The organism is Caballeronia sp. INML1 (assembly GCF_023631085.1).
GTDB classification, from domain to species: Bacteria; Pseudomonadota; Gammaproteobacteria; order Burkholderiales; family Burkholderiaceae; genus Caballeronia; species Caballeronia turbans.
The window spans coordinates 57363-112800 of the sequence record NZ_JALQDT010000061.1 but is presented as its reverse complement, the minus strand read 5'-3'; the positions used below and the strand labels follow the sequence as shown (position 1 = coordinate 112800).

Sequence of the window (55438 nt, the reverse complement as noted above, 5' to 3'; positions counted from 1 at the left end):
TGCGCGTGCTGCCGCAGGGCATCGATGCGAACGGGCACGCCGTGTTCGTCTGCGCGAGCCTGCTCGACGATGCGTCGCTCGCCGAATTGCGCGCGACGTCCGGCGGCCCGGTCGCGCTGCAGATCGTGCGCGAAAGCGAGATCGCGGCGGGCCTGCGCATGCTGCGCGCGGTCGGCATGCCGGTCTTGACAGGCGATGGCGAAGACGATGCCTCGCCGGCGCTTGCCGACGCCACGGCCGCGCGCGGCGTGCCCTTGCTCGGCGACATCATGATCGAGATGGGGCTCGTCACGCGCAGCGCGTTCGAGGCCGCGTTGCGGGACTATCGGCCGGAGCGGCACGGACGCATCGGCGATTACATGGTGGCGGAGGCGATCATCACGTCCGATGCGCTCACCGCCGCAGTCGCGGAGCAGCGCCGCCGCTATCTCGCGCGGGCCGGCATTCGATGACGCCGCACGTTCGCGTTGCGTTGTGCGCCGCGCTCGCCTTGTGCGGCGCCGCGGCATCCCGTGCGGACGAGACCCTGCAGCTGCCTCTGAGCGGCGCGGCGTATCGCGTGGCGCGCGAAGCGTTCGCGGCCTACGGCGAGCATCGTTATGCCGATGCCATCGCAGGCGCGCGCGAGGCGATTCGCCAGCGGCCCGACGTCGCGGATCTGCGTCTGCTGCTTGCGAATGCGCTCGCGGCGCGCGGGCGTCTGAAGGACGCGAGCCGTGTGCTTGCCGAAGCCATCGCGCAGCTCGGTCCGGCGCCTTCGCTGACCGCGCGGCGCAGGCAGATCGACATCCTGATCGCGTCGGGCGGCGAGGGCGGCGTGCCGGACGACTTGCCGGCGCCGGCGTCGAAGGCAGCGCGCGCGGCGTATCGCGATTACGCGAAGAAGGATTACGCGTCGGCGGTGGCGGGAAGCCGCGAAGCCGTGCGTCTTGCGCCGCGGGCGGAGCGTCTGCGCTATCTGCTGATCGATTCCCTCGCCGCATCCGGCGACGATGCCGCCGCATACGATGCGGCCGTCGACGCATCGCAGCACTTCGGCGACAGCGACGCCTTGCGGGAGCGGCGGCGCTTCATCGGCGACCGGCTTGCGCCCGGGGCGTCGAAGTCCGCATATGTGGCGCGCGAGCGCGGCGACCTGGATGCGGCGCAAGATTTCGCGCGGAAGGCTGTCATGTATGCGCCGGCGCGGATGGATTTCCGCATGCAGCTCATCGAGATATTGTTCACGCGCGGCGATCTCGCGGGCGTGGAAGCCGCGGCGGGCGATGCCATCGCGATCGATGAAGACAATGCGCTCGCGTGGGCTTTGCGCGGATACGCACGCGCCGCGCGCGCAGAGCATGCCGACTTCGCGCGCGCGCTGACCCTGGCCGCATCCACCGATGCGGGCGACGCACGCGCATATCGCGATGCGCGCGTCGCGCGCACGATCGTCGCGGACGTGCGGCTCGCGCAAGGCAATCCGCAAGCGGCGCTCGATACACTGCCGTCCGTCGCCACGCAGCCCCCCGACGACACCGATGCCGCGATCACGTTACGCCGCCATCGCGCGCAAGCGATGTTGCGCATGGCGGCCACGCAGACCGTGCAAATCGATCCGCGCGCGCGCCCGACTTTCGAATGCCGCGAAGACCGGTTCGGCGCATCGTGCGATGTCTACGCGCACGATCCCGCACTCGCCGCGACACGCGAAGCGCGTCTTGCCGAACGTCGCGGCGATCGCGCAGCGGCCATCGGCTTCTGGCGCACGGCGATCGCCGAAGTGCCCGACGATCCGCAGCCGCGCATCGCGCTGATCGACGCGCTCGCGGCGACGGGCCGCACGCGTGAGGCCTCGGGCGAAGCGCGCGCGTTGATCGACGCGAATCTGCTCGATTCGATGACCGCCACGCAGGCCGCGTTCATCGCGCAGCGCGCGGGCGACAGCGCGCTCGCGCTGCACTACTTCGCGCGCGCGGAACGCGAGGGCGCGCTGCCCGCATCGGCCGAAGCCGACGCCGGCTACGCGGCGCTCAACCTGCGCCGCACCGACGAAGGCGTGAAGTTCCTGGAACGCGCGATCGACCATAGCGCGGGCGCGCCCGCCGGCGAGGCGCTCGCGCCTGAAGCACTGAACGACGCACGCGCGGCGCACGCCGAAGCGACGCGCAACTGGGGCTTCAGCGCGTCGGTGAACTATCGCGGCAACGGTGCGCAGCAAGGGTTCGCGTTCGCGCCCACGCCCGGCGTATCGAACAACTGGCAGGCGGGCGCGGAGGCGTACTGGCGGCCGTTCGGCAGCCTCGGTGACCGCATGTTCGAGGTGTACGCGCGCGGTTACGAGAACTTCGGCGTGAAGGGCGGCGGGCCGTCGGGGGTATCGACGTTGCAGGCGGCGATCGGCGCGCGCGTGAAGCCGTTCGCATCGGCGAATGCGATTCTCGCCATCGAAAAAATTCTGCCGATCGGCTCGGACGTGCGCGCCGACTGGCTCGCGCGCGCCGCGTATTCGAACGGCTTCGGCGACACGCGCAGGCTCGACGTCCCGAACTGGTGGACGGGCACGGTGTACGGCGAGGCGGGCCATTACATCCAGAACGATTCGACTTACGCGACCGCGAACGCGCGACTGGGCCGCACCTATCGCGTCGATGCGATCAGTCCGCGTTTGACGGTGTTTCCGCATGCGGTCGTCGGCATGGACTACGATTCGGCGGTCGATCACAGCGTGCCGGTGGGCGCCGGCGCGGGCGTGGCGGCGCGCTACTGGTTCCGCGGCGGTCCGTATGACGCGCCGCGTTCGTTCGTGGATGTCGCGGTGCAGTACCGCTTGCGCGTCGCCGGCGACGATCGCGCGCGAGGCGTGTTCTTCGGCGCGGTATTCTCGTACTGATGTCCTCTCTATTTTCCGCCCTCGTCATTGCGTGCTGCCTTGTGCTCGCGCCGGCTTCGGCTCAAGCCGATGCCTCGCGCGTGCGTCTCGTCGACGGCATCGTCTGGCAGCCCGACAACGCGCACGCCGATCCGCGCGGCGACTGGGACAAGCTCGGCGCGCATGAACTCATTGTGCAATGGACGGCGGTGGACGGCATCGCCTTCGTGCCCGGCGCCGGGATGCGCACGGCGGCACGGATGCCGGACTGGGAGCGCATCGGGCAGGAGCCCTGGGCGCGCGACGTGATCGTTGGACTCGCGGGCCGTTTCGACGAAGCGGCGGCGCGCGCGAATGCGGCGCAGTTGTTCGTCGAATCGATGCGGCTCGTGGAAGTTCATCCGCCCGTGCATGTGACGGGCTACTACTTTCCCGTCGAGATCGATCCGACCTGGCAGAACGCGGGTGCGCTGCGCGCGCTGCTCGATGGGTTGCCGCGTCCGTTGTGGATCAGCGTGTATGACCGCGCGAATGTCGGTGGCGCGGCGCTCGCGCAATGGCTCGATGAGTGGTTGCCGCGCGATGTAGGCGTGCTGTTGCAGGACGGCTGCGGCGTGTATGCGCGAGAGCCGCGCGTCGCGCGGGAGTATGCGGATCAGATTGCGGCGAAGCTCGGGCGGCATCGCGTGCGAATCATTGCGGAAGCGTTCCGGCCGCAAGTGGGCGGCGGGTTTCGTTCCGCGACAGTGGACGAACTGAGGCCGCAGATCGATGCGTATCGCGGATATAAGACCTATCTTTTCGATGGGCCGCATTATGTGTCCGCGGACATCGTGCAAGGCCTGCTCGATGCGTATCGACGGCATTAGCGACGCGCCGCAACGCCAGTTCCGCAAAGCGCTCCGGCGCTCTGCCTCGTCGGCCGGCCGTGGCTGCCGGCCGCCTGCGTATGACGCTTACTTGACCGATGCCGTGTCGATGGCACGCGCCGAATCGGCAGGCAACACCGACGTCAGCACATTCGACGGCACATGCTGCGCTTCGTCCTTCGACACCGCGCCGACGAACTTCCATCCTGACGGCATCTTGACGAAGGTGAAGCCGGTCGGCTGATCGACGAACACCGAATACGGCGCGGGCGACGCCGGCGTTGCCGTGGCTTGCGCAAACGACATCAGCGGGCTCATCAGCAGCAACGCGGCGGCCAGTGCGGACAAAGTCGATTTCATGACGACACTCCTAAGAAGGTTCCGAGATTTATGTAACGGTCGACACATATATTTGAACATCGTCGCGTGACGGCGTCCAGTTATTTTGTTACGATCGACACATAATTCAGAATTTCAATGCGCGCAGCAATCGATGGGACGCGCAAAGGAGCGAGACATGCCGTCGGAAGTTCGGGAAACGCAGCACAAGGCGCGCGGACGGCCCCGCACGTTCGACCGCGAGGCGGCCTTGCGAAGGGCGATGGAAGTGTTCTGGGCCAAGGGCTTCGACACGTGCTCGATGGCCGATCTCGTCGACGCAATGGGCATCAATTCGCCGAGCCTCTACGCCGCGTTCGGCAGCAAGGAAGATTTGTATCGCGAGGCGGTCGAGCTCTACACGGACGCGGAAGGCGGCGCCGCGCTCAGGCAGTTGCAGGCGCACGAGTCCGTGCGCGACGGCCTGCGCGCGATGTTTCGCACGAGCGTCGAGCTTTTCACCGGCGCGCCGAATCCGCGTGGCTGCATGATCTTTCTGGGCGCGATGTCCGTCGGCGCCGAGCATGCGCAGTTGCGCAGCGAGATGCAGAAGCGCAGACGCAAGGTGGCGTCGATCGTCGCGGCGCGGCTCGCGCGAGGCGTCGAGAACGGCGAGCTCAATGCACGCACCGATGTTCCCGCGCTCGCCGCGTTGTGCATGACGCTGTTCGCGGGCTTGTCGATTCAGGCGCAGGACGGCGTGCGCAAGGCGGCGCTCCTTGCGGCGATCGATCAGTTCATCGCGACGCTGCCGCTGCGCGCAAAACGCTGAACGCGCGATCCGTATTCGTCCGTCGAGCGTCGGTAATGCAACGACGCTGCCCACGTCGTTGCGCGAAACGATCGCAGCCGATGCCCAAGCGGATGAAACAAACTGTCCTTGCGCTTGCTCACGCGCCGACCCCGGGACCAGAATCGCCCGGATAGGAACGCAAATCACGGAGCATCGCCATGACAACGCACGTCATCAGTTTTTTCGCGGACGGTAACGCTCACGCGTCGTTCGAGAATGCGCGCCGCTACTGCGCGCGTCAGGGATACAGACACGAATACGTCGATGCGAGCGCGATCGGCTGGCCGCATCTGCGGATGTTGCTGAAATATCAGGTGCTGCTGCGAGCGCTGCGCACGAGCGCCGAGGGCGACCTCGTGCTGCTGCTGACGCAGGACTGCCTGCTGTTGCGCGACATACCCTGCGAGACTTTCATGCAAGGCGGGAGCCGCGACTGGATCATCTCGTACCGCGACAGCCACGACGTCGATGTGATGGCGGCGTTCCAGCTCTGGCGCAATACGCCCGCCGCGCGCGAGTGCGTCGAGCGCCTTTGCGAGCGTGCGAAGTTCGGCGGCCACGCGCTTGTGAGCGAATCCGAGTTGCTGCGCGCGCTCGATCCGCTGTCGTTCAACGTGGCGATCAATGGCTATGTGCCCGTTGCGCTTGCCGCGCTGGACGTGTCTCCGGTCTGGTCCGAATGGCCCGCATTCGCGCTCGCGCTCGCGGATATACGCGAAGCGCCGAGAAATCAGCCGGTTTTCGCTGGCCTGCGCGATCTGCTCGCGGAGCACGTCAACGATTATCAGGCGCGCGGACTGCCGTATCTCGCCTTGCCGGCACCGGAAACCGGCGAAGCGCGCTACGAGGCAGTGAACGGCGACGCGCGTGTCGCGCTCGCGATGCTCTACACGCCGAATATCCGCGAGTACGGCGCGATCGCCGAGCGCAATCTGCGCCGCTATTGCGAGCGGCACGGCTATGCGCTCCATCTCTATCGCGACGTGCCGCCGGACGCCGGCCCGGACGCGAGCGGCAACTGGATCAAGCCGTGGGTGCTGCTGCGCCATCTGCCCGGACACGAATGGGTCTTCTGGATCGATGCCGACGTGCTCGTCGTCGATCAGGGCAGGCCGCTCGAATCGCTCATGAAGGACCGCGACCGCGTGATCGCGACGGACGTGAGCTGGCGGTTCAACTCGGGCATCATGGGCTTTCGGAACACGCGGCAAAACATCGAGGTGCTGAGCGAAATCGAGCAGACCATCGGCGGGATCGCGGATAAATCGTCCACATACGCGAGCGGCGGCGATCAGGACGTGTTCATCAAGGTGCTGCAACGGCACGGCCTCGCCGAATATCGCGATCTTCTCGATTGCACGACGATCAACACGCCGTACCAGCTTCAGGGCAGCGACAGCTTCATGGTGCATTACATGCATATGTGGCCGTCGATGCGCGCGCTCGCGATGCATCACGGCGACCTGACAAGCCAGATGCGCGGCGCGCGCCGTCCTTGACTTTCCAAAGCATTACGGGCGAGCATGAGCGAACGCGCGGGGCCGCCGCGCGGGCATCGACTTTGTACGTAGTCCCTACATACACATCACTCCGATGGTGCCGCGCCCGTCCATGCCACGGCAGCAGATCCGCCTTTGCCCGGCGAGCGACGGCGTGCGCATCGCATACGCGACTTGCGGCTCAGGGCCGCCGCTCATCAAGGCGGCGAACTGGCTGAGTCATCTGGAGCTGGACTTCACGAGTCCGGTCTGGAGCCATCTGGTGCTCGAACTGTGCGGCCGCCACACGCTGATTCGCTACGATCAGCGCGGCTGCGGTCTCTCCGACCGCGATGTCCCCGACATTTCCTTCGACGCCTGGCTGCGCGATCTCGAAACCGTCGTCGATGCGAGTGGCCTCGAACGCTTTCCGCTGCTCGGGATATCGCAGGGCGCGTCGATCGCCATCGCGTATGCGGTCGCGCATCCGGAGCGCGTCACGCATCTCGTGCTGCACGGCGGCTACGCGCGCGGCCGGCTCAAGCGCACCTGCGATCCGGCGCTGCGCGAGGAAGCCGAAATGCTCGTGAAACTCGCCGAACTCGGCTGGGGAAAACAGAATCCCGCGTTCCGGCAATTCTTCACGACGCAATTCATTCCCGGCGGCACGCCCGAGCAGCATCACTGGTTCAACGAGCTCGAACGGCTGACCACGACGCCGCACAATGCCGCGCGCATCATGCGCGTGTTCAACGAGATCGACGTGGTCGATCTGCTGCCGCGCGTGCAATGCCCGACGCTCGTGCTGCACGCCACCGGCGACGCGCGCGTGCCCTTCGACGAAAGCCGGCTGCTCGCCGGTCAGATTCCCGGCGCGCGCTTCGTGCCGCTCGAAAGCGAGAACCATCTCACGCTCGCATCCGACGCCGCCTGGCAGCGCTGGCGCGAGGAAGTGCGGGCGTTCCTGCCGTCTGCGCAAGTGGCCGATCCCGCGTTCTCCGCACTGACGCCACGCGAGCGGGATATCGTCGAATTGATCGCGGGCGGGCGCGACAACGCGCAGATCGCCGCGCGCCTCGCGCTCAGTGAGAAGACGGTGCGCAATCACATCACCAGCATCTTCGCGAAGCTCGAAGTCGAGAATCGCGCGCAGGCAATCGTGCTTGCCCGCCGCGCGGGCTTCGACGCGCCTGCCTGAGCCTTCGGGACACACGTCCCCCTTCCCTGGCGCCAAAACGTCGCGTCCCGGTTCGCGACCGGGACTTGCGCCTCATGTGCGAAAGCGCGGCACTCCCGAGAATGATCAGCAGAACGGTGACGCGACGCATGACTCATGCATGAACCCTACGCCGACCTGTTCGACGCGGCGCGCCGCCTGTCCGGCGCCCCTTTCAACGCAGTCATCGACGCAGAGTCATCCCGGAGTTTTTACATGAAAGCCGTTCAGCACGAGTCCAGCAAGACCAGTACGCAACAACGCTATGCGAAGTGCATCGAAGTGTCCCGCCGCATTCGCTGGGATATCGATCGCGACGTATTGCGCGGCCGTCATTTCGATCCCGCGCACAAGTTCATGCCCGACGGGCTCACCGAAGTCAACCGCCTGCCGTTTCTGGATACGCGCGAACGCCGGCTCATGTCGCAGATTCAGGGCCGCACGTACGCCAACATGTTCGGCATGATCGAGCGTTTCGTCGGCGCGAAGATGCTGGAAGTCGGCCGCGATCACGCGCTCGGCGATCAGACCGCGCTCGAAGCGATCGTTCGTTTCACCGATGAAGAGCTGAAGCATCAGGAACTGTTCCGCCGCGTCGAGGCGCTCGCGGCCGAAGCGCTTCCGCCCGGCTATCGCTTCGTTGCGCAGGCCGACGAAGTCGCCGCGTTCGTGCTCGGCAAGTCCACATGGTCGATTCTCGCGCTGACGTGCTGCGTCGAAATCGTCACGCAGGTGCATTACCGGCAGAGCATGGAGAGCGACGCGAGCCTCTCGCCGCTCTTCAAGGACATCTTCCTGTTTCACTGGAAGGAGGAGTCGCAGCACGCGATCATCGACGAACTGGAATGGGTGCGCGAGGACGCGCGCATCGACGACGACGCACGCGATGCCGCGATCGGCGATCTGATCGAACTCGTCGCGGCGATCGACGGCATGATGCAGGCGCAAGCCGCCGCCGACGCGCACTACTTCGTCACGCTACTCGACCGCGCGCTGTCCGACGACGAAGAGGCGCGCGTGCATGCGGGGCTGGTCGACGCGTATCGCTGGCAGTACATCATCTCCGGCGTCGACGAGCCGCGCTTCGGCGAGATTCTGACGAGTCTGGTCAGCGAGGCTCAGGGCGAGCGCCTCGGCGCCGCACTCACGCCGATGAGACGCCGCGCGCTCACAAGCGAGTCCGACGCGCTCGCGTGACGCATTCAGCGTGAAGCACGAGGCCGGGTGACAGCGCCCGGCCTTTTTGCACTTTCGAAGGCAAAACGTAAGGCAAGCGCGTTTGCTGCTCTGCAAAACGCTGAATTACCGTGAAAACCTAGTCGTTACTGACGGACTGGAGCACTTTCTTTTCGGGCAACATGGTCAGATCAGGTAGTCGTCGCTCACTGTCCCAAACTGATAACTAGATTGGACCATCATGCTCGCCGAACCGTTACCGCAGGCATCCGACATCGAAAAACTCGCAGAGGACCACGAGCGCTTCGCGCGACATACGCCATCCGAAATATCCATTGTTCTGCGCAATCTCGTGCAGCGTCGCGACATGCTGACGGTCACGAGCGGGAAAGGGCAGATCGTCACGCAATTGCTGGAAGTCGATGTGCGCGGTGCGCGTATCGTGTTCGACTGGGGCGGCGTGGAATCGGACAACCGCGCGCTGCTCGAAGCGCGGCAGTTGTATTTCAAGGGTGCGCCGGACGGCGTGCGCGTCGAATTCACGACGCACGCCGCCCATGCCGTGACCTGCGAGGGACGGCAGGCGTTCGAAGTCTCCTTTCCCGAGAAGCTCTATCAGTTCCAGCGCCGCGAATACTTCCGCGTGCCGACGCCGATTCTCGATCCGTTCTACGCGAAGGGCGCGTTCGGCGACGGCGAATCGTTCCGCTACGAAGTGCACGATCTGTCGCTCGGCGGCATCGCGCTGCGCATGGACACGCCGCGTCTCGCGCAAACGGAGACCGGCACGCTGTTCAACGATGTCGTGCTGCATCTCGGCCCCGGCGCGGCATTGCCCGTCGATCTCGAACTCGTGTCGCCGCGCACCGTGACCACGCCGCGCGGCGATGTGCGCTATGTCGTCGGATTCCGTTTCGTGCAGCTTTCGGGCGCGGCGGAGAACGTGCTGCAGCGTCTCATCACGCGCATGGAGGCGAAGCGCCGCAGCCTGTCGGCGTGAACGGCACGCGGATGCGAGGCGCCGTGGAGTAGAATGCGTGCCTCTTTCCACTGCATGACGACGCATGTTGCGCAAGGCCTGGCGCGGAGAAGAACGTTGCTGGAAAGTCTGGTGGCTGTTGGGCGTGCCGATTCACCTCGCATGGTGGTTCGTCTATCTCGACCTCTGGACGAGCGGCGTCGCTCCCGAAACATTCCTGCTGATCACCGTCTGGTTCTGGCCCGGCATGCTGGGCGTATTCGCCCTCTGCTCGGCGTTGTATCTGCTGTGGTGCACGCTCGCGTGGCGCTGCGCGGGCAATGTCGATCGCCGCATGTGGACGGTCATCGCGCGCGTGCTGATCGGCGTCGGGCTCGGGTCGTTTCTCACCGAATGCGCGTTGATTCTTTCGGCGCCGTTCGCCTGAACCGTCGATTGCCGCGCACGCGATTCGACTTACCGTGCACAATGTCCGGGCTTGCAGCAAGCCAACGACGAACGGACAACGACGCGCATGCTCAACGAATTCGCCAAGACGGTCCTCGTGATCGTCGCCGGTTTGTTCCCGATCATCAATCCGCCGGCGACGGCGCTCGTCGTGCTGAGCATGCTGCCGCATATCGGCGACGACGATCGCGCCGAGCTTGCGCGGCGCATCTGCATCAACAGTTTCGCGATTCTGCTCGCGTCGCTTTCGATCGGCGCCTACGTGCTGTCGTTCTTCGGCATTTCGATTCCTGTGTTGCGCGTGGCGGGCGGTCTGGTCGTCGCGATGGCGGGCTGGAGCCTGCTGCAGGCGCCCGATGACGACGACGCCTCCGAGGCCGCGCCGAGGCCCCGCAGCGGCGCATCGCTGCGCGCGAAGGCCTTTTATCCGCTGACGCTGCCGATCACCGTCGGGCCGGGCGCGATCGCGGTTGCCATCGCACTCGGCACCGGCTCGCCGCGCCACGGCCTGCAGCCGGTGCATCTCGCGGGTGTCGGCGTCGGGCTGGTGGTCCTGTGCGCGAGCATCTATGTGTGCGTGCGCTTCGCCGGGCATCTCGAACGCCTGCTCGGCACTGCCGGCACGCAGGTCGCGATGCGCCTCTTCGCGTTCGTCATCTTCTGCATCGGCGTCGAGATTCTTTGGCTCGGACTGTCCGAGCTGATCGCGTCGGTTCATCTCACTATCAAGTAGCGCAATTCCCGGACAAACCCCGAGCGACGCTCGCGGATGACAGCGTTACCATTTTTGGTCGTCGCATGGTAGCGCTACCATCAAGGAGACGCCGCTTGACTCTGAATCGCAAGAAGCCGGAAGACCTGCGCAGTCACCGCTGGTACGGCGCGAACGACCTGCGCTCGTTCGGCCACCGCTCGCGCACGGCGCAGATGGGCTATCACGCGTCCGATTACATGGGCAAGCCGGTTATCGCCGTGCTCAACACGTGGAGCGAAATCAATTCGTGCCACACGCACTTCAGGCAGCGCGTCGAGGAAGTGAAGCGCGGCATCTGGCAGGCGGGCGGCTTTCCCGTCGAAATGCCGGTGATGACGCTCGCCGAGCCGTTCCAGAAGCCGACGACCATGCTCTACCGCAATTTTCTCGCGATGGAAGCCGAGGAAGTGTTGCGCTCGTATCCGTTCGACGGCTGCGTGCTGATGGGCGGCTGCGACAAGACCACGCCCGGCCTTCTGATGGGCGCGATCAGCATGAACCTTCCCGCGATCTTTCTGCCCGCCGGCCCGATGCTGCGCGGCGACTGGCACGGCCGCACGCTCGGCAGCGGCTCCGATACGTGGAAGTACTGGGCGGAACTGCGCGCGGGCACGATCACCGAGGACGAGTGGAAGGGCGTGGAAAGCGGCATAGCGCGCTCGCCGGGCCATTGCATGACGATGGGCACGGCATCGACCATGACGAGCGCCGCCGAAGCGCTCGGGATGACGCTGCCCGGTTTCGCGTCGATTCCCGCGGTGGATTCGCGGCACGCGCAGCACGCGTCGCTGACGGGGCAGCGCATCGTCGACATGGTGTGGACGGACCTCAAGCCGTCCGACATTCTCACGCCGGCCTCCTTCGACAACGCCGTGACGACCGTGCTCGCGCTGTCCGGCTCGACCAACGCGATCGTGCATCTCGTGGCGGTCGCGCGGCGCGCGGGCGTGCCGCTCACGACCGCGCGCTTCGACGAACTCGCGCGCGTGACGCCGGTGCTCGGCAACATCCGCCCGGCGGGCAAATATCTGATGGAAGATTTTTTCTACGCCGGCGGCCTGCGCGCGCTGCTCGCCGAACTCGGCGATCTGATCGACGGCTCGCAACTGACCGTCAATGGCGCGACGCTCGGCGAGAACATCGCGGGGGCCGCGATTTTCAACGACGACGTGATTCGCCGCCGCACCCATCCATTGGTCCAGAACGACGGCCTCGCGGTGCTGACCGGCAATCTCGCGCCGGACGGCGCCGTGATCAAGCCGGCGGCGATGGAGGCGCGCCTGCTCAGGCATCGCGGGCCGGCGGTCGTGTTCAGGGATTACGCCGACATGGCCGCGCGCATCGACGACGAAGCGCTCGACATCACCGCCGATTCGGTGATCGTGCTTCAGCACGCCGGGCCGGTCGGCGCGCCGGGCATGCCGGAGTGGGGCCAGTTGCCGATCCCGCAGAAGCTTCTGAAAGCGGGCGTGCGCGACATGGTCCGCATATCCGATGCGCGCATGAGCGGCACGAGCTACGGCGCATGCGTGCTGCATGTGGCGCCGGAGTCGTTCGTCGGCGGGCCGCTCGCGTTCGTGAAGGACGGCGACATCGTCGAGCTGGACTTGCCCGCGCGCCGCCTGCATCTCGGTGTCACCGATGACGAGCTCGCCGCGCGCAAGGCCGCGTGGACACCGCCGAAGCGCCCGTTCGAGCGCGGCTTCGGCGTGATGCATCAATTGCATGTGACGCAGGCGGACAAGGGCTGCGACTTCGATTTCCTCGAAGAGAAAGCCGCGACCGGCGGCGACCCCGACATACATTGAGACGCGCAACCTCATGACGACACCCGATATCGCCATTTCCGACGAAACCATCGAGCTGCTGCGCCACGTCAGCACCGCGACGCTCACGACGCAACTCTTCAAGCGCGGCCTGCGCAACGTGTTCCTGCAAGGCGTCGCGCCGCTCGTGAAGCCTGCGAAAGGCACGCCGAACATGGTCGGGCCGGCGTTCACGCTGCGCAATATTCCGGCGCGCGAGGATATCGATCACGTCGGCGTGTTCCAGGACCCGGATCACCCGCAGCGCAAGGCCGTCGAAAGCGCGCCGCCGGGCAGCGTCCTCGTGCAGGATTGCCGCGGCGAGCGCAGCGTCGCGTCGACGGGCTCGATCCTCACGACGCGTCTCAAGGTTCGCGGCGTCGCGGGCATGGTGTCGGACGGCTGCGTGCGCGACTCGGGCACGATCGGCGATATCGGCCTGCCGCTCTTTTGCGCGGGCGCGAGCGCGCCGCTCAATCTCGCGAAGCATCACGCGGTCGACATGAACGTGCCGATTGCATGCGGCGGCGTGGCGGTGTATCCGGGCGATATCGTCGTCGGCGATGTGGATGGCGTCGTGGTCGTGCCGCGCTACATGGCCGAGGACGTCGCGAAGGACGCGACCGGGCAGGAAATCATGGAGGAATTCCTGTCCTCGCGCGTGGAAGGCGGCGCGATGCTGCGCGGCACGTATCCGCCGAATGAGGAAACGCTCGCCGCCTACGAGGAATGGCGCAAGCGGCGCACGGTCGGCTGACTGTACGGGCCTTGCGTTTCCATCGAAGCCCGCTCAAGCCGACACCAAGATGGCCTCGACCAAACCGGACCTCACACGCACGCGCCGCGCGCGCACAGGCGCGAAAGGCGTGCGCATCACCGACGTGGCGGCATCCGCGGGCGTCTCGCCGATCACCGTCTCGCGCGTGTTCAACGCGCCCGGCACCGTCGCGCCCGAGACGCTCGCCCGCGTGCGCCACGCCGTCGCGGAACTGGGCTACGTGCCGAACCGGCTGGCCGGCGGGTTGTCATCGGCGAAATCGCGGCTGATCGCGGCGATCGTGCCCACCGTCGCGCACTCGCTCTTCTCCGAAACGGTGCAGGTTTTCAGCGATACGATGGCGCGCGCCGGCTATCAGGTGCTGCTCGGCCTGTCCGGCTACAGCGACGAAGACGAAGACGCGTTGCTCGACGCCGTGCTGAGCCGTCGTCCGGAAGGCGTGTTCCTGACGGGCGTCGCGCACACGCCGACGCTGCGAGACCGCCTGCGCAAGCTCGGCATTCCGATCGTCGAGACGTGGGACATGAGCGACGATCCGATCGACATGCTCGTCGGCTTTTCGCATGAGCACATCGGCGTGATGGTGGCCGAGCGCTTTCTCGCGCGCGGCACGCGCCGCCCCGCGCTCGTGTCCGCGAACGACCGGCGCGCGCTCGCGCGGCGGCGCGGTTTCGTCGAGACCCTCGAGAAACACGGCGTGAACGATGTCGCCGAAATACTGATGCCGCCGCCCAGTTCTGTCGCCCTCGGCAAGGAAGGCTTGCGGCGCGTGCTCGAAAGGCGCGCGGGCGTCGATGCGATCTTCTGCAGCTCCGATCTGCTCGCGCTCGGCGTCGTGTCCGAGGCGCGCCGGCTCGCGATCGACATTCCCGGGCGCATCGCCGTGTGCGGCTTCGGCGATCTCGAATTCACCGCCGACGCGATGCCCGCGCTCACGACCGTGCGCGTGGACCGCAAGCGCATCGGCGCGACGGCGGCGCGCTGTCTCATCGACAGGCTGGGCGGCGCGACCGGGGAAACGCGCGTCGATGTTGGCTTCGAGCTGGTCGAGCGCGAGACGCTCTGACTACGGCAGAAGATTCCACTTGATGATCGCGCGCACGTCGCGCTCGAAGCCGAGCACGCTCATCGCGGCGGTGTCCATCGCGAGATGCGCGCCGAGCGAGGGCGAGCCGGTCGCCCATTGCGCGCCGAACACGCGCGAGAAATGCGCGTGCGAAAAGAGCGCGATGTTCGTCGCGTTCGTTGCGAGCAGCGTGTCGATGAGCGCCTGCGCGCGCCTGCCGACATCGGCGAGACTCTCGCCTTCGGGAATCGGCGACGTCCACACCGACCAGTCCGGCACTTCTTCGCGAATATCCGGCGTCGTGCGGCCTTCGTAAATGCCGTAATTCCACTCGTGCAGTTCGGGTTCGACCTGCGCGAGACCGGAGAGACCCGCGAGGCGGCATGTTTCGATCGCGCGGTTCATCGGGCTCGTCAGCACGAGATCGAAGGTCTGGGACGCGAGGACCGGCGCGAGCGCGGTTGCCTGCTTGCGTCCGTCATCGGTGAGCGGGATGTCGGTCGTGCCGGTGTGCTGGCCCGACTTGCTCCATTCGGTTTCGCCATGCCGGATCAGCCAGATATGGACGCCGCCTTTCATGTTCATGTCGTTCACCCGGTGTCTGAGAAATGCGGTGCGCGCCCGCGCGTCACAGCCTGGAATTCTGCGCCGATCTCCGAAGGAACGCCGCGACGCTGCCTTTCAATCCAGCTCGCCTGTCGCGAACGCCTTCAGCAAATGATGCGCGATCGCGAACGGCTTGGGCGCCGACATGCCCGCTTCGTGCGTGCCGTCGAGCATCGCGGCGACTTCCTTGCGCGTGAACCAGCGCGCGTCTTCCAGTTCGTTCCTGTCGACGATGATCTCGGCGGTGGCGGCGCGCGCGAAGCAGCCGATCATCAGCGACGACGGAAACGGCCACGGCTGCGACGCGAAATAGCGCACGTCCGTGCAGCGGATGCCCGCTTCCTCCAGCACCTCGCGATACACCGCGTGCTCGAAGGTTTCGCCCGGCTCGATGAAACCCGCCAGCGCCGAATACATGCCCGGCAGGAATTGCGGCTGACGCCCGAGCAGGCAACGTTCTCCATCGGTGACGAGCATGATCACGACCGGATCGACGCGCGGAAAATGCTGCGCCTTGCAATTCGGACAGATGCGCCGCCAGCCCGCACCGGCGGAATCGGTCGGCTGGCCGCAGTTCGCGCAGAATCGGTGACGGCGATGCCAGTCGAGCATCGACCGCGCTTCGCCGAGCGCGCTGACGAGCCAGGGCGCCACGAGCCCTTGCATCGCGATGGGGCGCAGCTCGATCGCTTCGACTTCAGGAAGGCTTTCCGTCGCGTTGTCGAAAGAGGCCGCGAAAAGCGCGCGCGCTTCGGCGTCGCGGCCGAGAAACACTGTTTGCGATGGCGCGCCGGCCGCCGCCGCTTCCTGCGCGCTGAAGAGCGGATCGTGCCCGTCGATGCGCTTGAAGAGCGGCACGTTGTTCACGAAAAGCAGAAAGCGCGTGGACGGATCGTCGCGCAGGCTGGCGACGAACGCTTCGTCGTCGCGCTTTTCCGACACGCGATCGAGCGGATCGAGCGTAAAACCGATGGCATGAGGCGGCGTGGGCATAGTATTTTGCGTGTGTGGCGGCGCGTGACGGGAGAATGCCGAAACGCGCGCCGCGTGACGGGAAGCTGCGGGGCCAGTCGGCAATCGTAGCGAAGTTGGCGCGTCCTTGCAGGGCGACGCCCGGAGACGCCGATGATCACGCTGTATTCATATCCTCAGTTGTTCGGCCTCGAAGACAACAACCCGTTCGGGTTGAAGGTGTTCGCGTTCCTGAAGCTCGCGTGCCTGCCGTTCGGGCATCGTCATGTGCTCGACACGAGCGCCGCGCCGCGCGGCCAGCTTCCGTATCTCGTGGATGACGATGAAACCATCGGCGACAGCGATGCGATCATCGCGCATCTGAAACGCAAGTACGCGCTGACGCTCGACGACGCGCTCACCGCCCCGCAGCGCGACCTCGATCTGCTGATTCGCCGCACGCTCGACGATCTCTATTGGGTGATGTCGTATTCGCGCTGGCGCGACGACCGCTATTGGCCGCAGTTCCGCGCGGCGCTTCTGGAGCAGCATCCGGATATCGGCGGGGAGGCGCTCGAGGGCGCGCGAAAATACAACTTCGAGCGCTATCGGTATCAGGGCATCGGACGGTACGAGCCCGAGGCCGCGTATGCGCGCGGCATAGCGAGCCTTCAGGCGATGGCGAGCCTGCTCGGCGACGGGCCGTTCATGTTCGGCGCTGCGCCCGCGAGCATCGATTGCGCGTTGTATGGGTTTGTCGCGAGCATCTGGTTCTACGACATCGATACGCCTCTCAAGCAATTCGTCGCGACGCAGCGCAATCTCGTCGCGCATTGCGGCGCGACGCGCGCGCGCATGGGGCAAAGCGCGACGCCGTGAGGCTCGCTCCGGCGATGAGCGCCCGCGCTCGTGAAGCCGCCGGCACCGGTCGCCGCCGCTGCACTCAGAGCCGCGAATTGAACGGCCTGATGCTCATGCGCACGCCGTCATAGTCGGGCGCGGCATCGAATGAGACCGCGGCGCCGGTTGCGTCGCCGCAGCTCGCGATGCGCGGCGAGAGGACTTTCACCGCGCCGGAGAGCACCCGCTCGCACACGCGTTCGAACGCACGCGCTTCTTCGCGCGGGCTCACGAGGCCCGACGCGCCCGCTCGCTGCATATCGAGGAGCGCGTCGGGGTCGGTTTCGTCGGTGAAGATGACGACGGGCGTATCGGGAAACGTCCGGCGCAATTCGCGCAGCAGCGCGAAATCGTCCGCATGGCAGCCTTCCAGACCGCAGCCCAGCACGATCAGGTCGTAACTCGCGGTCCGCAGCCTCGCGAGCAATTGATCGGCGCTCTTGACGCATGCCGTGACCCGAAACCGCTCGTGCGACTCGAACCAGCTTTGCAGCCCATACAAAACGACAGGGCGATCGTCTGCAACGACGATACTAATTTTGTGTTCGCGCTTCATTTTTTTCGGCGGGCTCGACGGACAATGTATCCGCCGGCCGCGCTTCGGTTGCCTGAACCGCGCACGTTAGCAAATCAAAAGTCTCACGCTGCGCCGCACTACAAAATATATCGATTCCTTGTCGATTGGCGCGGTGGCCGTTCGTCGTCCAGATATCGGCGCTGCAATCGTCGCAGGCGCATCGCCGCGTTCCGAACCCGCTCGATAATCCGGAGGCTCTCAGATGAGCTTGCAACTCTATGCACACCCATTTTCTTCGTATTGTCAGAAAGTTCTGGTGGCGCTGTACGAAAACGGCACGCGCTTCGAATGGCGCGCGCTCACGCCCGAAACGCCGCAATGCATGGCTGAACTCGCCGAAATCTGGCCGATGAAGCGCTTTCCCGTGCTGGTCGATGACGGTCGGCCGGTGATCGAATCGACGGTGATCATCGAACACCTGGGGCTGTTCCACCCTGGCCCGGTGCGCCTCGTTCCCGATGATCCGCGTGCCGCGCTCGAAACGCGCTGGATGGATCGTTTCTTCGACAACTATGTGTCCACACCGCAGCAGAAGATCGTGTTCAACGCGATGCGCGATCCGAACGAGCGCGATGCGCGCGGCGTCGCCGATGCCCGCGCGATGCTCGACACGTCCTACGCCTTTCTCGATCGCAAAATGGCCACGCGCGAATGGGCGGCGGGCGACACCTTCAGCCTCGCCGATTGCGGCGCCGCGCCGTTTCTGTTCTATGCCGACTGGTCGCATCGAATCGGGGACGCGTATCCGAACGTGATCGCGTATCGCAAGCGCCTGCTCGCGCGGCCCTCGTTCGCTCGTGCCGTCGAGGAGGCGCGGCCGTATCGCGCGTTGTTTCCGCTCGGTGCGCCGGACCGCGACTGAGCTACTTGAGCCACAGGAGATCGGATATGAGCACGACCACGAATCACGTTCCCGCCGATGAACTCGCGAAGCGCGCCGCGATGAGGTTTCCCAACGAAAGCGCCGAGTATCGCCGGGCGCGCACCGCGTTGCTGGCCGAGGAAATCGAATTGCGCCGGCACATCGAGCGCGTCGCGCAGATGCGTCGCGCGCTGCCGCCCGGCGGCGAAGTGACAGGCGATTATCGATTCGAAGGCGAACGCGGCGCGGTCGATTTCGCGGGCCTTTTCGGCGACAAGGACACGCTCGTCACCTACAGCTACATGTTCGGGCCGCAGCGCGAACGGCCGTGTCCGATGTGCACGTCGCTGCTGTCGGCATGGGAGGGCGAGGCGCGCGACATCGAACAACGCGTGGCGCTCGCGGTGATCGCGCGTTCGCCGATCGCGAAGCTGGTGGCGTTCAAGACCGAGCGCGGCTGGCGCGATCTCAGGCTGTTTTCCGATACGAACGGCGCGTTCAGCCGCGACTATCACGCGATATCGAAAGAAGGCGGCGATGAGCCCGCGCTCAACGTTTTCACGCGGCGCGACGGCGTGATCCGGCATTTCTGGAGCGGCGAGATGGATTTCGCTACCGCCGATCCCGGCGAGGATCCGCGCGGCGCGCCTGATCTGATGCCGCTCTGGACCGTGCTCGACATGACGCCCGAAGGACGCGGCACGGACTGGTACCCGAAGCTGGACTACGGGCCGCGGACGTAAGGGAATGCAGTGCGCCGCCGGCGCTTCGTCTGTAAAGATGGGTCATATCTTCGGCGCACGCGTCAACTTCCAGGCGAGGCGCGCGTTGTGAGCGAGTCGATGAAATGCGTCGGCATTTCATGGAGAAACTCGCTAATGCAGAACAACGGACCCATCATGCAGTGGCAGGCGGCGCGCGTGGCCGCTATCGCGGCTTCCGGCGCGTGCGCCACATTGAACGGATGCGCGAACCAGCCGGACATCCCGTCGAAGGAAGCGGACTCGGCGTCGATCCTCACCGAAAGCGCTCACATCGCGGAGTCGATGCCCGCTCAGGAAAGCCACGCCCTCGATGCCGAGCCGCTCGACTACCGCAACGCCCGGACGAAGACGGTTCCGAATATCGGCTGGGCGTCGTATTACAGCAAGAAGTTTCAGGGGCGCAGAACGGCCAGCGGCGAACGCTACGACATGCACGCGTTGACGGCGGCGCATCGCACATTGCCGCTCGGCTCGTATGTGCGCGTCAGCAATCTCGCGAAGACGAAGTCGATTGTCGTGCGCATCAACGATCGGGGCCCGTTCGTGAAAGGCCGCATGATCGATCTGTCTTTCGCGGCGGCTGTCGAACTCGGTCTGCAACGCGCGGGAAGCGCGCAGGTGATCCTCGAACCGGTCGATCGGCCCGTCGCGCTGGCGTCGGCGTCCCGCGCGCCGCAACGCATCATGCTGCGCATCGAGCCTCATCCGCGGCATCGAAAGAAGCACGCAACGCCTCATTGACACGCGGACGGATACAATGCGGCGGCGCGCGATCATCGCGCTTCCGGCCGCCGTCATTCGATCCAAGTCATGAACCATTCGCCTCGGGCCTTTCTGCTGGGCCCGCTTCTGAAGCGCGTATCGCGATCGTTCTACCTCACGCTGCGCATCTTGCCGAGGGGCATGCGCGATCCCATCGGGCTTGCGTATCTGCTGGCGCGCGCCGCCGACACGATTGCGGATACATCGCTGATCTCGCCGCAACGCCGTCTGGAATTGCTGCTTTCGCTGCGCGCACAAGTCAATGGCGCGCCCGATGACGGCGCGCTCGCGCGCATCGCCGGCGAAGTCGCGGGACAGCAGGCGCAGCCGGATGAGCGCGCGCTGCTCGAAAGCCTGAGCGCCGCGCTCGCGATCCTGCCGCAACTGGGCGCGCAGGATCAGGCCGCGGTTCGCGAGATCGTCACGACGCTCAGCACCGGCATGGAGTTCGATTTGCGCACGTTCCCCGACGAGACATCGGGCGAGATCGTCGCGTTGAGGCAATTCGAAGAACTCGATCGCTACACGTATCTCGTCGCGGGCTGCGTCGGCGAGTTCTGGACGACGATGACCTACGCGCACATGACAGGCGTGCTCGAGGCCGCGCCCGATACGATGCTCGCGCTCGGCGTGCGCTTCGGCAAGGCGCTGCAGATGACCAACGTGCTGCGCGATTGCGCGCGCGATCTGCGCATCGGCCGCTGCTATCTGCCCGAATCGATGCTCGCGCGTCACGGGCTGACGCCGCAGGATGTGTTGCGGCCGGAGTCGTCGGCGCGTGCGCGGCCCGTGCTGTTCGAATTGCTGCGCACGTCGCTCGCACTCTTTCAGGACGCGGTCGATTACACGCTCGCAATTCCATCGAGCGCCGTTCGTCTGCGACTCGCCTGTCTCTGGCCGATCATGATCGGCCTCGACACACTCGTGCTGCTCGCGCGTAACGATGCGTGGCTCGATCCCGGCCGGATCTCGAAAGTGCGGCGCAACGACGTGTATCGCATCATGGCGGCATCGTTGCCGATGGTGGCATCGAACGGCATGCTGCGCGCGTGGACCTCGCGCCGCATCCGTGCAATAGAGCGGGAGATCAGCGCCGCAGTTCGGCCATGATGCGCTCGGCGAGGAAGTCGCAAGGCGGGCGTCTGGACGCCGCGCTGCGCGCGAGCACCACTTCGAGCGTGCCGATCTCGGGCAGACCTTGCGCCGGCCCGAGCAGCGTGAAGTGCGCGGGCACCGCGCATTTCGCGAGCGGCGTCACGGCGAGGCCCGCTTCGGCCATCGTCAGCAGACCGAGCAGGCTCGGGCTTTCATACGACGTGCGATAGCCGATGCGCGCGCGCTCGAGACTCCGGATCGCATTCTCGCGGGCGACGCTGCCCGGCAGGAACACCGCGATCGGCAAGGGCCGCTCTTTCCAGATTTCGGTGGCGCCGGGCGCCGCGGCCCAGACCATCGGCTCGTGGCGCAGGAATTCGCCGGACAAGCCCTTCACGCGCGTCGCGCAGACGAGATCGACCGTGCCGTCCTTCACCATCGGCGCGAGCGCGAGGCTCGGCAGGCCGACCACCTGAATCTCGACCTTCGGATACGTCGCCGAGAATTTCTTGAGGATCGGCGGAAACAGCGACGACGCGTAATCGTCCGGCACGCCGATCACCACGCGCCCGGTCACGTCCGGCCGCACCACCGCCGCCCACGCCTCGTCGCGCAGCGCGATCATGCGGCGCGCGTAGGTGAGCAGCACCTCGCCGTCCTGCGTCGGCACCACGCTGCGCGGCTTGCGTACGAAAAGCGGCTTGCCGAGCGCGGTTTCCAGCGTCTTGATCTGCATGCTCACCGCCGATTGCGAGCGATGAACGAGCTCCGCCGCCCGGCTGATGTTGCCGGTATCGGCGACGGCGACGATCATCGAAAGGACATCCAGATCGAGCGCTTTCATGGGTGAACGACCGTTTGGTATCAGAAAACCTGAACGATTCTATCAAAATTATGCGTTTTTCTTTTGCTTCGGCGCGGCGCATAGTCGCATCAAAGGAGCGAATCATGAACGCGCGAACCGATCTTTCCGTCCTCACCGCTGTACAAGGCTTGCCCGAACCGTCGTTCGCCACGACGGCAACCGGCGTCTCGATGCCGTATGTCGAGTGCGGCGAGGGCGAACCGCTCGTGTTCGTGCATGGATCGCTATGCGACTACCGCTACTGGAGCGCGCAGATTCTTCCGCTGGCGAAGCAGTTTCGTTGCATCGCGCCGAGCCTGTCGCATTACTGGCCGGCCGTCGATGCGTTCGTGCAGGGCGAGTTCGGCTGGGAAACGCACGTCGCCGAGATGGCCGGGTTCATCGAATCGCTCGATCTCGCGCCGGTGCATCTCGTCGGGCATTCGCGCGGCGGCTGCATTGCGTTTCATCTGGCGCGCGAATACCCGCGGCTCGTGAAGACGCTCACGCTCGCCGATCCGGGCGGCCCGCTGCACATCGCGCCGCAGGCCGTGTCCGCCACGCTGCCGCCTGCGACCAACGCGCTGCGCGCACGCGTGGCCGAGCTGATCGAAGAGGGCGAATTCGATCGCGGCCTCGAAATGTTCGTGGATTCGGTCAGCATGCCGGGCTTCTGGAAGAAAAGCACGGAGAGCTTCCGGCGCATGGCGCTCGACAACGCGCTCACGCTGCCGAGGCAATTTCGCGATCCCTTGCCCGCCTACACGCGTGAGGCGGCGCGCGACATCAAGTGCCGCACCTTGCTCATCGACGGGCAGAAAAGCCCGCGTATGTTTCGCAACAACGTCGAGAAGCTCGAGGAGTGGATCGAGTTCGCGGAGCGTCAGACGATCGCGGGGGCATCGCACGGGATGAACGTCGCGAGCCCCGGCGCGTTCAATCGCGCGGTGCTGGCGTTCGCCGGCGCGTGGTGAATCGAACGCGGGTCATTGCAGCTTCCAGATGTTCGCCGCGATCGTGCCCTGGTCGTTGAACACGTTGAGGATGTCGGGCACATCGGCGATCGGCACGTTGTTCACCATCAGCGCAAACGCGAGCCGGCGTCCGCTCTTCGCGTCGATATAGCCCGCGAGCGCCTGTCCCTTGAGCGTCGTCTGGATCTGGCCGTTCGCCAGCTCGGTGCCGCTCGCGTAAGTGCCCGTTTTCGCGTAGACCTTGCCTTTCGCACCCGCGAGCGTCGGATCGCTTTCGAATGCCGTGGTGCTTGCGAGCGAGCCATCGACGCCGAGGAACGGCAGCGAATCCACATACGCCGGGAAGACCGGACGGCCGTTCATCGCGCGCAACATCGCGATGACCGCGAGCGGCGTCGCCGTCGTCTCGCCGCCGCCGCTGCCGTCGATGAAATGCGTCTGGCTCATCGGCACATTGAACGGCGCGGCCGACAGCTTCGCATTCTCGGCGGCGAGCGCCGCATTGAGCGTGGTCGAGCCGTTGTTCGCAACGCCGAAGAGCATCAGGCTCGTGTCCGCGCCGATGTTATAGCTCACCTTCAAGATCCACTTCGAATATTCGCCGTACGGCTGCGACGTGAGCTGCGCGACGCGCGTATCGGCGGCATACGCGTTCTTCGCGGGCAGCAGTTGCACCGGATTGCTCTCGACGGCGGGCGCGGTGACCGTGACGCCCGCGCGCGCGAGCGCGTCGATGAGCACCGAGCGCGCATAGTTCGACGGCTGCGTGATGCGAAACGTGCGGATCACCGGGAAGCTGGGCACGATCGGCGGCACGTAGTCCGCCGGAATCGAGCCGCTCAGCACGCCGCCGCAGGGCAGCGTGCCGAAGCAGGTGGGATCCGCGGGCGTGACCTTGATCGTCGCGGGCGTGCCTGCCGCGCCCGTCATGAGCGTGGACTGAACGGTGAATGCCGATGACTTCGGCCGGTAATCCACCGGCGACGCCGCCCCCGCGCTGCCCTGACCGATGATCGTATCTACCACGTCGTCGTTCACGAAGATCGGCCGCAAATCGAACTCGCCGCGAAAGTCGAAGGGATCGAAAAGGCGATCGTCAATCACGACTTCGCCGTTGATCTTTTTGATGCCCGATGCCGCCACCTGCGCCGCGAGCGAGTCGTAGCCCGCGAGCGGATCGGGCGCCGTGATCTGCGCGTTGCCGAGACTGTTCGCCTCGTTGTGGTCGAAGTTGGTCCAGGCGAGCGTGCCGTCGGGATTCGTGCGGCCGCCCATCGAGAGATCGCCGCTCGCGACGAGCACGAGGTTGCCATTGAGCGTGCCGCTCGCATCGACCGTACCGAGCCGATACACCGGCGTCTGAAACTGATGCGACGCGCCGTATTGATCGAGCGCGGCGCCGAGCGAAAAGAGCTTGCGCACCGAGGCGACATACACCTGCGCGTTCGAATTCATGTCGTAGACGAGATCGCCCGAGTTCAGGTCGACGACGCGCAGCGCCCACGTCGAGCCCTGATACATGGGCTTTTTCATGATCTGCGTGATGGCGTCGGGGACGGACGTATCAGTGGAATCGGAACCGCCGCATGCGGCGACGGATGCGACGAGCGCGCATGAGAGCGCGAGAGCGGCAGCGCGTGCCGGACTTCCTGAAAGCGGGTACATGACGCGGCTCCGATAAAGGCACATCGCGCTCCACCTGGAGCGAACATCCGATACGTCGGGACTGCTTCACTGCGCTGACAGGAGATGTCGGCGGCCGTCCGCCATTTTGCAGGCGCGGTGTGTGAATTAAATACCGTACACGAGCTGTGTCAAGCGAGGGCTATCGCGAATCGAGTGCGTTAGGCAAGCGCTTTTTGTACGATTTCACGAACGCTTTTCGTCTGCTTGTTGTGACGCGACAACGGAAAAACGTTTGGCGCGGGCTAACATCTTCGGCACCTCATCGCGAAGAAGAGGACATCTGTGAGCATGGCCCACGACGATCTCGATGCATGGAAACGCCGGCGCACGCTGGAACTGGCGTTCGAGCTGGCCGATAGCGGCCGCTATGAAGATTTCACCGACATCGCCTATGCGCTGCAATTCGAGCGCGGCATGGCCACCGCCCAGGCGCTGATCGACGACCCCGATATGCGCCGCGTGCTCAATCAACGCTGCGGCGACGCGCGTGAAAAGCGCGCTCCGCTTTCCGAGTACGAGGCGATCGAAGCGGAACCTGTGCAGGTCGACGAACCGGTCGATGAACCGGTCGCGGAATCATCGAACGATCATGCGCAAATGCCGCAAACCGCCGGCTTCGACCGCGCGCCTTCTTTGCTTCGCCGCGCGCTGGGCTTCGTCTGGCGTTCCGGCAACGCCGGCGATCTCAAATCCGCCGCTTCCTGATCTTTTCAATCGCAGGCCGTGCATGAACGCACGGCTAACGCGCGGTTGCGCCCCTTTTGCGCACGAATGGCGGATTTGCACGACTTTGGCGCCCGCCAAAACCATTACACTTGAGGAAGCTGAACCATAAGCCCGGACTATGCACGCGCGCATCGTCCGGAGTTTGAACTTCGAGGAGGAAACGTTCGTGGCTAATGAGAAGATGCTCGCGCAAATGGCTGAGAAGGATGGTTTCATTGCTGCTCTGGATCAGAGCGGTGGATCGACGCCCGGCGCGCTACGGCAATACGGAATCCCGGATGACGCCTACAGCGGCGACGCCGAAATGTTCAAGCTGATGCATGAAATGCGCGTGCGCATCATGACCGCGCCTTCATTTACGGGCAAGAAGGTAATCGGTGCAATTCTTTTCGAGCGCACAATGGACGGCGAAGCAGAAGGCAAGCCGGTCCCCACGTTCCTGTGGGAAGACCGTGGCATCGTGCCGTTCCTGAAGGTCGACAAGGGCCTCGAAACCGAAGCCGACGGCGTGCAGGTGATGAAGCCGATTCCCGGCCTCGACGATCTGCTCGCGCGCGCCGTGAAGCTCGGCGTGTTCGGCACGAAGATGCGCTCGGTGATCCATCAGGCCGATGAGAAGGGCATCGCGGCGGTGGCGAAGCAGCAGTTCGAGGTGGGCGCGCAGATCATCAAGCACGGCCTCGTGCCGATTCTCGAACCCGAAGTCTCGATCAAGAGCCCGGACAAGAAGGGCGCGGAAAAGATTCTGCGCGACGAATTGCTCAAGGGCCTCGACGCGCTGCCGGAATCGAGCAAGGTGATGATCAAGCTGACCATTCCGGACGAGGCGGATTTCTATCGGCCGCTGATCGAGCATCCGCGTGTCGTGCGTGTCGTCGCGCTGTCGGGCGGCTATACGCGCAGCGACGCGTGCAAGAAGCTCGAGCAGAACCACGGCATGATCGCGAGCTTCTCGCGCGCGCTCATCAACGAGCTGAAGAAGTCGATGAGCGACAGCGAGTTCGACAAGACGCTCGAACAGTCGATTGACGAGATCTACGACGCGTCCGTGAAGAAGGCCTGATTCTTCAGCCCTTATCCTCGTTCGGTCGGCGGCGGCGTTTGCACGACGGGCGCCGCCGCCCGGAAGAGATCCTCGCGCGTGCCGCTTCTCGGCGGATAGATGCGCTCGCCGTTGATCGTGCGCTTCGTCGCCTTCGCCGTCTCGCCCTCGGAGACGAGCAACCTGTCCCAACCTTCCGTATACACCGCGCCCCACGGCCCGAGATCGCAGATGGTCGTGTACCAGTCGATCGATAGCGGCAGCATCTCGAGTCCGAAGAGATCGCAGACGGCGTTGTTGCCCGCGTAACGTCCCATCGGCCGGCCATGCTGGCATGACATCACCGAAGGCCGCGTGCCGTCGATCAGCACGCGCGCGCAATCGCCGGCCGCGAACACGCCCGGCACGCCTTCCGCGCGCAGGAATGAATCGACCGGCACGCGGCCGAGCGGATCGAGCGTGACCGGCAGTTGCGCCGCCAGCGCGTTCGCATGCATGCCGCCGCACCAGACGACCGTCGCGGCCGCGATGCGCTCGCTCGCGGTGCCGTCGTGGAGCGTCACGCTCTGGCCGTCGAGCGATTCGAGCGACACACCGGCACGCGTTTCGACATCGAGCGTCTTCAGTGCGCCTTCGATGACATGCTGTGCGCCGCCCATCGACTGCGCGATCTTCGGCGAGCGATCCGCGAGCACGACGCGCACCTTGTCGCGATCGCCTGCCGCCACGATCTCGCGCAGCCGCGCGGGCAACTCGGCCGCGAGCTCGATGCCCGTCAATCCCGCGCCGACGACGACCGCCGTATAGCGGCCCGGCGTATCGGGCAGTGCGGGCAGCGTCAGCAGATGCGCCTGCAGCTTGCACGCGCCCGCGTAGGTATCGACATCGAACGAGAAGCGGTCGAGGCCGGGAATCGGCGGGCGCACGAGCACGCTGCCCGCCGCGAGAATCAGCCGGTCGTAATCGAGCGATTCGGACGCACCGTCATGCTCGATCGTCACGCGGCGGCTGGCACTGTCGATATGGGTGGCCTTCGCCTGAATCAGCCGCACGCCTGCGGGCCTGAGCACGGTGTCGAGTTGCACGAGCGTCGGGTCGAGCGGCTGCTCGTAGTTGCGCACTCGCACGCTATGAAACGGCTCGGGATTGACGATGGCGACTTCGGCTTCGCCGGTGCAATCGAGTTCATCCAGCTTGCGCGCGGCCGACAACGCGCTCCACAGGCCGGCGAAGCCCGCACCGATCACAAGGATTCGTTTCAAGGTCATTCCCCTGAAGAGACGATCGTTCGTGCTATGCGCCACTTGCGGTGGCCGCTCTGTTCTTCGTTATAGGCGATTCGGAGGTCGTCGGTTCGTGGCGGTTGCATGGATTAGGCGGATTTTCGCCAAAAGTGATTTCGCCGTTTAGGTATTTACCCTAAAACGTGCGATACCTAAACTCTGTTCAACGGTCGCGAGCGTGCCAGCCAACACAGCGCGGAAGCGGCAATTCAAAACTTCCAGGAGGAAGCATCATGAACAAGTTCATCGGTATTGCAGCGGTCGCTCTCGCTTTTGCCGCTCCGGTCGCGTCGTTCGCGCAATCGAATCAGCCTTTGACGCGCGCGGAAGTCCGCGAACAAATCGTGCAACTGGAGAAGGCCGGCTATAACCCAGGCGTGGTCAGCGACTCCAGGTATCCCGCTGATATCCAGGCCGCCGAAGCACGCGTCGCTGCGCAGAACGGCGCCGCGCGGAGCGCATTCGGCGGTGCGGCGGAAGGCTCGGCGCAATCGGGCGCCCACATTAATGCGATCGAGAGTGAGGTTTTCCCGACGTTCGCGCATCACTAAGCAACAAGGGCTCCAACAAAACGCGCCCGCATGAAAGCGGGCGCGTTTTTGCCGTTCAGAGCAGTTCGATTTAAAGCGGAAACCCACCCGCAAAAGCCTCGCGCAAATATCCGATGAAAAGCGCAACCGCGCGCGGCACATGCGGCGCATACGGCCGCACCACGAATAGCTGATCGGCGAACGCGCCGACCGGACGCCACTCCGGTAGCAGCACGACGAGCTTGCCCGCCTGCACGGCGGCTTGCGCGGTGAAATCAGGCAGCAGCGCAATGCCGAGATCGTCGAGCGCGGCATCGCGCAACACTTCGCTGTTATTCGCCGCGAACGGCCCGTTCACCGCGAGCGTATAGGGCCCGGTCGAACTCTTGCGCGAGCCCTTTCTCTGAAACGACCAGATGCTCGACGCCTGCGGGCGCGGATAGACGAGGCAATCGTGCGTGGCGAGGTCGTCCGGTGTCGCGGGCGTGCCGCGCCGCTTCAGATACGCACGCGTCGCCACGATCACCGAATGCGTATCGCACAACTTCCACGCGACATGCGTATCCGGCACCTGCGCGCTATGCCGCACCGCGAGATCGAAGCCTTCGGTCGCGATCGAACTCAGCTTGTCCGAGGCCTCCAGTTGCACGCGCACTTCGGGATGCGCATGCAGAAATCCCGACATGCGCGGCACGAGTTGCTGCCGCGAAAAGGCCATCGGCGCGGTCACGCGGATCAGGCCGCGCGCGATGCCCGCCGTTTCCTTCACGCTCAGGAAACTCGACGCAATGCGCTCGTATTGCTCGCGCGTATCGTCGACGAGCCTTCGGCCCGCCTCCGTGAAGCGCACGCTGCGCGTCGTGCGCGTGACGAGCGGCACGCCTGCCGCGCGCTCCAGCTCCGCGATGCGCTGGCTCATCGCCGCTTTCGATACGTTCAGGCGCGCCGCCGCCGCCGTGTAGCTGCCTTGTTCCGCGAGCACCGTCAACCAGTGCAAATGGGTCCAGAGACCTTCGATCTTTTGCTCGTCCATCAGCCGATTGTTCGCCGATATAAACAATGAGTTCAATCATAGCGTCTTTGCAGCGGACGAGACGCTTCTTACACTGTGTAGAGTGCCAAACCAGTCAGACAGAGGAGTCGAGATGCAAGCGTTCAACGATACGGCCGACGTAGTCCATTACATTCACGGCGAGCGCACGCATGGCTCGGCCACGCGCACGCAGCCGGTGTTCAATCCCGCGACGGGCGAGCGCCCGCGCAAGCTCGTGCTGGGCGAAGCCGCCGATGTCGATGCAGCCGTCGCGAGCGCGAAAGCCGCGTTCCCGGCCTGGCGGGACATGCCGCCGATCCGCCGCGCGCGCGTCATGCTCAAGTTCCTCGAACTCATGAACAAGCATCGCGACGAGCTCGCCGCAATCATCACCGCGGAGCACGGCAAAGTGTTCTCGGATGCCCAGGGCGAAGTGTCGCGCGGCATCGACGTGATCGAATTCGCATGCGGCATTCCGCAACTGCTGAAGGGCGATTACACCGAACAGGTCTCCACCGGCATCGACAACTGGACGACGCGCCAGCCGCTCGGCATCGTCGCGGGCATCACGCCGTTCAACTTCCCGTGCATGGTGCCGTGCTGGATGTTCCCGGTCGCAATCGCGGCGGGCAACGCGTTCATCCTGAAGCCGAGCGAGCGCGATCCGTCGGCGTCGTTGTTCATGGCCGATCTGCTCAAGCAAGCCGGCCTGCCCGACGGCATCTTCAACGTCGTGCAGGGCGACAAGGTCGTCGTCGATGCTTTGCTCACGCATCCGCAAGTGAAGGCGATCAGCTTCGTCGGCTCGACGCCGATCGCGAACTACATCTACGAGACGGGCGCGAAGCACGGCAAGCGCGTGCAGGCGCTTGGCGGCGCGAAGAATCACATGGTCGTGATGCCCGATGCCGATATCGAACAAGCCGTGGATGCCCTGATCGGCGCGGGCTACGGTTCGGCGGGCGAGCGCTGCATGGCGATCTCGGTCGCGGTGCTCGTGGGCGATGTCGCCGACAAGATCGTGCCGAAGCTTGCCGAGCGCGCGAAGCAGCTCAAGATCAGAAACGGCATGGAGTCCGATGCGGAAATGGGCCCGATCGTCACGCGCGCCGCACTGGAGCGCATCGAAGGCTATATCGCGCTTGGCGTGGACGAAGGCGCGAAGCTCGTCGTAGATGGCCGCGGCTACAAGGTTCCGGGCCATGAAGACGGCTTCTTCACGGGCGGCACGCTGTTCGATCACGTCACGCCTGACATGCGCATCTACAAGGAAGAGATCTTCGGCCCCGTGCTCGCATGCGTGCGCGTGAAGGATTTCGGCGAAGCGGTCGATCTCGTCAACGAACACGAGTTCGGCAACGGCGTTGCGTGCTATACGCGCGATGGTCACATCGCTCGTGAGTTCGGGCGACGCATCGAAGTGGGCATGGTCGGCATCAATGTGCCGATTCCGGTGCCGATGGCATGGCACGGGTTCGGCGGCTGGAAGCGCAGTCTCTTCGGCGACATGCACGCGTACGGCGAGGAAGGCGTGCGCTTCTACACGAAGCAGAAGTCGATCATGCAGCGCTGGCCCGAGAGCACGGAGAAGGGCGCGGAATTCGCGATGCCGACCGCGAAGTAAGGCGTCACCCAACGTATGAATATCGCCCGCTTTTTCCCGTGTGGAAGAAGCGGGCGATTGTTTTTGGGGCTTGCGCGGCCGATCTGTTCCCGTGCGTCACAAGTCAAATGAAACGGCGTCGGTTGACCGTGCGGCCGCAAGCGCGGAAGATGCAGCGACAACGACGCGAAGCCCATCGACATGCAGCGGCAATTCGACGATCTTCTTCTCGGCAGCATCGAACTCTTCTGCCTCGCCGCGGAACTCGGCAGCTTCACGCTGGCCGCAACGGCGGCGAGCGTCACGCCCGCCGCGGTGAGCCGCTCTGTCGCGCGGCTGGAAAAACGCCTCGACGTGCGGCTTTTCGTGCGCACGACGCGCCAGATCCGACTGACCGATGCGGGCCGCCGCTACTTCGAGCAATGCCGCGACGCGCTCAATCGTCTTGCGGAAGCGGAGCGCGAGGCCACCGGCCAGCAGACCACGCCGAAGGGCGTGCTGCGCATCAGCATGCCGACGCCTTACGGCCACTATCGCATGCTGCCGTTGCTCGCGGAGTTCAGAAAGCGCTATCCCGAAGTGACCGTCGAGGCGCATCTGAGCAACCGCAACATCGACTTTGCCGACGAAGGTTTCGATCTGGCGATACGCGGCCGCGCGCCACGCGATTCCGGACTGATCGCGCGCAAGCTGGAAGATGCGGAACTCGTCGTCGTGGCATCGCCGGGTTATCTGAAGCGCTCTGGCACGCCCAGGCGCATCGAGGACTTGCTCGAACACGAATGCATTCAGTTCGAGATGCCGAGCACCGGGCGCCCGGTGCCATGGCTCTTCATGCAGAACGGCGACGCGGTAGAGATCACGACAGAAGGGGGCTACGGCACCTCCGGCGATGCGCTCGCGGGCATTCCGCTCGCAGGTCACGGCGCGGGCCTTTTTCAGACCTATCGCTTCACCGTCGAGGAGGAGTTGCGCGCGGGCACGCTGACTGAGGTGCTGCCCGAGTTCGGCGGCTGCAGCAGACCGTTCATCCTGCTGTATCCGCATGGCAGGCATTTGTCGTCGCGCGTGCGGGCTTTCGTGGACTTCGTCGTCGAGAAGCTCGCGACGCGCTGAATCATGCAATGTTTAAAGGATGCATATCCATGAGCAAGAACGCATTGACATCGTTACTCGGCATCGATACGCCGATCATCCAGGCGCCGATGGCAGGCGTGAGCACGCCCGCGCTCGCGGCGGCCGTATCGAATGCGGGCGGGCTCGGCTCGCTCGGCGTCGGCGCGATGAACGCGCAGGGCGCGCGCAAGGTGATCCGCGAGACGCGCGAACTCACCAGCAGGCCGTTCAACATCAACGTCTTCTGTCATGCGCCCGCCAGCGCCGAGCCCGCCGTCGAGAAGGCCTGGACCGAATGGCTCGCGCCTGTGTTCGCGCAATACGGCGCGACGCCGCCCGCGAAGCTGAGCGAGATTTACACGAGCTTCGTCGTCGATGACGCGATGCTCGAAGTTTTCGTCGATGAAAAGCCGGCTATCGTGAGCTTTCACTTCGGCTTGCCGTCGAAGGAATATATCGATGCATTGCGCGGGGCCGGCATCAAACTGATTGCGTCTGCAACTAACGTTCGAGAGGCCCAGCAGCTCGTTACGGCGGGCATGGATGCGATCGTCGCACAGGGCATCGAAGCGGGCGGGCATCGCGGCACCTTCGACCCAGAAGCCTGCGACGACAACCTCGGCACCTTCGCGCTGACGCGCCTTCTTGCAAGCAGGTTCGATGTGCCGGTGATCGCGGCGGGCGGCATCATGGATGGCGCGGGCATCGCGGCTGCGCTGGCGCTCGGCGCGCAGGCGGCGCAGCTCGGCACGGCGTTCGTGCCGTGCACGGAGACGTCGATCGACGAAGGCTATCGTCGCGCGATTCTCAGCGATGCAGCGGACCATACGACATTCACCGCTGCAATCTCGGGCCGCAAGGCGCGCGGCCTCGTCAACAAGTTCACCGAGTTGGGGCGCGGCGCGCATGCACCGGCGGTTCCCGCGTATCCCATCGCCTACGATGCGGGCAAGTCGCTGCACGCGGCCGCTAAAGCGAAAGGCGAATTCGGTTACGGCGCGCAGTGGGCCGGGCAGGCGGCCGCGCTCGTGCGCGAGTTGCCCGCCGCCGAACTGATGGCGCGACTGGAGGCGGAATTGCAGCAAAGCATCGCGGGCCTGCAGCAATACATATCTCGCTGATCGCTTTAATGCTTAGTCGAAACGCTTCGTTGGTCGAGCGTGCTGTCGATGCTTCAATGTTTTCGTCGCATCCACTGCGGCCTGCATCCGACAAACGCATATCAACGGAGTTTTTCGATGTCCGATATCCCCACGCTCGCCGCCGAATCCCCGCTTCAGGCCGTCACGTCGAATGAACCGGTCCAGGTGCGCCCAATCGGCGGGCGCATCGGAGCGGAAGTGCGCGGCGTGACGCTTTCCGCCGATCTCGACGACAACGCGATCGCCGCAATCAACCAGGCGTTGCTCGAACATAAAGTGCTCTTTTTTCGCGGCCAGTCGCATCTCGACGATGCCGCGCAGGAAGCCTTCGCCGCGCGCTTCGGCGAGACCGTCGCGCATCCGACGGTGCCGTCGCTTTCGAACGGCAGCCGCCTGCTCGAACTCGATTCGAAGCACGGCACGCGCGCGAACTCCTGGCATACGGACGTTACCTTCGTCGATGCGTATCCGAAGATCTCGATTCTTCGCGGCGTCGTGATTCCGCCCGCGGGAGGCGATACGGTATGGGCCAACACCGCCGCCGCATACGCGAATCTGCCGCAAGCCCTGCGCGATCTCGCCGACAAGCTGTGGGCGCTGCATTCGAATACCTACGACTATGCCGCGACACGTCACGTGCCCGACACGGAATCCGAGCGCGAGTATCGCAAGCAGTTCACCTCGACGCTCTACGAGACGGAGCATCCGGTCGTGCGCGTGCATCCTGAAACGGGTGAGCGCACCCTCGTGCTGGGGCACTTCGTGCAGCGCTTCATCGGCCTGTCGCAGCGCGATTCGGATCGACTGATCGAACTGTTCCACGACCACGTCACGCGTCTGGAGAACACGGTGCGCTGGCGCTGGACGCAAGGTGACGTCGCCATCTGGGACAACCGCGCGACTCAGCATTACGCGGTGGCCGATTACGGCGACGCGCATCGCGTCGTGCGCCGCGCGACCGTGCATGGCGACGTGCCCGTGGGCATCGACGGGCGCAGGAGCCGCATCGTCAGGCAGGAAACCCGCAGCGTCTGACGCGCCTTATGCACCGGCGATGACGCTTCATCGCCGGCGGTCCACACACTCTCTCATTGCACGATGACACTACGATCCAAGCTCTTCGTCGGCGCGGCGACGTTGTTCGCTGCGCTCATCGGTCCCGCGCATGCCGCCGATCCGGCGGTGGTGCGCATCGGCGTCGCGCAGCAGGGCAGCGGCGATCCGCCGACCTTCGGCGGCTCACCGGCCGCGACCGCGCAGTTGCAGCATCGTGTCGAGGATGCGTTGCGGCCCGAGCAGCTCAAGGTCGAATGGATCTTCTTCAAAGGCGCGGGACCGGCCGTGAACGAAGCGCTCGCGAACAAGCAGATCGATTTCGCGTATCAGGGCGATCTGCCTGCCGTGATCGGCCGCGCGAACGGATTGAAGACGCATCTGCTGGTGGCGTCCAACGTGCGCGCCGGCGTCTATCTCGCCGTGCCGCCCGATTCCGATATCAAGAGCGTGAAGGATCTCAAGGGCAAGCGCGTCGCCATCTTTCGCGGGACGAACCTGCAACTCGTCGCCGATAACGTGCTGAAGCAAAACGGCCTCAGCGAGCGCGATCTGCGCGTGATCAATCTCGATACCGCTGCTGCACAGGCCGCGCTCGCATCGAAGGGCGTCGATGCGGTATTCCTCGACTATTCGCTCTTCAAGCTGCAGCGTCAGGGGCTCGCGAAGATCGTCTATGCATCGCGCGACGACGGCTTGCAGCTCACGCGCCAGGCGCATCTGCTCGTGCTCGACGACTTCGAAAACGCGCATCCCGATACCGTGCAGAAAGTCGTGACCGCGGTCGTTCAGGCGGCGTACTGGTCGTCCGACGAAGCGAACCGCAACGCGCTCTTCGCGCTGTGGTCGAAGAGCGGCATTCCCCCTGAATCGTGGGCTTCGGAGTATGCGAATCAGCCGTTGAAGGATCGCAACTCGCCGCTCATCGACCCGTTCCTCGTCGCGCGCTATCAATCCGTCGCCGACGATGCGCTGCGTTTGAACCTGATCCGCCAGCCCGTCAGCGTGAACGGATGGTTCGAGCCGAAGTATCTCGATCAGGCATTGAAGTCGCTGAAGCTCGAAGCATACTGGCCGCGTTTCGATGCCTCGGGCAAGCCTGCCGGCGAACGTCTCGCGGAGAACAGGTAAATGGCCAACGCCCTGACGCGTGTATTTCTTCCGGCATATCGCGCGCGCAGGACGCTGCCGGGCGATACGTTGCGCTCGATCGGCTGGACTGCGTTGCCGTGGATCGTGCCCATCGCTTTGGCCTTGCTATGGATGACGGGTTCGCGATACGGCTGGATTTCCGCGCAGGTGTTGCCGCCGCCCGCGCTCGTGTTCGAAACGCTCGGCGCGCTCCTGAAGAACGGCGAGCTATGGATCCACGTGTGGGCAAGCATGACGCGTGCCGCCGTGGGCTTCGGCGGTGGCGTGGCGCTCGGCATCTTGCTGGGCGGTTTGCTGGGCCTGTCGCGCACGTTCGAGGCTTACGTGCTGCCGAGCTTCAATGCGATCGTGCAGGTGCCCGTGCTCGGCTGGCTGCCGTTCCTCATGATCGTCGTCGGCATCGGCGAGCCGCTGAAGTATCTGCTGATCGGGCACGCGGCGCTCGTTCCCGTCACGCTGTCCACGTTGCAAGGCTTTCGCGGCACGCCGCGCGCATTGCAGGAAGTCGCGGCGGTGTATCGCTATTCGCGCTGGCAGGTGATTGCGCGCGTGACCTTGCCTTCGGCGATACCCGTCATCGGCACCGGCGTGCGGCTCGCGTTCACGAAGGCGTGGCTGACGCTCGTCGTCGTCGAACTCGTGGCATCGTCGGAAGGGCTTGGTTATCTCATCGTGTACGGACGACAGCTCTTTCAGCTCGATCTCGTGCTGGCCGCGGTTCTGATCGTCGGTGCAATCGGTTATGCGGCGGATCGTCTGCTCAATGTTTTCGAGCGCAGGCTTCAGCGCGGCCGCTCGGTTTGAGGATCAACAGATGTCGACACTGGATTGGGAAGCCGGAACAGTCAAAGGATCGTGGCGCGGGCTCGTGCTGCCGGTCGCCGCGCTCGCGGTGTGGTGGATCGTGTCGCGCGGCGCGCAAGCCGGGCACGGCGTGATGGTTTCGCCCGCACAGGTCTGGGATACCGCCGTCGAGCAGGTTCGAAGCGGCGCGCTCGTGCGGGCGTTGTCCGCATCGCTTGCGCGTGAATTGACAGGGTTCGCGATCGGCACGGGTCTCGGCCTCGCGCTCGGCGCGCTGCTCGGCATCTCGAAGCTCGCGAATCGCGCGATTGCGCCGAGCTTCAACACCTTCAAGCAGGTTTCGCTGTTCGCGTGGATCCCGCTGATTTCCGTCTGGTTCGGTCTGGGCGATGTCGCGAAGGTCGTGTTCCTTTCGCTCGCGGCACTCGTGCCGGTCGTGATGCACACGAGCGATGGCATTCGCGCGGTGCCGGTCAACTGGCTCGATGTGGCGCGGGCATATCGCTATGGCCGGTTGCAGACGCTGGCGTACGTGGTGTTGCCCGCCGCGTTGCCTTCGATCTTCACGGGCGTGTATCTCGCGCTCATCTATTCGTGGCTCGCGACGCTCGGGGCGGAGTATCTGCTCGTCGCGGGCAGCGGGATCGGCAATACGCTTGTCGATGGCAGCGAGCAATTTCGCATGGATCTCGTCGTGTTCGGCGTGATCGTGGTCGGTTTGACGGGGTGGGCGCTGAATGCCTTGGCGCGCGGCGTGCAGCGGCGCTGGTTCGAGACGTCGCGCGCGGCTTGAGGAGAATCCAGTAATGACGACGGCAATCGGGCAGGACAGCGGTCTGACGCTGCGGCATGTGAGCAAGCGCTTCAACGACGATGCGGCGCCCCCGGTGCTCGATCGCATCGACTTGTCGATTGCGAGCGGCGAGTTCGTGAGCATCGTCGGGGCGAGCGGGTGCGGCAAGTCGACGTTGCTGCGGCTCATCGCAGGGCTGGACGGCGATCACGAAGGCGAGATCGAGTTCGACGGCAAGCGCGTCGTGACCACCGATTTGTCGCGCGGGATCGTGTTTCAGGACCATCGGCTGTTTCCGTGGCTCGATGTCGCGCAGAACGTGGCCGTTGCGTTGCGCAATGCGCCGCTGTCGAAAGCGGAGAAAGCGCGGGCGGTGGCGGAACATGTCGAGCTCGTCGGGTTGAAGGGATACGAGCGGCATTATCCGCATCAGTTGTCGGGCGGGATGGCGCAGCGTGTGGCGATTGCGCGCGGGCTCGTCAATCGGCCGCGATTGCTGCTGCTCGATGAACCTTTCGGCGCGCTCGATGCGCTCACGCGCAGCCGTTTGCAACTGGAATTGCAACGCATATGGGAGCGGGAACGAATCACGATGGTGCTCGTCACGCACGATGTGGAAGAGGCAGTACTGCTCTCGGATCGGATCGTGGTGATGCAGGCGCGGCCCGGGCGCATCGGCGAAGTGATCGACGTGGGATTGGCGAGGCCGCGGAAGGTGGGGGATCGCGAGGTCGCCGGGTTGAGGGACGACATCGTCGATACGTTCTTCACGGAAGCCGCCTAAAGCTGCGCCTCGATCGCAGCTTTGTCGATGACGGACCAGACCTTGGCGATTTTCCCTTCGCGGAATTCGTAGAACACGTTCTCGCAGAAAACGACGCGTTTTCCGTCGATGCGCAGTCCCATGAATTCCCCTACCGGCGTGCATTCGAACCGCAACCGGCACGCGACGCGCGGCGGCTCTTCAATCAGCAGTTGAATATCGAAGAGGAGATCCGGTATCTCGCGAAAGTCTTTTTTCAGCATTTCGCGGTAATCATCGAGCGTCAGCGCCCGCTCGTTGTACTGCACCGCGTCGTGAACGTATGTGCCGAGATTCGGCCAGTCCTGCGCGTTCAGACAGGCAATGTAGCCGCGATAGAGATCTGAAAGCATGGGATGCGCTCCGGTTAGGGGCGATGTCTGTACGCCTCGAGCCGACGCGAGGACGAGTTGGGTTGTGAGTCGCTTACTTCGCGGTCCAGTGCCACGGTCCAGGCCGTGACGCCGACCGCTAGTCAACGCGGAGCCACCGACCCGATTCCGGGCACACGGCGGCCGGTGCACCGTTCAACCGGACTTGCTCTTCCTTGAGCTGTAGCGACGTCGGGCGGTCAACATCGAGGACGATCTTCAGCGCATTTCCAATATTGGCGTCTTCGATTGGAAGTTCCCACGTCAGAAAAATCTGGGTGAAGTCTTGGTCCGGGGCGAAGTCGGCCGGGAAAAACCTGTCGCTGCCGCGCTGAACGACGCCGTGGGGCTGGGCCGTATCGAAAATCACGGCTGTTCCGCGCTTAAGGGGAATGCGTTGGCCCGTAGAGGGAAAGTGCAAGTCCAGACCCTTGTCTTCGCTCAGGAAGAGATTGCAAAAGGCGGCACCGCCATATTGCTCGCCATCATGGTGATGTTTCGCGCCACGACAGGCCATCAGCGCCATGGGGCTGTCGGCAAGCACCGCGGGCAGTCCCAGGGCGCCTGTCCAGTCGGACATGGCCTGCACGCACCGCTTGTAGTCCGGCCAGCGCACTTGCGTACGCGCCAGATGCATTGCCTCGACATCCCCAGGTTCCAGGGCGAGCCGGGTCGCTGTCTCTCTTTGCCAATCCGCAAGCACGGACGCACAAGGCGCAGGCACATCGAGCGTGCCCGATAAAACGATGTCGCTTACGTTACGACTGCGGATGGCGTCGCCGCTCCAAAAAAAGGAAGTCAGCATATCTCGCATTCGACGCCGTCAAAGATGGAGTTCATCGATGCATTGTAACGATTCAGCCCGGTCATCCCGGCAGAGATCGGCCAATCTCTGTCTCTCGCCGATGCGATGTCCGAGACGCTTGATCGGCTGTTACGCCTCCGCGCCCGTCGCCGGGGCGAGCGCATCGGCGGCCCCGGCGGCAAGCGAACATACGTCGAACGGTAATCCTCTCGCGGTGCCTGGACGTTTATACAGTCCCCTGTTTCAGGAAGCGAGTGCGCATTGGCTTGAGCGCGAAGAGCGCGAGTAGGGCGGTGACGATGTCCAGCGTGATCGCGACGCTGAAGACCGGCACCCAGCTTTGCGCATGCTGATGCAACAGCGCCGCGAGCGGTCCACCGAAGATCGAGCCGATGCCCTGAGAGATGTACAGCCAGCCGTAGTTCTCGGTCGCGTGGCGTGTGCCGAACGTATCGGTCAGCGTGGACGGGAAGAGCGAAAAGATTTCGCCCCAGCCGAAGAACACCACGCCCGAGAGCAGCACGAACAGCACGGCGTTGTCGCGCGTGAGGAGCCACAGCGCCATCGCCACGCCTTCGAGCGCGAACGCGAAGAACATCGTGTTTTCACGGCCGAAGCGATCGGACACCCAGCCGAACAGCGGACGCGTGAGGCCGTTCGTGAAGCGGTCGATAGTCAGCGCGAGCGGCAGCGCGGCCATGCCGAACACGACGACCTTCGTAATGCCGAAATCCGCCGCGAAGGTCGCCATCTGCGAGGTGACCATGAGGCCCGAGGTGGACATCATCGTCATCATGGCGAACATGAGCCAGAAGAGCGGCGACTTCATCATCTGCGAAGGACGAAGATTCGTCACGCCCGATGCCGCCGCAGCCGACGCCGGCCCGAGCGCCGCATCGCGCGGCACGCGCAGACCCTGCGACGCGACAAAGCCCACGATCGCGAAGGCGATGCCGTAGATCCAAAGCGTGGCGTCGAGTCCGCGCGTCGCAAGCGATGCCGAGATCGGGAACGTGGTTACGATCGCGCCCATGCCGTAGCCCGCCGCCACCGCGCCGGCCGCGAAGCCGCGCCGGTCCGGGAACCAGCGCACCATCAGCCCGACGACGCCGACATACACGATGCCCGTGCCGAGTCCGCCGATGAGACCATACGTGAGATAGAGCATCGACGTGCTCGTGGCCATCGACGCCAGCACCCAGCTCAGGCCCGACATCACCGTGCCGAGCGAGATCAGGAGGCGCGGCCCGAAACGGTCGATCAGCTTGCCCTGAAACGGCGAAAAGAACGTCTGCAGGATGATGAGCATCGAGAAGGTCACCTGCAGCTCCGGCAGCGGCACGCCGAGCTTCGCCGACAGTGGCTTCGTCAGCAGCGTCCAGACGTATTGCGGGCTGGAGATCGCCATCATGCAGAGGAGGCCCAGGCCGAGCTGGAGCCAGCGGTTATGTGCGACGACGGCGGGCGAGGGCATTGCGGCATCGTCGTGCATCGGCTGGATGCGAGAGTTCATTGCGTTCCCCGGTGGTATTGCGAATCAAAAGGATGAGAGGCGCCGTCCGGTCCGACGAATCGCGGGACCGGACGATGAAACGACTGCGAATGGCGATGTGCCCTGAAGCGTTACCAGCCTGCGACGCCGCCGTCGCTGCGCGGATCGTGTCCGCCCTCGAACGAACCGTCGGAATGACGAACGATCGCGCCGGCATGACCCATCGCTTCGTCGTAGGCGGCGAGCACTTCGACGTCGTGCCCGAGGGCGCGCAGTGCGTCGACGGTCGGGGCGGCAAAGCGCGCTTCGAGCTTCAGCGAATCGGTGGACTGGCCCCAGGTGCGGCCGAGCAGCCAGCGCGGCGCATCGATCGCGGCCTGCGGATTCCAGCCGAATCGCGCGATGCGCGAGAACACCGCGCTCTGCGACTGCGGCTGGCCGTCGCCGCCCATGTTGCCGTACACCATGGTGCGGCCGTCGGCGAAATGCGCGAGGGCGGGATTGAGCGTGTGAAAGGGGCGGCGGCCCGGCATCAGCGGATTTAGCGACGAAGGGTCGAGCGAGAAGCTGCAGCCGCGGTTCTGCCAGTTGATGCCCGACTGCGGCAGCACGATTCCGCTGCCGAACTCGTGATAGATGCTCTGGATGAAGCTGACCGCGACGCCATCGCGATCGATGACGCCCATCCACACCGTATCGCCCGGGCCTCGGCCCTGACCCCACGGCGCGGCGCGCGACATCGACACCTGAGAGGCCATCGCGTCGAGCGCGGCGGGATCGAGCTGCGTGACCGGGTCGATGCGCATATGGTCCGGATCGGTCACGTGCTCGTCGCGCACCTTGAAGGCGAGCTTGGTCGCCTCGACGCACGCGTGCACGAACTCGGGGCCGAGCGGGTCCATGTCGTGGGTAAGCAGGCGGTCCAGCACGCCGAGGATCAGCAGCGAGACGAGGCCTTGCGTGGGCGGCGGCATGTTGTAGACGGTGCCGAGTGTGTGCCGCAGCGCGAGCGGCGTGCGCGCGCAGGCGCGGTGCCGCTCGAGGTCGTCGAGCGTGACGAGCGTTTCCAGCGATGCGAGATCGCTCGCGATGCTGCGCGCGAGGTCGCCGCGATAGAAGTCGTCGAGACCGGCATCCGCGAGGCGTTGCAGCGTCGCGGCAAGCCGCGCGTTGACGAAGCGCTCGCCGGTGTGCGGCGCACGTGAATCAGGGAGAAAGGTCTGCGCGAAGCCGGGCACGGTTTCCAGTTCTGCGCGCTTGCCCGCAATGCAATCGGCCTGGCTGCGCGTGACCGGGATGCCGTCCCTCGCGTAATAAATGGCGTCTTCGAGCAGCCGCGCGACAGTCAGGCGACCGCCGAGCACGTCTTTCGAGTAGCGATGCGCGAAGTCCCAGCCCGACACCGTGCCGGCGACGGTATTGGCCGCGAGCGGGCCGCGTGGGGGAATCGCGCTCAGACCGAGTGAGCGATACGTGTCGATGCTGGCGCGCATCGCGGCCGCGCCGCATGCCTCGATGCCGACGGGCGCGTGGCCGGGGCGCGAGATCAGCCAGAAGCCGTCTCCCCCGATGCTGTTCATGTGCGGATAGACCACCGCGATGGTCGCGGCGGCGGCGATCATCGCCTCCACCGCGTTTCCGCCTTCGCGCAGGACGGCGAGCGCGCTTTGCGAGGCGAGCGCGTGCGGCGCGACCGCCATGCCGCGCGATCCGCGCGTGGGATTCAGTGTGTTGGCAGCGGCTTGCGCGTGTTCCAGAAGCATTGACGTTTCCTTGTATACAACGAAACGACCAATGCGAGATCCGTGCCAACGCTTGGTAATAACCCTGATCAGGCTTGCCGGATAAGGCTTGCAGCGCCGCGTCGACGACGCCGATGCGAAGCCTCGTGATGTCGTCAGATGGTGCGCCGAGGCCTTGCCGGTGCGTGCTCGACGGCTTCGCGCCCTGTCCCGGTGCGCGCGGCGAGCAGGCGCTGCATGGTGAGGCCGCTCACGCTGGCCTGGCTTCCGCGGATATGGCGCGACACGAGTTCGACACCGAGCGCGCCGTCGCCGCGGCGAATGGCGTCGAGAATCGCAGCGTGTTCGTCATAGGTTTCGGCGATGCAGTCGCCCTGCACCAGGTCGAGCCGCCGCACCACGCGAATGCGGTCGGTGACGCGCTGCATCGCCGAGGTGAGCTCGTCGTTGCCCGCCGCCGCGACGAGCGAGTGATGGAGCGCTTCGTCCAGTTCGACGAGCTTGCGGCCATCGGTGATGCGCCGCGCGCGCCCGATTTTCCAGATGCGATCGAGCGCATCGAGCAGCAGATGCAGCTTAGCCTGCGGCGTCTGCGCGTCGCAGAGTTTGCGCACGGCGAAGGTTTCGATCATCTGGCGCATCTCGTAGAGGTCGTCGAAGCGCTTGTTGTCGATCGGCACGACTTCCCAGCCGCCGCGCACATAGCCCTGCATCAGACCGTCGCTCTGAAGCCGCTGCAGGGCTTCGCGCGCGGGCGTGCGCGAGACCGCGAAGCGTTCGGCGATGGCGCCCTCCGTAAGCCGGTCGCCCGGCAGGAGATGCATGTCGAAGATTTCGTCGCGCAGCGTGTAATAGACGCGATCCGCGCGCGAAAGCGTAGCGTGCAGTGCGATGGCGGGGCGCTCCTCGGGCGTCATGTTCACGTCGCGCCGGCTTCGCTTTCGCTTTCGTCCTGGGCGAGCAACTGGCTGTCGGGCAGCCGGAAGGGCACGAGGTTGTCGGCGTTGTTGGCTTCCACCAGCCGGATCATTTGCAGCATGAAGACGTCGCGCTCCACAGGCGAAAGATGCTCGATGGTGCGCTCGTGCGCGCGCTGCACGGCGGCGGCCATCTTCCTGACCAGGCGTTTGCCCGCCGGCGTGAGTTTGACGAGCCGCAGCCGCTTGTCATGTTCGGCCTGCGTGCGGCTGACGAGCCCGCGCGCGTTGAGTCGCGGAATGACTTCCGCGACGCTGGAGCGCTCCAGTCCGACTTCGATGGCGAGCGAGTTCTGATCCATCTCGCCGAGCGATTCCAGCGCCGTGAGCAAACTGTATTGCACCGGCGTGATGTTGAACTCGCTCGTTTCCTGCACGAACAGGAACGTATGGATCTGATGCATGCGGCGAATCAGAAAGCCGGGCCGCGCAAACAGCGGCGAGCGCGCCTGCCGCTGCGCAAGCTCCGCGCGAACGCTTTCGATGTCGATGTGATCGGTGACGGTGTTTCGCATGTCAGCGACTTCCGTGGAAAGAGGGACGAGCGTCGGACGCTCCGATGCCGCATTCTAGGCCGAAATCGCGGCGCGCCGCAAATGCGGGGTACACCGACGAATCACCATAAGAAGGCATCGCGCATGGGCGTGGTGCGGGAACGCGTCGGTGCTCTCCGAGTTGGTGCGAGGCAGTTTGCGAAGCTCCGTGGAATGGCACGTATCTGGCGTTGAAGAACACTGCTAACTGAATGATTCGGACGAAGAAAATTCGTTCGTAAATCGATGCATAAAAACCGGCATACAACTTGCGGTACACCACGCATCTTTCGACTCGGCCAGGCGCACAGTACATGTCACAAGTTCTGCTCAAGGGAGGGCGCGTCATCGACCCGGCCCAGAAAATCGACGCCACGCTCGACGTCCTGGTGGACAACGGCGTCATTGCCGCAATCGGCGCCGCTGCCGCGAGCCAGGCACATCAGGCGGAACTCGTCGATTGCGGCGGCAAGCTGGTGCTGCCCGGTCTCATCGATACGCACGGCCACATCTATCAGTACGTGACGGGCCGCTTCGGCTTGAATGCCGATCAGTGCGGCGTGCAGTCGGGCGTCACGACGATCGTCGATCAGGGCGGTCCGAGCTGCATCACGATTCCGGGCTTTCGTCATTACGTAGCGGAGCGTTCGGCCACGCGCGTGCTCGCGTTCATCTCCGCCTATCTCGTCGGCGGGCTCGAAGGTCACTACTATCCGGACCTGTATCGCCCCGACTGTCTGGATGCCGATGCGACCATCAAGTCCATCAAGGCCAATCCCGATCTGGTGAAGGGCATCAAGGCGCATGCGGAAATCGGCGGCTTCGCGCGCTGGGGCCTCGACGTGATGAAGATCGCCGCGCAGATTGGCCGTGGCGCGCAACTGCCCCTGTACATCCACTTCGGCCAGTTGTGGCCGAAGCCACAGAGCGGCGGCCTGCCGGTCCAGCCGGACTGCATCTTCAATCAGGTGGTCGAGACCCTCAAGCCCGGCGATATCCTCGCGCATCCGTTCAGCCGTCATCCGGGCGGCTTCGTGGAGGAGAACGGGCAACTGCATCCGCTCGTGCACGAAGCGGTCGCGCGCGGCCTGAAGATCGACGTCGGCCACGGCTCGCATTTCAGCTTCAGGACGGCGCGCATCGTGCTCGATGCGGGCGTCGTGCCCGACACGCTCGGCGCGGACATGCACGGCTACAACACACACGTGCCCGCGCCAGCCGGCACGCCCGACAGCCATCCCGACGAAGAGCATTCGTTCCTCGGCCGCACGCAGTTCAGCCTTGTCAGCGCGATGACCAGCATGCTCGCGCTCGGCCTGCCGCTCGATCACGTCGTCGCCATGACGACGTGCAACGCCGCGAAGATGGTCGGCATGGAGGGCGAGATCGGCACGCTCAAGGTGGGACGCGGCGCAGACATCAGCGTGCTCGACGACCGGCGCGGGCGCTGGGTGCTGGAGGACAACGAAGGCACGCAGGTCATCACCGACCGCATGCTGGCGCCGCTCTTCTGCCTGCGCGACGGCGTGCGCCACGACGCCGTTTCGCCGACCCTGCCGCTCGCGCGCGCCGCCTGAGAATGCGAGGTTCATACGATGATCAAACGTCTGCATAGACAGGGCGGCGGCGATAGCGCGCAAGGCATCGGCGCATCGCTCACGCGCAAGGAAGACGAGCGCTTCATGCACGGGCGCGGCGAATACGTGCCCAATATCCGCATGGTCGGCATGGTCGATGTGGCGTTCGTGCGCAGCCCGATCGCGCATGGTCATATCGTCGGCATCGAGAAGCCGGAGGGCTTCGAACACGCGATCTACACGCTTGGCGACATGGAAGGCGTGAAGCCTGTCGTCGCGAATTCGGGCCTGCCGGGCTTCAAGTCTTCCGAGCAGCCGGTGCTCGCGAGCGGCAAGGTGCGGCAGGTCGGCGAGATCATTGCAATGTGCGTGGCCGCGACGCGCGCGCAGGCCGAGGACATTGCCGCGCAGGTTTTCGTCGATTTCGAGGAGCTGCCCGCCGTGGTCGACATGATCGACGCGCGCCGCGACGATTCCGCGCTCGTGCACGAACACTGGGGCGACAACGTCTTCCTCGAAACTTTCGTCGATGCGAACCCTGACGTCGATCTCGACGCGATCCGCCGCGACGCGCCGATCCGCGTGCATCGCAAGCTGCGCACGGCGCGCCAGAGCATGGCGCCGATGGAAGGGCGCGGCTGCGTTGCGCACTGGGACCGGCGGCTGTCGCAACTGATCCTGCACACGTCCGCGCAGATGCCGCACATCACGCGCACCGGGCTTGCGCAATGTCTCGGCCTCGACGAAGGGCAAGTGCGCGTGATCGCGCCGGACGTGGGCGGCGGCTTCGGCTACAAAGGCATTCTGCTGCCCGAGGAAGTCTGCTGCGGCTGGCTCGCGATGCAACTGGAGAAGCCCGTGCGCTGGATCGAGGATCGCCGCGAACAACTCACGGCGAATGCGAACTGCCGCGAGCACGACTACGACATTACCGGCTACGCCGATCGCGACGGCCGCCTGCTCGCGGTCGAATGCGAGGCGCATGTGGATTCGGGCGCGTATTCGTCGTATCCGTTCTCGGCGTGTCTGGAGGCGGCGCAGATCGGCAGCATCCTGCCGGGGCCGTACAAGATGGAGCGCTTCCGGTGCCGCACGTGGTCGGTCGCGACCAACAAGCCGCCGATCCTGCCGTATCGCGGCGTGGCGCGCACCGGCGTGTGCTACGCGATCGAAACCGTCATGGATGCGATCGCGCTCGAAGCGGGCATCGAGCCCTATGAGGTGCGTCTGCGCAATCTCGTCGAGCCGCACGAGATGCCCTACGACAACATCACCAGGAAGCATTTCGACAGCGGCGACTATCCCGAGGCGGTGCGCCGCGCGATGGCCGCGATCGACCTGTCCGCGGTTCGCGCGCGGCAGCGTCGCGGCGAGCCGGACGGCAGGCGCATCGGTTTCGGCATGTCGGTGTTCTGCGAGCAGGGCGCGCACGGCACGTCGGTGTATCACGGCTGGGGCATTCCGATGGTGCCGGGCTACGAGCCGGCGGTCATCCGCCTCACGCCCGACGGCGTGCTCGAAGTGCGCGTGGGCGTGCATTCGCACGGGCAGAGCATGGAAACGACGCTCGCGCAGATCGCGCACGAAGTGCTCGGCATCGACACCGACCGCGTGCGCATCGTGCTCGGCGACACCGGCGTCACGCCTTATTCCACCGGCACCTGGGGCTCGCGCTCGATCGTGATGGCAGGCGGCGCGGTGGGCCGCGCATCGAAGGAACTGAAGGAGCGGCTCCTGAAGATCGGCGCGCATCTGCTCGGCGAACCCTCGAGCGAGGTGCGCTGGGAAAACGGCGCGGTGGTCGGCAGACAGGCGTCGCGCAGCCTGCGGGAAATCGCGCGGACCTGGTATCTCGCGCCGCAACTGCTGCCGTCCGATGTCGATCCGCGCGGCCTCGAAGTCTCGACGTCCTATCAGGCGAAGCGCGATTCGGGCACCTTCAGCTACGCGTGCCACGCGGTGGTCGTCGCGGTCGATCCGGCGCTCGGGCAGACGGAGATTCTAGATTACGTGATCGTGGAAGACGGCGGCGTGCTCATCAATCCGATGGTGGTCGACGGACAGGTCTACGGCGGCGCGGCGCAGGGCATCGGCACAGCGCTCTACGAGGCGATGCCGTACAGCGACGACGGCCAGCCGCTCGCCTCGACGCTCGCCGACTACATCCTGCCCGGCGCGACCGAAGTGCCCGCCATTCGCATCGAACACATGGAAACGCCCGCGCCATACACCGAGTTCGGGCAGAAGGGCATCGGCGAGAGCGGGGCGATCGGTCCGCCCGCCGCGCTTGCCAATGCTGTCAACGATGCGTTGCGCGGACTCGGCGTGCGCATCGACCAGTTGCCGGTCACGCCGCGCCTCGTCGTCGAAGCGCTCGCGAAGGAGCGCGAACGCCAGGCCCGCGCGATGAAAGGAATGCCCGCATGAAAGCCGCGACCTACGATTATGCAAAGCCGCTCACCTGCGACGAGGCGATCGCGCTCATCGTCCCGACCGGCGGCATGGGCAAGTTCGTGTCCGGCAGCCAGTCGCTCGGGCCGATGATGAACCTGCGCCTCGCGCAGCCGGAAATGCTCGTCGATCTGCGCGGCATCGCGGCGCTGCGTGCATGCCGCATCGAAGGGGAGACGGTCACGCTCGGCGCATGCCTCACGCATGCGCAGATCGAGGACGGCAAGGTCGAGACCGGCACACGCGGACTCATGGAATATGTGGCGCGCGGCATCGCGTATCGCGCGGTGCGCAATCGCGGCACGCTCGGCGGCAGTCTCGCCCACGCCGATCCCGCTGCGGACTGGATCAACACGATGTGCGCGCTCGATGCGCAGTTTCTGGTCGCGGGACCGGGCGGCGCGCGCGTGATCGACGGCGGCGACTGGATGGCCGGCGCATTCACGACCGCGCTCGAAGCCGACGAGATCCTGACCGGCGTGCGCTTCGCGCGTCTTTCGCCGACGGCGCGCTGGAGCTACTACAAGTTCAACCGCAAGCCGGGCGAGTTCGCCGAGGCCATCGCGGTGTTCATCGACGATGCGGCGCGCGGCGTGTGCCGTGCCGTGATCGGCGCGATCGACGCACCGCCCTTCGCCATCGACGATGCGCGCGATCTGCTGCGCGACGCCAATCCGCAAACCTCGTGTTTCGATGCACATCTCGAAGCGGCGGGCATCGAAGCGGGAAGCTATGAACATGAAGTGCATCGCGTCGCGCTCGTGCGCGCGGCGGCGGCCATTCGCAATCAGGACGGAAAAGCACCATGAGCGACGCATTCATCAAGACGATCGAACTCGTCGTCAACCGTGCGCCGGTCGTGGACCGCGTCGAGCCGCGCACGAGTCTCGCCGATTTCCTGCGCGAGCAGCGCATGTTGTGCGGCACCAACATCGGTTGCGAGCAGGGCGTATGCGGCGCATGCACGATCGACGTGGACGGCGTGCCGACCCGTTCGTGCATCACTCCCGCGATCAGTTGCGCGGGGAGCGCCGTGCGCACCATCGAAGGCTTCGACGACGACGCCATCATGAACGAGCTGCGCGCGGCCTTCAGCGCCGAACACGCGCTGCAATGCGGCTACTGCACGCCGGGCATGCTGATGACCGCGCGCGACATCGTCACGCGCCTGCCCGATGCCGACGACGCGCGCGTGCGCCTCGAACTCTCCGGCAACCTGTGCCGCTGCACGGGCTACGTGGGCATCGTCCGCGCGATCCGCCGCGTGCTCGATGCGCGTCGCGCCCGCGCCGCAGCCCCGCTCGCGGCCGCCGCCGCGACCGCCTGAAACACTCATACGGAATTCGCGCCATGGAAATCGAACAAAGCTTCACCGTCCCTTATCCGCGCCATGCCGTATGGGCGCGCTTTCACGACACGCCCGGGATCGTCGCGTGCCTGCCGGGCGCCTCGCTCACAGCGCCAGTCGCGAACGGCATGCTCAAGCTCGCGATGACCGTCAAGCTCGGGCCGATCGTCGCGTCGTTCGCGGGCGACGGCGCGATGCAGCTCGACGATGCGCAGTATCGCGGCAGCATCACGGGAACGGGTGTGGACCGGAAGAGTTCGTCGCGCGTGAAGGGCGTGGCGTCGTTCGCGCTCGAAGCCACGGCGGCGAGCGAAACGCGTGTCGACGTGAAGGTGGACTACACGATCGGCGGCAGCCTCGCGCAGTTTTCGCGCGGCGGGATCGTGAAGGAACTGGCGACGCGCATGACCGAAGCGTTCGCCGAAAATCTCAAGGCGAAGCTCGACGTCGCGGACACGGCAGCAGGCAGCGCGCTGGTGCAGGCCGCAGCGCCGGCCGTCGTGCAGGAAGCCGAAGCGCCCGCCCCGAAGACGCGCGTGGAACCGCGTCCGGGAGTGCGTGCGGCATCGGCGAAAGCGGCAAACGCGCCGCTCGATGTCGGCAATCTGTTCTGGAAGATGCTGTGGTCGCGCCTGCGCGGACTGTTCAGCTTCGCGGCCCGCTGACCATGCGCACCGACGATGCCAACGCACGCGCGCTGAGCCGCGTTCACGCGGTGCGTCCGCAATGGCGCGCGGTCGTGGCGGCGCGCGACGCGGTGCGTCTGCCGGACTTCACGCTGCTGCATGCGGGGCCGCCGTTCGACAATCCGCGCGAGCCGTCCGCGCCGGTGCGTTCGTCTGCGGTCCTGTGCTGTCTGTACGAAGGCTGGGCGAAGGATGAAGTGCACGCCGAACGGCTGATCGCGCAAGGAGAAGTGCGGCTCGAATGCGCGCAGGCGTATGGCGTGGTGACGCCGCTCGCGGCCGTGATCTCGCCGCGCACGATGCTCGTCGAGGTGAACGACGCGAACGATTCCGCCGCGCGTGCGTGGTCCATGCTGGGCAGCGGCGCGGGTCCGCAGATTCGCTTCGGCGGCCGCGATCTGCGCATTCTCGATCGCATGAAATGGCGCGACCGAGTGCTCGCGCCCGCGCTCGATGCAGCGCTCGCTCGCGGCCCGCTCGATCTGCTGGCGCTGGCGCAAACCGGTCTCGATGATGGCGACGATCTGCACGCGCGCACCACGGCTGCCACCGCCGCACTGCGCGAGCTGCTCGCGCCGCGCCTCTCCGATGCATCCGGCGAGATCGACGCGATGCTCGCCCAGACGCCGCTTTTCTTCCTCACGCCGTGGATGGCCGCGTGCGCGCTCATGCTTTCGGCGGCGGCGCGCGCGGGCGATGCTTCATCGACGCTCGTGGTGGCGCTCGCGGGCAACGGCGAGCGCATCGGTATCCGGCTTGCGGGCGCGCCCTCACGGTGGATCACCGCCGACGCCCGCGCGCCGGAAGGACCGCGCATCGATCCGCACCAGCAGGCGGAGGCGGCGCCGCTGACCGGCGACAGCGGCGTCATCGACGCGGCCGGTTTCGGCGCGCAGGCGCTCGCGCCGGAGCCGGCGCAGGCGTTCGAGGCATTGTTGCCCGCCGGCTGGCGCGAGCGCCAGGCGCGCCTTTACACGGAGCCGCATCCCGCGTTCCCGCGGCTGCCCGGTGTGCTCGATGCCGCCCGCGTCGAGCGCGAAGGTATCGCGCCACTCGCCGCCATCGCGATGATCGGCGGCGACGGACGCGCAGGCCTGCTCGGGCGCGGTCTCTATGCGGCGCCGCCCGAACTCTTCGCGCGCGCAATGAGAAACCTTTCCGGCGACAACGCATGAGCGCAGAACCGATCAACCATCCGGCCACGCTCGCGGCGGTCGAAACCGCCTTCGACGAATACGAGCGCGCGCTCACGACCAACGACGTCGCCGTGCTCGACACGCTCTTCTGGATGAGTCCGCACACGCTGCGCTACGGCGCGACCGAAAACCTGCAAGGCTACGACGCCATCCGCGAGTTTCGGGCGCAGCGTCCGGGCAAGGGCCTGATGCGCACGATCGTCGACCGGTCGGTGACGAGCTTCGGCGCGGACTTCGCCGTGACGAACATCACGTTCTCGCGCGCAGGCGAGCCGCGCATCGGGCGCCAGTCGCAGACGTGGGCGCGTATCGACGGTCAATGGCGCGTGGTCGCCGCTCACGTCAGCTGGATGGACCCGTCATGACGCGGAACGATTTGCTGCAAGCAGGCCTCCACGGCGCATTCGTCGCCGATGGCTTCGCCTCGCTGCCGCCCGCCGCGCTGCCGCCGCGCACCGGCGATCGGCTCGCGACCTTGCGCCTCGCGGTGAAGGATGTCTTCGATATCGCCGGATTGCGCACCGGCGGCGGCAATCCGGCCTGGCGCGATCAGCAGCCGGTCGCCGCGCGCACCGCACTCGCCGTGCGTGCGCTGCTCGAAGAAGGCGCGCAGTGGATCGGCAAGACCGTCACCGACGAACTTACCTACAGCCTTGCCGGCGTCAACGCGCACTACGGCACGCCCGTGAATCCGGCGGACCCGGCGCGCATGCCGGGCGGATCGTCGTCGGGGTCGGTCGTGGCAGTCGCGGCGGGTCATGCGGACGTCGCGCTCGGCACCGATTGCGGCGGCTCCGTGCGCCTGCCGGCTAGCTATTGCGGCGTGTGGGGCATGCGGCCCACGCACGGCCGCATCGCGACCGACGGATGTCTCACGCTCGCGCACAGCTTCGACACGGTCGGCTGGTTCGCGCGCGATCCGCACACTCTCGCGCTCATGTTCGAGGTACTGGCGCAAAGCGTCGTCGGATCGAACGACGATGCATTCGCCGTTCACGTGCCGCGCAACCTGCTCGCCTGCGTCGATGCGCCCGTCGCGGCGCGCTTCGAGGCGTCGATCGAGGCGCTCGGCGAGCGCGTGAGCTTCGTCGCGCCGCAGGCACCGCTGCCTGACTGGGCGCAGACGTTCCGCGTGTTGCAGGCGGGGGAAATCGCCCAGCGATACGGAAAGTGGGCGCGCGAGCATTCGGCGAGCTTCGGTGCGGACGTCGGCGCGCGCTTCGCGATGAGCCTGACCATCACGCGCGAGCAGATCGCGCAGGCGCAGCGGCTTCGCGTTGAAGCGATCCACGCAATGGCCGAAGCCCTGCCGCAAGGCACCTACTGGCTGGTTCCGACGGTGCCGGGCGGCGCGCCGCGCGCCGATGCATCGGCGCAAACGGTCGATCACACGCGCGCCCGTGCGCAGCAGATGCTGTGCGTCGCCGGTCTCGCAGGCCTGCCGCAGGTGAGCATGCCGTGGACGCGCATCGGCAGCGCGCCGGTCGGCGTGTCCGTCATCGGCGCGCGCGGCGCGGACGAAGGCGTGTTGCGCGTCGCGCGCGCCGTGCACGAACTCATGCGGTAAGCGTCCGCGCGGGCGCGACCCGTTGCCGGACGAGCAAGCGTCTTTCCGATCGAAGCACACTCAGAGGAACGTCCATGACGAAGCATCTCACCGAAGCGCAGGTCGCGCACTTCAAGCAGCACGGCTATGTCTATCCGATGCGCGCGATCGACGCGCACGAGGCGGCGGAGTATCGCCGCATCATCGAACGGTACGAGGCGTCCTCCGGCGAGGACGTCAACAGGACGCTCAAGATCAAAGGTCATCTGGCCTTGCCGGCGATCGTCGAACTCGGCCGTCATCCGGCCATTCTGGATGCGGTCGAGGATCTCATCGGGCCGGACATCATGCTGTTCGGCGCGTCGATCTTCGCTAAAAACGGTCGTGATCCGCGCTATGTGTCCTGGCATCAGGACTCGACGTATTTCGGGCTGACGCCGCACGAGGAAGTGACCGTGTGGGTCGCGCTCACGCCGGCGAATTCGGTCAACGGCGTGCTGCGCGTGCTGCCCGGCTCGCACAGCGGGCCGGACCTCAAGCACGTCGAGACGTACGCGAAGGACAACATGCTCGCCAAGGGGCAGACGCTCGTCGACATCGACGAAAACCTGGCGGTCGAAATGCCGCTTGAGCCGGGCGAATTTTCGATGCATCACGAACGCACCGCGCACAGTTCGTTGCCGAATCGCTCGGATGATCGGCGCATCGGCTTCGCGTTCTTCTATGTGCCGGCGCATGTGCGATCCGTCACCGGCCGACGTCGGGCGACGCTCGTGCGCGGCGTCGATCGCTTCGGTCACTGGGATGCCGACACCTTGCCCGAATACGACTGCGATCCGCGGTCGATGAGCGAACTGGCGCAAACCTGGGGCAAGTACAAGGACGGTGAAGTCAGGCAGGCCGCGGACATGGCTGCGCCGCAATGAATCCGCTCAGACTCGTCGCGGCGCATGCAGGCCGCGACGAGTCTGAACGTCAGGCGCGTCCGGAAGACTCGCTCAGTCTTCGGCCGCGTGATGCGGCGAGCGAAAGCGCGCAAGAAACTGCCGCGCGCGCGGCGTCTGCGGCGCGTCGAAGAACTGCTCGGGCGGCGCGCTTTCGATCACCTGTCCCGCGTCCATGAACACGACGCGGCTCGCCACCTGCCGCGCGAACTCCATCTCGTGCGTGACGATGACCATGGTCGCGCCTTCCTGCGCGAGCGAGCGCATCACGCTCAGCACTTCGCCGACGAGCATCGGATCGAGCGCGCTGGTGGGTTCGTCGAAGAGCAGGATGTCGGGCTTCATGGCCAGTGCGCGCGCAATGCCCACGCGCTGCTTCTGGCCGCCCGACAGCCGCGACGGATACGCATCCATCTTGGCCGCGAGGCCGACGCGTTCAAGCAGGCGCTCGGCTTCCGCGTGCACTACGTCGCGTGGAAGTCCGAGCACGTGCAACGGCGCTTCCATCACGTTCTGCAGCACCGTCAGATGCGGCCAGAGCGCGAAATGTTGAAACACCATGCCGATGCGCGCGCGCGAACGCGCGAGTTCGGCATCGTTCATCTTGATCGACGAGCCTTCGCGCAGGCCCATGCGCCGGCCGGATACGTGGACCGTGCCGGCATCGGGAATTTCCAGCCAGTTCACGCAGCGCAGCAGCGTGGACTTGCCACAGCCCGACGGTCCCAGCAGGCATACGGTCTCGCCCTTGTGCACGGTGAGCGAGACATCGCGCAGCACGTGATTCTCGCCGAACGACTTCGATATGCCGTTGAGTTGCAGGACCGTAAGCGCCGCCTGGCTCGCCGCGCCGCTCGCGAGGCCGGACGATGCTCCGGCTGCGTCGGTCGCGCGCATGATGGTGACCGGGACGTCGTTCGAAATGTTCATGCTCTGCGTTCCTCGGCAAATCTGGACAGTAATCCGCTGCCGCCTTCGATCACGAGGCATATGGCCCAGTAAAGCAGCACGGCCGTGATGAACGCGGCGAACGGGATGAAATAGGTCGCCTGAATGCCGTTCATCTGATGCGTCAGCTCGCCGACCGCGATCACCGTGAGAAACGCGCTGTCCTTCACGATCTGCACGAGCTGGTTGCCGATCATCGGCAAGGCGACTGTGAAGACCTGAGGCAGGATGATGCGGCGAACCAGGCCGAAGCCGTGAAAGCCGTACGCGCGCGCGGCTTCGATCATCGGCGCGGGCAGGCCGGCCCACGCGCCGCGCAGCAGCTCGGCCATGTAGGCGGTGTTGTAGAGAATCAGCGCGATGGCGCCGGCCCACCAGTTCGACAGGCGAATGCCCGCGCTCGGCAGCCCGAAATAGATCAGATAGACGAACAACAGGAAGGGCGCGCAGCGCATCGCATCGACATACAGCACGGCGATGTGCGCGATGGCCGGGCGCTTCGACATGAGCGCGGGTGCGAGCAGCGCGCCCAGCAGGAGCGACGCGAGTGCGGCGACCGCGAGCAGTCCGAGCGTGTCGAGCAAACCCGAAAGCACGTCCGCGCGCTGCTGCCAGACGATCAGAAAGTGTTCCGTCATGCGCGGGCCTCCACGGGCTGGCGACGCTCGATCACGCGCTGTGCCCGGATCAGCACGAACACGATAAGTCCGTAGAGCACCAGCGCGAACACGAAGGGCGGCAGCGGATCATAGGTGCGCGCGCCCACACGCAAGGCCGCGCGCGTGATTTCGACGATGCCGATGACCGCGACCGCGGGCGTCGACTTGATCTGCAGGGTCATCTCGTTGACGAGACCCGGAAGGCTCGCGCGCCAGAGCTGCGGCAACACGATGCGCCGGAACCGCAGGCTGCGCGGCATCGCGAAGGCGAGGGCGGCATCGTACTGGTCGCGCGGAAAGTTGATCAGCGCGGCGCGCCAGATTTCGCAGTTGAACGCCGCAGTGCTGATGGTTAGCGCGAGGATCGCGGCGGGCGTCGGGTCAAGCGAGATGCCGAACTGCGGCAGCGCGAAGAAGATCAGCAGCGTCAGCGTCACGGCGGGACACGAGCGGATGAGGCTCACGTACGCGAG

56 protein-coding genes (2 of these 56 only partly in view) are annotated in these 55438 nt (G+C 65.5%); 39 read left to right on the top strand and 17 right to left on the bottom strand.

Annotated elements, in window-relative coordinates:
* The 3 genes in view from NCR38_RS24810 to NCR38_RS24800 are tightly spaced (each overlapping or abutting the next) and all read left to right on the top strand, a layout consistent with a single transcriptional unit that may run on beyond the window.
* Nucleotides 1-452: the 3' end of a glycosyl transferase family protein gene (locus tag NCR38_RS24810; protein WP_061119192.1), read on the top strand. 1726 nt of this gene lie to the left of the window's left edge; 452 of the gene's 2178 nt are visible here — the last part of the coding sequence; the start codon falls outside the window, past its left edge; it ends in the stop codon at nt 450-452.
* Nucleotides 449-2872 carry an NfrA family protein gene (locus NCR38_RS24805; protein ID WP_061119191.1) on the top strand — a complete coding sequence of 808 codons (2424 nt, stop codon included), beginning with the start codon at nt 449-451 and terminating at the stop codon, nt 2870-2872. The genes NCR38_RS24810 and NCR38_RS24805 overlap by 4 nt, the downstream gene beginning before the upstream one ends.
* Complete coding sequence (locus tag NCR38_RS24800) at nt 2872-3720, top strand: hypothetical protein (RefSeq protein ID WP_250477738.1); 849 nt, start codon at nt 2872-2874, stop codon at nt 3718-3720. The genes NCR38_RS24805 and NCR38_RS24800 overlap by 1 nt, the downstream gene beginning before the upstream one ends.
* Nucleotides 3721-3807: 87 nt before the next feature.
* On the opposite strand, the gene NCR38_RS24795 is transcribed toward NCR38_RS24800, so the two are convergent.
* A complete protein-coding gene (locus NCR38_RS24795) occupies nt 3808-4080 on the bottom strand; it encodes a hypothetical protein (protein ID WP_061119189.1) in 273 nt (90 codons plus the stop codon).
* A 157-nt stretch (nt 4081-4237) separates the two neighbouring features.
* On the opposite strand from NCR38_RS24795, the gene NCR38_RS24790 reads away from it, so the two are divergent.
* The 10 genes from NCR38_RS24790 (at nt 4238) to NCR38_RS24745 (ending at nt 14590) form a co-directional block, all read left to right on the top strand.
* Complete coding sequence (locus NCR38_RS24790) at nt 4238-4870, top strand: TetR/AcrR family transcriptional regulator (protein WP_061119188.1); 633 nt, start codon at nt 4238-4240, stop codon at nt 4868-4870.
* 179 nt (nt 4871-5049) lie between these two features.
* Complete coding sequence (locus NCR38_RS24785; RefSeq protein WP_061119187.1) at nt 5050-6390, top strand: hypothetical protein; 1341 nt, start codon at nt 5050-5052, stop codon at nt 6388-6390.
* 94 nt (nt 6391-6484) lie between these two features.
* Nucleotides 6485-7567 (top strand): alpha/beta fold hydrolase, encoded by a 1083-nt coding sequence (locus tag NCR38_RS24780; RefSeq protein ID WP_250477737.1) that lies wholly within the window; start codon nt 6485-6487, stop codon nt 7565-7567.
* Between the two features lie 234 nt (nt 7568-7801).
* Nucleotides 7802-8782, top strand: coding sequence for a hypothetical protein (locus NCR38_RS24775; protein ID WP_061119268.1), 981 nt, complete (start codon nt 7802-7804; stop codon nt 8780-8782).
* A 220-nt stretch (nt 8783-9002) separates the two neighbouring features.
* The gene (locus NCR38_RS24770; protein ID WP_061119185.1) at nt 9003-9761 is read left to right on the top strand and encodes a flagellar brake protein; all 759 of its coding nucleotides are present in this window, start codon (nt 9003-9005) and stop codon (nt 9759-9761) included.
* A gap of 64 nt (nt 9762-9825) precedes the next feature.
* Nucleotides 9826-10167, top strand: a complete 342-nt coding sequence (locus tag NCR38_RS24765; RefSeq protein WP_061119184.1) for a hypothetical protein — start codon at nt 9826-9828, stop codon at nt 10165-10167.
* An 87-nt stretch (nt 10168-10254) separates the two neighbouring features.
* Entirely contained in the window at nt 10255-10920 is a 666-nt protein-coding gene (locus tag NCR38_RS24760; protein WP_061119267.1) for a MarC family protein, read from the top strand.
* 95 nt (nt 10921-11015) lie between these two features.
* Nucleotides 11016-12749, top strand: coding sequence for an L-arabinonate dehydratase (araD, locus tag NCR38_RS24755; RefSeq protein WP_250477736.1), 1734 nt, complete (start codon nt 11016-11018; stop codon nt 12747-12749).
* A 13-nt stretch (nt 12750-12762) separates the two neighbouring features.
* Nucleotides 12763-13503 carry a ribonuclease activity regulator RraA gene (locus NCR38_RS24750; RefSeq protein ID WP_061119182.1) on the top strand — a complete coding sequence of 247 codons (741 nt, stop codon included), beginning with the start codon at nt 12763-12765 and terminating at the stop codon, nt 13501-13503.
* A 49-nt stretch (nt 13504-13552) separates the two neighbouring features.
* Nucleotides 13553-14590 (top strand): LacI family DNA-binding transcriptional regulator, encoded by a 1038-nt coding sequence (locus NCR38_RS24745; protein WP_061119181.1) that lies wholly within the window; start codon nt 13553-13555, stop codon nt 14588-14590.
* Here the strand turns inward: NCR38_RS24745 and NCR38_RS24740 are convergent, their stop codons facing one another.
* A complete protein-coding gene (locus NCR38_RS24740; protein WP_250477735.1) occupies nt 14591-15169 on the bottom strand; it encodes a histidine phosphatase family protein in 579 nt (192 codons plus the stop codon). It lies immediately after the preceding gene.
* 102 nt (nt 15170-15271) lie between these two features.
* Nucleotides 15272-16189, bottom strand: coding sequence for an NAD(+) diphosphatase (gene nudC / locus NCR38_RS24735; protein WP_061119179.1), 918 nt, complete (start codon nt 16187-16189; stop codon nt 15272-15274).
* Nucleotides 16190-16321: 132 nt separating this feature from the next.
* On the opposite strand from nudC, the gene NCR38_RS24730 reads away from it, so the two are divergent.
* On the top strand, nt 16322-17026 hold the full coding sequence (locus NCR38_RS24730) for a glutathione S-transferase C-terminal domain-containing protein (protein ID WP_061119178.1): 705 nt from the start codon (nt 16322-16324) through the stop codon (nt 17024-17026).
* A 64-nt stretch (nt 17027-17090) separates the two neighbouring features.
* Here NCR38_RS24730 and NCR38_RS24725 read toward each other — a convergent pair whose 3' ends face one another.
* Complete coding sequence (locus NCR38_RS24725) at nt 17091-17603, bottom strand: response regulator transcription factor (RefSeq protein ID WP_061119177.1); 513 nt, start codon at nt 17601-17603, stop codon at nt 17091-17093.
* Nucleotides 17604-17826: 223 nt separating this feature from the next.
* On the opposite strand from NCR38_RS24725, the gene NCR38_RS24720 reads away from it, so the two are divergent.
* From NCR38_RS24720 to NCR38_RS24705, 4 genes are all read left to right on the top strand, one after another.
* Nucleotides 17827-18486, top strand: coding sequence for a glutathione S-transferase family protein (locus NCR38_RS24720; RefSeq protein ID WP_061119176.1), 660 nt, complete (start codon nt 17827-17829; stop codon nt 18484-18486).
* 26 nt (nt 18487-18512) lie between these two features.
* Complete coding sequence (locus tag NCR38_RS24715) at nt 18513-19229, top strand: DUF899 family protein (RefSeq protein ID WP_061119175.1); 717 nt, start codon at nt 18513-18515, stop codon at nt 19227-19229.
* A gap of 135 nt (nt 19230-19364) precedes the next feature.
* Complete coding sequence (locus tag NCR38_RS24710; protein WP_086961236.1) at nt 19365-19991, top strand: septal ring lytic transglycosylase RlpA family protein; 627 nt, start codon at nt 19365-19367, stop codon at nt 19989-19991.
* 69 nt (nt 19992-20060) lie between these two features.
* Nucleotides 20061-21122, top strand: coding sequence for a phytoene/squalene synthase family protein (locus NCR38_RS24705; protein WP_250477734.1), 1062 nt, complete (start codon nt 20061-20063; stop codon nt 21120-21122).
* Here the strand turns inward: NCR38_RS24705 and NCR38_RS24700 are convergent.
* Complete coding sequence (locus NCR38_RS24700) at nt 21100-21951, bottom strand: LysR substrate-binding domain-containing protein (RefSeq protein WP_061119173.1); 852 nt, start codon at nt 21949-21951, stop codon at nt 21100-21102. The genes NCR38_RS24705 and NCR38_RS24700 overlap by 23 nt on opposite strands.
* A 104-nt stretch (nt 21952-22055) precedes the next feature.
* Between NCR38_RS24700 and NCR38_RS24695 the strand changes: the two genes are divergently transcribed.
* Nucleotides 22056-22925, top strand: coding sequence for an alpha/beta fold hydrolase (locus tag NCR38_RS24695; protein ID WP_061119172.1), 870 nt, complete (start codon nt 22056-22058; stop codon nt 22923-22925).
* A gap of 12 nt (nt 22926-22937) precedes the next feature.
* On the opposite strand, the gene NCR38_RS24690 is transcribed toward NCR38_RS24695, so the two are convergent.
* Nucleotides 22938-24590 (bottom strand): D-alanyl-D-alanine carboxypeptidase/D-alanyl-D-alanine-endopeptidase, encoded by a 1653-nt coding sequence (locus tag NCR38_RS24690; protein ID WP_061119171.1) that lies wholly within the window; start codon nt 24588-24590, stop codon nt 22938-22940.
* Between the two features lie 309 nt (nt 24591-24899).
* Here NCR38_RS24690 and NCR38_RS24685 point away from each other — a divergent pair, with 309 nt between their 5' ends.
* Together NCR38_RS24685 and NCR38_RS24680 are read left to right on the top strand one after the other, a co-directional pair.
* Nucleotides 24900-25316, top strand: coding sequence for a hypothetical protein (locus tag NCR38_RS24685; protein ID WP_250477733.1), 417 nt, complete (start codon nt 24900-24902; stop codon nt 25314-25316).
* A 202-nt stretch (nt 25317-25518) separates the two neighbouring features.
* Nucleotides 25519-26400: a fructose bisphosphate aldolase gene (locus NCR38_RS24680; protein WP_409219306.1), complete on the top strand. Its 882-nt coding sequence runs from the start codon at nt 25519-25521 to the stop codon at nt 26398-26400.
* A gap of 11 nt (nt 26401-26411) precedes the next feature.
* On the opposite strand, the gene NCR38_RS24675 is transcribed toward NCR38_RS24680, so the two are convergent.
* The gene (locus tag NCR38_RS24675; RefSeq protein WP_250477732.1) at nt 26412-27641 is read right to left on the bottom strand and encodes an NAD(P)/FAD-dependent oxidoreductase; all 1230 of its coding nucleotides are present in this window, start codon (nt 27639-27641) and stop codon (nt 26412-26414) included.
* A gap of 254 nt (nt 27642-27895) precedes the next feature.
* Between NCR38_RS24675 and NCR38_RS24670 the strand changes: the two genes are divergently transcribed.
* Complete coding sequence (locus NCR38_RS24670) at nt 27896-28213, top strand: DUF4148 domain-containing protein (RefSeq protein WP_250477731.1); 318 nt, start codon at nt 27896-27898, stop codon at nt 28211-28213.
* Between the two features lie 70 nt (nt 28214-28283).
* Here NCR38_RS24670 and NCR38_RS24665 read toward each other — a convergent pair whose 3' ends face one another.
* The gene (locus NCR38_RS24665; protein WP_061119167.1) at nt 28284-29225 is read right to left on the bottom strand and encodes a LysR family transcriptional regulator; all 942 of its coding nucleotides are present in this window, start codon (nt 29223-29225) and stop codon (nt 28284-28286) included.
* 112 nt (nt 29226-29337) lie between these two features.
* Here NCR38_RS24665 and NCR38_RS24660 point away from each other — a divergent pair, with 112 nt between their 5' ends.
* The 8 genes from NCR38_RS24660 (at nt 29338) to NCR38_RS24625 (ending at nt 37672) form a co-directional block, all read left to right on the top strand.
* Complete coding sequence (locus NCR38_RS24660; RefSeq protein ID WP_061119166.1) at nt 29338-30849, top strand: CoA-acylating methylmalonate-semialdehyde dehydrogenase; 1512 nt, start codon at nt 29338-29340, stop codon at nt 30847-30849.
* Nucleotides 30850-31029: 180 nt separating this feature from the next.
* Nucleotides 31030-31944: a LysR family transcriptional regulator gene (locus NCR38_RS24655; RefSeq protein ID WP_061119165.1), complete on the top strand. Its 915-nt coding sequence runs from the start codon at nt 31030-31032 to the stop codon at nt 31942-31944.
* 29 nt (nt 31945-31973) lie between these two features.
* On the top strand, nt 31974-33065 hold the full coding sequence (locus tag NCR38_RS24650) for a nitronate monooxygenase family protein (protein WP_061119164.1): 1092 nt from the start codon (nt 31974-31976) through the stop codon (nt 33063-33065).
* Between the two features lie 117 nt (nt 33066-33182).
* The gene (locus NCR38_RS24645; RefSeq protein ID WP_061119163.1) at nt 33183-34121 is read left to right on the top strand and encodes a TauD/TfdA family dioxygenase; all 939 of its coding nucleotides are present in this window, start codon (nt 33183-33185) and stop codon (nt 34119-34121) included.
* A gap of 63 nt (nt 34122-34184) precedes the next feature.
* Complete coding sequence (locus tag NCR38_RS24640) at nt 34185-35270, top strand: ABC transporter substrate-binding protein (protein ID WP_061119162.1); 1086 nt, start codon at nt 34185-34187, stop codon at nt 35268-35270.
* Nucleotides 35271-36095: an ABC transporter permease gene (locus NCR38_RS24635; RefSeq protein WP_061119161.1), complete on the top strand. Its 825-nt coding sequence runs from the start codon at nt 35271-35273 to the stop codon at nt 36093-36095.
* Nucleotides 36096-36105: 10 nt separating this feature from the next.
* A complete protein-coding gene (locus NCR38_RS24630; RefSeq protein WP_061119265.1) occupies nt 36106-36888 on the top strand; it encodes an ABC transporter permease in 783 nt (260 codons plus the stop codon).
* A 13-nt stretch (nt 36889-36901) separates the two neighbouring features.
* The gene (locus NCR38_RS24625; protein ID WP_061119160.1) at nt 36902-37672 is read left to right on the top strand and encodes an ABC transporter ATP-binding protein; all 771 of its coding nucleotides are present in this window, start codon (nt 36902-36904) and stop codon (nt 37670-37672) included.
* Here NCR38_RS24625 and NCR38_RS24620 read toward each other — a convergent pair.
* From NCR38_RS24620 to NCR38_RS24595, 6 genes are all read right to left on the bottom strand, one after another.
* Nucleotides 37669-38043: an ester cyclase gene (locus tag NCR38_RS24620; RefSeq protein ID WP_061119159.1), complete on the bottom strand. Its 375-nt coding sequence runs from the start codon at nt 38041-38043 to the stop codon at nt 37669-37671. The genes NCR38_RS24625 and NCR38_RS24620 overlap by 4 nt on opposite strands.
* 118 nt (nt 38044-38161) lie before the next feature.
* On the bottom strand, nt 38162-38866 hold the full coding sequence (locus NCR38_RS24615) for a hypothetical protein (RefSeq protein WP_061119264.1): 705 nt from the start codon (nt 38864-38866) through the stop codon (nt 38162-38164).
* Between the two features lie 226 nt (nt 38867-39092).
* Entirely contained in the window at nt 39093-40379 is a 1287-nt protein-coding gene (gene oxlT, locus NCR38_RS24610; protein WP_061119158.1) for an oxalate/formate MFS antiporter, read from the bottom strand.
* Nucleotides 40380-40489: 110 nt separating this feature from the next.
* The gene (locus tag NCR38_RS24605; RefSeq protein ID WP_061119157.1) at nt 40490-42121 is read right to left on the bottom strand and encodes a gamma-glutamyltransferase family protein; all 1632 of its coding nucleotides are present in this window, start codon (nt 42119-42121) and stop codon (nt 40490-40492) included.
* 134 nt (nt 42122-42255) lie between these two features.
* Entirely contained in the window at nt 42256-43017 is a 762-nt protein-coding gene (locus NCR38_RS24600) for a GntR family transcriptional regulator (protein ID WP_061119156.1), read from the bottom strand.
* A 2-nt stretch (nt 43018-43019) separates the two neighbouring features.
* Entirely contained in the window at nt 43020-43592 is a 573-nt protein-coding gene (locus NCR38_RS24595) for a MarR family winged helix-turn-helix transcriptional regulator (protein WP_061119155.1), read from the bottom strand.
* A gap of 332 nt (nt 43593-43924) precedes the next feature.
* On the opposite strand from NCR38_RS24595, the gene NCR38_RS24590 reads away from it, so the two are divergent.
* From NCR38_RS24590 to NCR38_RS24550, 9 genes are all read left to right on the top strand, one after another.
* Nucleotides 43925-45187, top strand: coding sequence for an amidohydrolase/deacetylase family metallohydrolase (locus NCR38_RS24590; protein ID WP_061119154.1), 1263 nt, complete (start codon nt 43925-43927; stop codon nt 45185-45187).
* 18 nt (nt 45188-45205) lie between these two features.
* Nucleotides 45206-47614, top strand: coding sequence for a xanthine dehydrogenase family protein molybdopterin-binding subunit (locus NCR38_RS24585; protein ID WP_061119153.1), 2409 nt, complete (start codon nt 45206-45208; stop codon nt 47612-47614).
* On the top strand, nt 47611-48447 hold the full coding sequence (locus NCR38_RS24580; RefSeq protein ID WP_061119152.1) for a xanthine dehydrogenase family protein subunit M: 837 nt from the start codon (nt 47611-47613) through the stop codon (nt 48445-48447). Before NCR38_RS24585 ends, NCR38_RS24580 begins: the two co-directional genes overlap by 4 nt.
* Nucleotides 48444-48965: a (2Fe-2S)-binding protein gene (locus tag NCR38_RS24575; protein ID WP_061119151.1), complete on the top strand. Its 522-nt coding sequence runs from the start codon at nt 48444-48446 to the stop codon at nt 48963-48965. The genes NCR38_RS24580 and NCR38_RS24575 overlap by 4 nt, the downstream gene beginning before the upstream one ends.
* Before the next feature lie 23 nt (nt 48966-48988).
* A complete protein-coding gene (locus NCR38_RS24570; protein WP_061119150.1) occupies nt 48989-49651 on the top strand; it encodes an SRPBCC family protein in 663 nt (220 codons plus the stop codon).
* Nucleotides 49652-49653: 2 nt separating this feature from the next.
* Nucleotides 49654-50847, top strand: a complete 1194-nt coding sequence (locus NCR38_RS24565) for a DUF1116 domain-containing protein (RefSeq protein WP_061119149.1) — start codon at nt 49654-49656, stop codon at nt 50845-50847.
* Nucleotides 50844-51233 (top strand): oxalurate catabolism protein HpxZ, encoded by a 390-nt coding sequence (gene hpxZ / locus NCR38_RS24560; RefSeq protein WP_061119148.1) that lies wholly within the window; start codon nt 50844-50846, stop codon nt 51231-51233. Before NCR38_RS24565 ends, hpxZ begins: the two co-directional genes overlap by 4 nt.
* A complete protein-coding gene (locus NCR38_RS24555) occupies nt 51230-52435 on the top strand; it encodes an amidase (protein ID WP_061119147.1) in 1206 nt (401 codons plus the stop codon). The genes hpxZ and NCR38_RS24555 overlap by 4 nt, the downstream gene beginning before the upstream one ends.
* Before the next feature lie 74 nt (nt 52436-52509).
* Nucleotides 52510-53340: a phytanoyl-CoA dioxygenase family protein gene (locus tag NCR38_RS24550; protein WP_061119146.1), complete on the top strand. Its 831-nt coding sequence runs from the start codon at nt 52510-52512 to the stop codon at nt 53338-53340.
* 72 nt (nt 53341-53412) lie between these two features.
* On the opposite strand, the gene NCR38_RS24545 is transcribed toward NCR38_RS24550, so the two are convergent.
* The 3 genes in view from NCR38_RS24545 to NCR38_RS24535 are tightly spaced (each overlapping or abutting the next) and all read right to left on the bottom strand, a layout consistent with a single transcriptional unit that may run on beyond the window.
* Entirely contained in the window at nt 53413-54288 is an 876-nt protein-coding gene (locus NCR38_RS24545; protein WP_061119145.1) for an amino acid ABC transporter ATP-binding protein, read from the bottom strand.
* Complete coding sequence (locus NCR38_RS24540; protein WP_061119144.1) at nt 54285-54944, bottom strand: amino acid ABC transporter permease; 660 nt, start codon at nt 54942-54944, stop codon at nt 54285-54287. Before NCR38_RS24540 ends, NCR38_RS24545 begins: the two co-directional genes overlap by 4 nt.
* A protein-coding gene (locus tag NCR38_RS24535) for an amino acid ABC transporter permease (protein WP_061119143.1) crosses the window boundary here: on the bottom strand, nt 54941-55438 show its 3' portion. 147 nt of this gene lie beyond the right edge of the window; only the last 498 of its 645 coding nucleotides appear in the window; its start codon lies beyond the right edge, outside the window; its stop codon occupies nt 54941-54943. The genes NCR38_RS24540 and NCR38_RS24535 overlap by 4 nt, the downstream gene beginning before the upstream one ends.

Excerpts from the sequence above, each read along its gene's own strand:
- NCR38_RS24805 (WP_061119191.1), top strand. The coding sequence starts at position 449 with ATGACGCCGCACGTTCGCGTTGCGTTGTGCGCCGCGCTCGCCTTGTGC.
- NCR38_RS24800 (WP_250477738.1), top strand. The coding sequence starts at position 2,872 with ATGTCCTCTCTATTTTCCGCCCTCGTCATTGCGTGCTGCCTTGTGCTC.
- NCR38_RS24795 (WP_061119189.1), bottom strand. The coding sequence starts at position 4,080 with ATGAAATCGACTTTGTCCGCACTGGCCGCCGCGTTGCTGCTGATGAGC.
- NCR38_RS24790 (WP_061119188.1), top strand. The coding sequence starts at position 4,238 with ATGCCGTCGGAAGTTCGGGAAACGCAGCACAAGGCGCGCGGACGGCCC.
- NCR38_RS24785 (WP_061119187.1), top strand. The coding sequence starts at position 5,050 with ATGACAACGCACGTCATCAGTTTTTTCGCGGACGGTAACGCTCACGCG.
- NCR38_RS24780 (WP_250477737.1), top strand. The coding sequence starts at position 6,485 with ATGGTGCCGCGCCCGTCCATGCCACGGCAGCAGATCCGCCTTTGCCCG.
- NCR38_RS24775 (WP_061119268.1), top strand. The coding sequence starts at position 7,802 with ATGAAAGCCGTTCAGCACGAGTCCAGCAAGACCAGTACGCAACAACGC.
- NCR38_RS24770 (WP_061119185.1), top strand. The coding sequence starts at position 9,003 with ATGCTCGCCGAACCGTTACCGCAGGCATCCGACATCGAAAAACTCGCA.
- NCR38_RS24765 (WP_061119184.1), top strand. The coding sequence starts at position 9,826 with ATGTTGCGCAAGGCCTGGCGCGGAGAAGAACGTTGCTGGAAAGTCTGG.
- NCR38_RS24760 (WP_061119267.1), top strand. The coding sequence starts at position 10,255 with ATGCTCAACGAATTCGCCAAGACGGTCCTCGTGATCGTCGCCGGTTTG.
- NCR38_RS24750 (WP_061119182.1), top strand. The coding sequence starts at position 12,763 with ATGACGACACCCGATATCGCCATTTCCGACGAAACCATCGAGCTGCTG.
- NCR38_RS24745 (WP_061119181.1), top strand. The coding sequence starts at position 13,553 with ATGGCCTCGACCAAACCGGACCTCACACGCACGCGCCGCGCGCGCACA.
- NCR38_RS24740 (WP_250477735.1), bottom strand. The coding sequence starts at position 15,169 with ATGAAAGGCGGCGTCCATATCTGGCTGATCCGGCATGGCGAAACCGAA.
- nudC (WP_061119179.1), bottom strand. The coding sequence starts at position 16,189 with ATGCCCACGCCGCCTCATGCCATCGGTTTTACGCTCGATCCGCTCGAT.
- NCR38_RS24730 (WP_061119178.1), top strand. The coding sequence starts at position 16,322 with ATGATCACGCTGTATTCATATCCTCAGTTGTTCGGCCTCGAAGACAAC.
- NCR38_RS24725 (WP_061119177.1), bottom strand. The coding sequence starts at position 17,603 with ATGAAGCGCGAACACAAAATTAGTATCGTCGTTGCAGACGATCGCCCT.
- NCR38_RS24720 (WP_061119176.1), top strand. The coding sequence starts at position 17,827 with ATGAGCTTGCAACTCTATGCACACCCATTTTCTTCGTATTGTCAGAAA.
- NCR38_RS24715 (WP_061119175.1), top strand. The coding sequence starts at position 18,513 with ATGAGCACGACCACGAATCACGTTCCCGCCGATGAACTCGCGAAGCGC.
- NCR38_RS24710 (WP_086961236.1), top strand. The coding sequence starts at position 19,365 with ATGCAGAACAACGGACCCATCATGCAGTGGCAGGCGGCGCGCGTGGCC.
- NCR38_RS24705 (WP_250477734.1), top strand. The coding sequence starts at position 20,061 with ATGAACCATTCGCCTCGGGCCTTTCTGCTGGGCCCGCTTCTGAAGCGC.
- NCR38_RS24700 (WP_061119173.1), bottom strand. The coding sequence starts at position 21,951 with ATGAAAGCGCTCGATCTGGATGTCCTTTCGATGATCGTCGCCGTCGCC.
- NCR38_RS24695 (WP_061119172.1), top strand. The coding sequence starts at position 22,056 with ATGAACGCGCGAACCGATCTTTCCGTCCTCACCGCTGTACAAGGCTTG.
- NCR38_RS24690 (WP_061119171.1), bottom strand. The coding sequence starts at position 24,590 with ATGTACCCGCTTTCAGGAAGTCCGGCACGCGCTGCCGCTCTCGCGCTC.
- NCR38_RS24685 (WP_250477733.1), top strand. The coding sequence starts at position 24,900 with ATGGCCCACGACGATCTCGATGCATGGAAACGCCGGCGCACGCTGGAA.
- NCR38_RS24680 (WP_409219306.1), top strand. The coding sequence starts at position 25,519 with ATGCTCGCGCAAATGGCTGAGAAGGATGGTTTCATTGCTGCTCTGGAT.
- NCR38_RS24670 (WP_250477731.1), top strand. The coding sequence starts at position 27,896 with ATGAACAAGTTCATCGGTATTGCAGCGGTCGCTCTCGCTTTTGCCGCT.
- NCR38_RS24665 (WP_061119167.1), bottom strand. The coding sequence starts at position 29,225 with ATGGACGAGCAAAAGATCGAAGGTCTCTGGACCCATTTGCACTGGTTG.
- NCR38_RS24660 (WP_061119166.1), top strand. The coding sequence starts at position 29,338 with ATGCAAGCGTTCAACGATACGGCCGACGTAGTCCATTACATTCACGGC.
- NCR38_RS24655 (WP_061119165.1), top strand. The coding sequence starts at position 31,030 with ATGCAGCGGCAATTCGACGATCTTCTTCTCGGCAGCATCGAACTCTTC.
- NCR38_RS24650 (WP_061119164.1), top strand. The coding sequence starts at position 31,974 with ATGAGCAAGAACGCATTGACATCGTTACTCGGCATCGATACGCCGATC.
- NCR38_RS24645 (WP_061119163.1), top strand. The coding sequence starts at position 33,183 with ATGTCCGATATCCCCACGCTCGCCGCCGAATCCCCGCTTCAGGCCGTC.
- NCR38_RS24640 (WP_061119162.1), top strand. The coding sequence starts at position 34,185 with ATGACACTACGATCCAAGCTCTTCGTCGGCGCGGCGACGTTGTTCGCT.
- NCR38_RS24635 (WP_061119161.1), top strand. The coding sequence starts at position 35,271 with ATGGCCAACGCCCTGACGCGTGTATTTCTTCCGGCATATCGCGCGCGC.
- NCR38_RS24630 (WP_061119265.1), top strand. The coding sequence starts at position 36,106 with ATGTCGACACTGGATTGGGAAGCCGGAACAGTCAAAGGATCGTGGCGC.
- NCR38_RS24625 (WP_061119160.1), top strand. The coding sequence starts at position 36,902 with ATGACGACGGCAATCGGGCAGGACAGCGGTCTGACGCTGCGGCATGTG.
- NCR38_RS24620 (WP_061119159.1), bottom strand. The coding sequence starts at position 38,043 with ATGCTTTCAGATCTCTATCGCGGCTACATTGCCTGTCTGAACGCGCAG.
- NCR38_RS24615 (WP_061119264.1), bottom strand. The coding sequence starts at position 38,866 with ATGCTGACTTCCTTTTTTTGGAGCGGCGACGCCATCCGCAGTCGTAAC.
- oxlT (WP_061119158.1), bottom strand. The coding sequence starts at position 40,379 with ATGAACTCTCGCATCCAGCCGATGCACGACGATGCCGCAATGCCCTCG.
- NCR38_RS24605 (WP_061119157.1), bottom strand. The coding sequence starts at position 42,121 with ATGCTTCTGGAACACGCGCAAGCCGCTGCCAACACACTGAATCCCACG.
- NCR38_RS24600 (WP_061119156.1), bottom strand. The coding sequence starts at position 43,017 with ATGACGCCCGAGGAGCGCCCCGCCATCGCACTGCACGCTACGCTTTCG.
- NCR38_RS24595 (WP_061119155.1), bottom strand. The coding sequence starts at position 43,592 with ATGCGAAACACCGTCACCGATCACATCGACATCGAAAGCGTTCGCGCG.
- NCR38_RS24590 (WP_061119154.1), top strand. The coding sequence starts at position 43,925 with ATGTCACAAGTTCTGCTCAAGGGAGGGCGCGTCATCGACCCGGCCCAG.
- NCR38_RS24585 (WP_061119153.1), top strand. The coding sequence starts at position 45,206 with ATGATCAAACGTCTGCATAGACAGGGCGGCGGCGATAGCGCGCAAGGC.
- NCR38_RS24580 (WP_061119152.1), top strand. The coding sequence starts at position 47,611 with ATGAAAGCCGCGACCTACGATTATGCAAAGCCGCTCACCTGCGACGAG.
- NCR38_RS24575 (WP_061119151.1), top strand. The coding sequence starts at position 48,444 with ATGAGCGACGCATTCATCAAGACGATCGAACTCGTCGTCAACCGTGCG.
- NCR38_RS24570 (WP_061119150.1), top strand. The coding sequence starts at position 48,989 with ATGGAAATCGAACAAAGCTTCACCGTCCCTTATCCGCGCCATGCCGTA.
- NCR38_RS24565 (WP_061119149.1), top strand. The coding sequence starts at position 49,654 with ATGCGCACCGACGATGCCAACGCACGCGCGCTGAGCCGCGTTCACGCG.
- hpxZ (WP_061119148.1), top strand. The coding sequence starts at position 50,844 with ATGAGCGCAGAACCGATCAACCATCCGGCCACGCTCGCGGCGGTCGAA.
- NCR38_RS24555 (WP_061119147.1), top strand. The coding sequence starts at position 51,230 with ATGACGCGGAACGATTTGCTGCAAGCAGGCCTCCACGGCGCATTCGTC.
- NCR38_RS24550 (WP_061119146.1), top strand. The coding sequence starts at position 52,510 with ATGACGAAGCATCTCACCGAAGCGCAGGTCGCGCACTTCAAGCAGCAC.
- NCR38_RS24545 (WP_061119145.1), bottom strand. The coding sequence starts at position 54,288 with ATGAACATTTCGAACGACGTCCCGGTCACCATCATGCGCGCGACCGAC.
- NCR38_RS24540 (WP_061119144.1), bottom strand. The coding sequence starts at position 54,944 with ATGACGGAACACTTTCTGATCGTCTGGCAGCAGCGCGCGGACGTGCTT.